The 46,581-nt window shown below is 45.0% G+C and carries 47 protein-coding genes; 35 read left to right on the top strand and 12 right to left on the bottom strand.

All coding sequences use genetic code 11. The features are described 5' to 3' along the window. The 13 genes from KBY68_RS10020 to KBY68_RS09960 all read left to right on the top strand — a co-directional run. Positions 1-429: N-acetylneuraminate synthase family protein (locus tag KBY68_RS10020; protein WP_255097036.1), on the top strand; the 429-nt coding region annotated here is incomplete at its 5' end. Next, positions 426-1,619 carry a UDP-N-acetylglucosamine 2-epimerase gene (neuC, locus tag KBY68_RS10015; RefSeq protein WP_255097035.1) on the top strand — a complete coding sequence of 398 codons (1,194 nt, stop codon included), beginning with the start codon at positions 426-428 and terminating at the stop codon, positions 1,617-1,619. The genes KBY68_RS10020 and neuC, both read left to right, overlap by 4 nt. A 9-nt stretch (positions 1,620-1,628) precedes the next feature. After that, positions 1,629-2,705, top strand: a complete 1,077-nt coding sequence (locus KBY68_RS10010) for a nucleotidyltransferase family protein (RefSeq protein ID WP_255097034.1) — start codon at positions 1,629-1,631, stop codon at positions 2,703-2,705. After that, positions 2,702-3,832: an N-acetyl sugar amidotransferase gene (locus tag KBY68_RS10005; RefSeq protein WP_255097033.1), complete on the top strand. Its 1,131-nt coding sequence runs from the start codon at positions 2,702-2,704 to the stop codon at positions 3,830-3,832. Before KBY68_RS10010 ends, KBY68_RS10005 begins: the two co-directional genes overlap by 4 nt. Next, the gene (gene hisH / locus KBY68_RS10000; RefSeq protein ID WP_255097032.1) at positions 3,829-4,455 is read left to right on the top strand and encodes an imidazole glycerol phosphate synthase subunit HisH; all 627 of its coding nucleotides are present in this window, start codon (positions 3,829-3,831) and stop codon (positions 4,453-4,455) included. The genes KBY68_RS10005 and hisH (KBY68_RS10000) overlap by 4 nt, the downstream gene beginning before the upstream one ends. Positions 4,456-4,549: 94 nt before the next feature. Beyond that, entirely contained in the window at positions 4,550-5,278 is a 729-nt protein-coding gene (locus KBY68_RS09995; protein WP_255097031.1) for a HisA/HisF-related TIM barrel protein, read from the top strand. Continuing rightward, positions 5,271-6,311, top strand: a complete 1,041-nt coding sequence (locus tag KBY68_RS09990) for a Gfo/Idh/MocA family protein (protein WP_255097030.1) — start codon at positions 5,271-5,273, stop codon at positions 6,309-6,311. The genes KBY68_RS09995 and KBY68_RS09990 overlap by 8 nt, the downstream gene beginning before the upstream one ends. Further along, positions 6,311-7,024, top strand: a complete 714-nt coding sequence (locus KBY68_RS09985; RefSeq protein WP_255097029.1) for an acylneuraminate cytidylyltransferase family protein — start codon at positions 6,311-6,313, stop codon at positions 7,022-7,024. The genes KBY68_RS09990 and KBY68_RS09985 overlap by 1 nt, the downstream gene beginning before the upstream one ends. Further along, positions 7,011-7,814, top strand: a complete 804-nt coding sequence (locus KBY68_RS09980; RefSeq protein WP_255097028.1) for an SDR family oxidoreductase — start codon at positions 7,011-7,013, stop codon at positions 7,812-7,814. The genes KBY68_RS09985 and KBY68_RS09980 overlap by 14 nt, the downstream gene beginning before the upstream one ends. 1,348 nt (positions 7,815-9,162) lie before the next feature. Continuing rightward, positions 9,163-9,669 carry an acyltransferase gene (locus tag KBY68_RS09975; RefSeq protein ID WP_255097027.1) on the top strand — a complete coding sequence of 169 codons (507 nt, stop codon included), beginning with the start codon at positions 9,163-9,165 and terminating at the stop codon, positions 9,667-9,669. Between the two features lie 56 nt (positions 9,670-9,725). Beyond that, positions 9,726-10,961, top strand: a complete 1,236-nt coding sequence (locus KBY68_RS09970) for a class I SAM-dependent methyltransferase (RefSeq protein WP_255097026.1) — start codon at positions 9,726-9,728, stop codon at positions 10,959-10,961. 5 nt (positions 10,962-10,966) lie between these two features. Beyond that, positions 10,967-11,935: a GDP-mannose 4,6-dehydratase gene (locus tag KBY68_RS09965; RefSeq protein ID WP_255097023.1), complete on the top strand. Its 969-nt coding sequence runs from the start codon at positions 10,967-10,969 to the stop codon at positions 11,933-11,935. Next, the gene (locus tag KBY68_RS09960) at positions 11,928-13,064 is read left to right on the top strand and encodes a glycosyltransferase (protein WP_255097022.1); all 1,137 of its coding nucleotides are present in this window, start codon (positions 11,928-11,930) and stop codon (positions 13,062-13,064) included. Before KBY68_RS09965 ends, KBY68_RS09960 begins: the two co-directional genes overlap by 8 nt. Before the next feature lie 642 nt (positions 13,065-13,706). Here KBY68_RS09960 and KBY68_RS09955 read toward each other — a convergent pair. The 4 genes from KBY68_RS09955 to KBY68_RS09940 are packed head-to-tail and all read right to left on the bottom strand — an operon-like array spanning position 13,707 to position 14,995. Further along, positions 13,707-13,994 carry a hypothetical protein gene (locus KBY68_RS09955; protein ID WP_255097021.1) on the bottom strand — a complete coding sequence of 96 codons (288 nt, stop codon included), beginning with the start codon at positions 13,992-13,994 and terminating at the stop codon, positions 13,707-13,709. A 33-nt stretch (positions 13,995-14,027) separates the two neighbouring features. Further along, on the bottom strand, positions 14,028-14,510 hold the full coding sequence (locus KBY68_RS09950; protein ID WP_255097020.1) for a hypothetical protein: 483 nt from the start codon (positions 14,508-14,510) through the stop codon (positions 14,028-14,030). A 23-nt stretch (positions 14,511-14,533) separates the two neighbouring features. Next, positions 14,534-14,833, bottom strand: a complete 300-nt coding sequence (locus KBY68_RS09945) for a hypothetical protein (protein ID WP_255097019.1) — start codon at positions 14,831-14,833, stop codon at positions 14,534-14,536. 21 nt (positions 14,834-14,854) lie between these two features. Beyond that, entirely contained in the window at positions 14,855-14,995 is a 141-nt protein-coding gene (locus KBY68_RS09940) for a helix-turn-helix domain-containing protein (protein ID WP_255097039.1), read from the bottom strand. A gap of 300 nt (positions 14,996-15,295) precedes the next feature. Between KBY68_RS09940 and KBY68_RS09935 the strand changes: the two genes are divergently transcribed. Next, positions 15,296-16,786, top strand: coding sequence for a hypothetical protein (locus tag KBY68_RS09935; RefSeq protein WP_255097018.1), 1,491 nt, complete (start codon positions 15,296-15,298; stop codon positions 16,784-16,786). A gap of 256 nt (positions 16,787-17,042) precedes the next feature. On the opposite strand, the gene KBY68_RS09930 is transcribed toward KBY68_RS09935, so the two are convergent. From KBY68_RS09930 to KBY68_RS09920, 3 genes are read right to left on the bottom strand one after another with little or no spacing between them, the layout of a single operon-like run. Next, positions 17,043-17,519, bottom strand: coding sequence for a transposase (locus tag KBY68_RS09930; protein WP_390634987.1), 477 nt, complete (start codon positions 17,517-17,519; stop codon positions 17,043-17,045). 25 nt (positions 17,520-17,544) lie between these two features. Continuing rightward, positions 17,545-17,745, bottom strand: coding sequence for a hypothetical protein (locus KBY68_RS09925; protein ID WP_255097017.1), 201 nt, complete (start codon positions 17,743-17,745; stop codon positions 17,545-17,547). A gap of 32 nt (positions 17,746-17,777) precedes the next feature. Further along, complete coding sequence (locus KBY68_RS09920) at positions 17,778-17,984, bottom strand: transposase (RefSeq protein WP_255097016.1); 207 nt, start codon at positions 17,982-17,984, stop codon at positions 17,778-17,780. Between the two features lie 1,204 nt (positions 17,985-19,188). On the opposite strand from KBY68_RS09920, the gene KBY68_RS09915 reads away from it, so the two are divergent. The 15 genes from KBY68_RS09915 (at position 19,189) to KBY68_RS09845 (ending at position 34,321) form a co-directional block, all read left to right on the top strand. Further along, the gene (locus KBY68_RS09915; RefSeq protein ID WP_255097015.1) at positions 19,189-19,389 is read left to right on the top strand and encodes a transposase; all 201 of its coding nucleotides are present in this window, start codon (positions 19,189-19,191) and stop codon (positions 19,387-19,389) included. 199 nt (positions 19,390-19,588) lie between these two features. Next, positions 19,589-20,125: a helix-turn-helix domain-containing protein gene (locus tag KBY68_RS09910; RefSeq protein ID WP_315855662.1), complete on the top strand. Its 537-nt coding sequence runs from the start codon at positions 19,589-19,591 to the stop codon at positions 20,123-20,125. Positions 20,126-20,163: 38 nt separating this feature from the next. Then, positions 20,164-20,712, top strand: a complete 549-nt coding sequence (locus tag KBY68_RS09905) for a DDE-type integrase/transposase/recombinase (RefSeq protein WP_255097014.1) — start codon at positions 20,164-20,166, stop codon at positions 20,710-20,712. A gap of 1,048 nt (positions 20,713-21,760) precedes the next feature. Continuing rightward, complete coding sequence (locus KBY68_RS09900) at positions 21,761-22,198, top strand: hypothetical protein (protein ID WP_255097013.1); 438 nt, start codon at positions 21,761-21,763, stop codon at positions 22,196-22,198. Continuing rightward, positions 22,195-22,809, top strand: a complete 615-nt coding sequence (gene hisH, locus KBY68_RS09895; protein ID WP_255097012.1) for an imidazole glycerol phosphate synthase subunit HisH — start codon at positions 22,195-22,197, stop codon at positions 22,807-22,809. Before KBY68_RS09900 ends, hisH (KBY68_RS09895) begins: the two co-directional genes overlap by 4 nt. Before the next feature lie 3 nt (positions 22,810-22,812). After that, positions 22,813-23,580, top strand: coding sequence for an AglZ/HisF2 family acetamidino modification protein (locus tag KBY68_RS09890; RefSeq protein WP_255097011.1), 768 nt, complete (start codon positions 22,813-22,815; stop codon positions 23,578-23,580). Next, a complete protein-coding gene (locus tag KBY68_RS09885; RefSeq protein ID WP_255097010.1) occupies positions 23,577-24,761 on the top strand; it encodes an N-acetyl sugar amidotransferase in 1,185 nt (394 codons plus the stop codon). Before KBY68_RS09890 ends, KBY68_RS09885 begins: the two co-directional genes overlap by 4 nt. Positions 24,762-25,538: 777 nt before the next feature. Further along, the gene (locus KBY68_RS09880) at positions 25,539-26,417 is read left to right on the top strand and encodes a hypothetical protein (RefSeq protein WP_255097009.1); all 879 of its coding nucleotides are present in this window, start codon (positions 25,539-25,541) and stop codon (positions 26,415-26,417) included. Next, positions 26,389-28,362 carry an asparagine synthase (glutamine-hydrolyzing) gene (asnB, locus tag KBY68_RS09875; RefSeq protein ID WP_255097008.1) on the top strand — a complete coding sequence of 658 codons (1,974 nt, stop codon included), beginning with the start codon at positions 26,389-26,391 and terminating at the stop codon, positions 28,360-28,362. The genes KBY68_RS09880 and asnB overlap by 29 nt, the downstream gene beginning before the upstream one ends. Positions 28,363-28,368: 6 nt before the next feature. Continuing rightward, on the top strand, positions 28,369-29,205 hold the full coding sequence (locus KBY68_RS09870; protein WP_255097007.1) for a class I SAM-dependent methyltransferase: 837 nt from the start codon (positions 28,369-28,371) through the stop codon (positions 29,203-29,205). A gap of 37 nt (positions 29,206-29,242) precedes the next feature. Continuing rightward, positions 29,243-30,433: a hypothetical protein gene (locus KBY68_RS09865; protein ID WP_255097006.1), complete on the top strand. Its 1,191-nt coding sequence runs from the start codon at positions 29,243-29,245 to the stop codon at positions 30,431-30,433. A 14-nt stretch (positions 30,434-30,447) separates the two neighbouring features. Further along, on the top strand, positions 30,448-31,578 hold the full coding sequence (locus tag KBY68_RS09860; protein ID WP_255097005.1) for a glycosyltransferase family 4 protein: 1,131 nt from the start codon (positions 30,448-30,450) through the stop codon (positions 31,576-31,578). Positions 31,579-31,580: 2 nt separating this feature from the next. Then, positions 31,581-32,543: an NAD-dependent epimerase/dehydratase family protein gene (locus KBY68_RS09855; protein WP_255097004.1), complete on the top strand. Its 963-nt coding sequence runs from the start codon at positions 31,581-31,583 to the stop codon at positions 32,541-32,543. Beyond that, positions 32,540-33,478 (top strand): MraY family glycosyltransferase, encoded by a 939-nt coding sequence (locus KBY68_RS09850; protein WP_255097003.1) that lies wholly within the window; start codon positions 32,540-32,542, stop codon positions 33,476-33,478. Before KBY68_RS09855 ends, KBY68_RS09850 begins: the two co-directional genes overlap by 4 nt. Before the next feature lie 522 nt (positions 33,479-34,000). Further along, entirely contained in the window at positions 34,001-34,321 is a 321-nt protein-coding gene (locus tag KBY68_RS09845) for a hypothetical protein (RefSeq protein ID WP_255097002.1), read from the top strand. 361 nt (positions 34,322-34,682) lie between these two features. Here the strand turns inward: KBY68_RS09845 and KBY68_RS09840 are convergent, their stop codons facing one another. Next, entirely contained in the window at positions 34,683-35,021 is a 339-nt protein-coding gene (locus KBY68_RS09840) for a nucleotidyltransferase domain-containing protein (RefSeq protein ID WP_106501046.1), read from the bottom strand. Beyond that, a complete protein-coding gene (locus KBY68_RS09835; protein ID WP_255097001.1) occupies positions 35,018-35,443 on the bottom strand; it encodes a nucleotidyltransferase substrate binding protein in 426 nt (141 codons plus the stop codon). The genes KBY68_RS09840 and KBY68_RS09835 overlap by 4 nt, the downstream gene beginning before the upstream one ends. A 637-nt stretch (positions 35,444-36,080) precedes the next feature. On the opposite strand from KBY68_RS09835, the gene KBY68_RS09830 reads away from it, so the two are divergent. The 3 genes from KBY68_RS09830 (at position 36,081) to KBY68_RS09820 (ending at position 37,049) form a co-directional block, all read left to right on the top strand. Further along, positions 36,081-36,299 carry a hypothetical protein gene (locus KBY68_RS09830; protein ID WP_255097000.1) on the top strand — a complete coding sequence of 73 codons (219 nt, stop codon included), beginning with the start codon at positions 36,081-36,083 and terminating at the stop codon, positions 36,297-36,299. A gap of 148 nt (positions 36,300-36,447) precedes the next feature. Next, on the top strand, positions 36,448-36,840 hold the full coding sequence (locus KBY68_RS09825; RefSeq protein ID WP_255096999.1) for a hypothetical protein: 393 nt from the start codon (positions 36,448-36,450) through the stop codon (positions 36,838-36,840). Next, positions 36,837-37,049 carry a hypothetical protein gene (locus KBY68_RS09820; RefSeq protein ID WP_255096998.1) on the top strand — a complete coding sequence of 71 codons (213 nt, stop codon included), beginning with the start codon at positions 36,837-36,839 and terminating at the stop codon, positions 37,047-37,049. Before KBY68_RS09825 ends, KBY68_RS09820 begins: the two co-directional genes overlap by 4 nt. Positions 37,050-37,391: 342 nt before the next feature. Here KBY68_RS09820 and KBY68_RS09815 read toward each other — a convergent pair whose 3' ends face one another. Together KBY68_RS09815 and KBY68_RS09810 are read right to left on the bottom strand one after the other, a co-directional pair. Further along, complete coding sequence (locus KBY68_RS09815; protein ID WP_255096997.1) at positions 37,392-39,065, bottom strand: GumC family protein; 1,674 nt, start codon at positions 39,063-39,065, stop codon at positions 37,392-37,394. After that, positions 39,066-40,205, bottom strand: a complete 1,140-nt coding sequence (locus tag KBY68_RS09810) for a polysaccharide biosynthesis/export family protein (RefSeq protein WP_255096996.1) — start codon at positions 40,203-40,205, stop codon at positions 39,066-39,068. Positions 40,206-40,321: 116 nt separating this feature from the next. On the opposite strand from KBY68_RS09810, the gene KBY68_RS09805 reads away from it, so the two are divergent. After that, positions 40,322-42,382 (top strand): polysaccharide biosynthesis protein, encoded by a 2,061-nt coding sequence (locus KBY68_RS09805; protein WP_255096995.1) that lies wholly within the window; start codon positions 40,322-40,324, stop codon positions 42,380-42,382. Here the strand turns inward: KBY68_RS09805 and KBY68_RS09800 are convergent. After that, the gene (locus tag KBY68_RS09800; RefSeq protein WP_255096994.1) at positions 42,360-44,744 is read right to left on the bottom strand and encodes a GumC family protein; all 2,385 of its coding nucleotides are present in this window, start codon (positions 44,742-44,744) and stop codon (positions 42,360-42,362) included. The two genes, KBY68_RS09805 and KBY68_RS09800, sit on opposite strands and share 23 nt — an antisense overlap. A gap of 117 nt (positions 44,745-44,861) precedes the next feature. On the opposite strand from KBY68_RS09800, the gene KBY68_RS09795 reads away from it, so the two are divergent. Both KBY68_RS09795 and KBY68_RS09790 read left to right on the top strand, forming a co-directional pair. Beyond that, entirely contained in the window at positions 44,862-45,938 is a 1,077-nt protein-coding gene (locus tag KBY68_RS09795; protein WP_255096993.1) for an SLBB domain-containing protein, read from the top strand. 14 nt (positions 45,939-45,952) lie between these two features. Beyond that, positions 45,953-46,444, top strand: coding sequence for a protein-tyrosine phosphatase family protein (locus KBY68_RS09790; protein ID WP_106500579.1), 492 nt, complete (start codon positions 45,953-45,955; stop codon positions 46,442-46,444). Positions 46,445-46,581: the final 137 nt, after the last annotated feature.

The following is a 46,581-nucleotide window of genomic DNA, read 5'->3' as shown; positions in this document are numbered from 1 at the left end:
GGCCAAGCTTTTGGCGTGGCGGTGGGTTATTCCGATCACACCGCAGGTATTGAGGTGCCAATTGCCGCAGTCGCCCTTGGGGCCACAGTGATTGAGAAACACATCACCCTTGATCAAAATCTGCCTGGTCCAGACCACAAGGCCAGCCTTGAGCCCAAAGAATTTGCAGCTATGGTGCGTGCCATACGCAACATCGAGCAGGCCCTAGGAAATGGCATCAAACAACCAACTGCTAGTGAAGCTGCTAACCTGCCCATAGTGCGTAAATCACTGGTAGCAGTTCGAGCGATCAGTATTGGTGAGTTGTTTTCAGCTACAAATATCACCGCCAAGCGCCCTGGAACCGGCATTTCACCGATGCGCTGGGATGAGCTAATTGGACAACCCTCACCTCGAGACTTTGCCCCTGATGAGTTGATCGAGCTATGAGCGGTTCAGCGCTTCGCAAAATCTGCATAGTCACAGGCACCCGCGCTGACTACGGCTTACTGCGCTGGGTGATTGATGGCATCCATAAATCTAAGCAGTTTCAGTTGCAGCTGGTTGCTACCGGTATGCACCTGTCAGCGGAGTTTGGCCTCACGGTGCAGCAGATCGAAGCTGATGGCTACCCGATTGACTGGCGGATGGAGATGTTGCTCAGTTCAGACACAGCTGTGGGTATCACCAAAAGCATGGGGATGGGCTTGATTGGATTTGCCGATGCCCTTGCTGAGTTACAGCCAGATCTGTTGCTTGTGCTGGGTGATCGCTACGAAATCATGGTGGCTGCCCAGGCAGCAATGATCGCAAGGATTCCAATTGCCCACCTGCATGGTGGTGAGCTCACAGAAGGTGCCTTCGACGACGCTATCCGCCACTCGATTACTAAGATGGCACATCTGCACTTCGTTGCTGCCGAGGAATATAGGCAGCGGGTAATTCAGCTTGGGGAACAGCCTGAGCGGGTCTTCTGTGTAGGCGGGCTGGGAATCGACAATATCAAGCGTCTTAATCTGCTAAATCAGCAGCAACTTGAAGAATCACTCAATTTCAAGCTTGGAAAGCATAGCCTGCTGATCACTTTTCATCCTGTTACCCTAGAGAAGGGCAGCAGTGCTGAGCAGATGGCCGAGCTATTTACAGCCCTTGATCAGTTCCCTGATGTGCATCTGATTTTTACCATGCCAAACGCAGACACCGATGGCAGGGTGTTGTTTCAGATGATTGAGACCTTTGTTCATGATAGGCCCCATGCCTGTGCATTCACTTCCTTAGGCCAGCTGCGCTACCTCTCTTGTATTCAGCATGTGGATGGGGTGGTGGGTAATTCCTCCAGTGGCCTGGCAGAAGTTCCTAGCTTTAGGAAGCCAACGATCAATATTGGTAATCGCCAGCGTGGCCGTCTCAAGGCAGAAAGTGTGATCGATTGTCTGCCCCAATCAGATGTTATTGCAACATCTATAAAACTTGCCCTAAGCCCAAGGTTTAAACAGCAGCTTCAGCAGCCTTTTCTTAATCCCTACGGCGAAGGCGGTGCTAGTGAGGCAATTGTGGCTAAGCTGGAAGCAATTGAGTTTACAGATCTGCTAAAGAAAGCATTCTATGCTTGTCAAATAGAAGTTCCACCAACAGAATAGTTAAATATCATGGAAAATACTGCTAAAATTGAACTAAACTGGCGGCAAGCATTATTGCTACCCAATGCAACAATAGGACAAGCCATACATAATCTTAATGAAACTTCATTCAGGATTGTTTTGGTAGCAACTGAAGCTGGGGTGATAGAAGGAACACTTTCTGATGGCGATATACGCCGCGGCATCTTAAAAGGGCTTGATCTAAATAGCTCAATCACAAGTATCATTCGCCGGAAGGCATTGGTTGTGCCGCAAGAGATGAAACGTGATTTGGTGATCCAACTAATGCTAGCCAATAAGATTCAGCAGATACCAATTGTGGATGATCAACATCATATCGTTGGATTGCATCTGTGGGATGAAATAACTGTGCGCCCCAAACGGCCTAACATTATGGTGATTATGGCTGGTGGTATGGGCAAGCGCCTTCTTCCATATACCGAAATCTGCCCAAAACCCCTTCTTCATGTGGCAGGTAAGCCAATGCTAGAGCATATTATTGAGCGGGCAAAGTTAGAGGGATTTAATCATTTTGTAATGGCCATTCATTACCTCGGAGAGATGATTGAATCGCACTTTGGCGACGGTAAGAGCCTAGGAGTTAAAATAGATTATATACGGGAAAAAATCCCTTTGGGTACAGCCGGCGCATTAAGTTTGCTTGATCCAATACCAGAAGCACCATTTATAGTTACCAATGGTGATGTAATTACTGATATTCGCTATGGTGAATTGCTTGATTTTCATGCCCGGCATGGCGCAGCTTCTACTATGGCTGTGCGTATTCATGAATGGCAACATCCATTTGGGGTGGTTCAAACCAACGGGGTTGAGATTGTGGGTTTTGAGGAAAAGCCGATTGCGCGCAGCCATATAAATGCTGGTATTTATGCACTTGATCCGGTAGCATTGAGTGTTTTAACTGCTCACGAACATTGTGATATGCCTACTTTGTTTGAAAGAATACAAAACAAGAATCAACGCACCGTCGCTTATCCCATGCATGAGCCCTGGCTTGATGTGGGACGGCCAGATGATCTACTTGCTGCAAATAAGAGCAACAATTTACTGGAGATCTCCAAATGAAAGCCAATTCTGCTTTGAATAATTTAAATTGGTGCACAAATTGTATAACCATGTCTACCAGACCTCGCATCACATTTGATGAGAGAGGTTGGTGCAATGCCTGTGTATGGGCTGAAAAGAAAAGGAACCTAAATTGGGATGAACGGCAAGTTCAGCTTGAAAGCCTTTTAGATAAGCACCGCAAAAATGATGGTTCATTTGATTGCATGGTTCCCTGTAGTGGAGGGAAGGATGGATCATATGTTGCTTACAATCTTAAGCATAAGTATGGCATGAACCCACTCTGCATAACCATAACACCGGCATTAACACTACCATTGGGAGATCACAACTTGCGAGCATTTATCGTCAGTGGCTATAACCATATTTCTGTTAATCCTGATCATGATGCGATGCGAATATTGAATAAAACTGGCTTTATTGAGATGGGTTTCCCTTATTATGGATGGTTAATTTCTATACATACAGCAGTTATACGTATGGCTACGGCGTTTAGCGTTAATTTAATCTTCTATGGTGAAGATGGTGAAGTTGAGTATGGAGGATCTGCCGAAACATCAAAAAACGCAATATACGATGTGCATTATCAAAAAAAAGTTTATCTTGAAGGAGGCTATGAAAGGGTCATAAGTGCCTCAGGCTTAACAGCGAGCCAACTTAACTTCTTTAATTTTCCGGACGACTCTGAACTAAATAAACATAATATTCAACTTACTCATTGGTCCTATTTCGAAAATTGGGATCCGTATCGTAATTATTTGATAGCAAAAGAACATTGCGGTCTTAAAGAAGCTGAGGATTCAAATGTCGGCACCTTCACCAACTTTTCACAAAATGATCAAGCACTATATGCATTGCATACATATTTAATGTATTTAAAGTTTGGATTTGGTCGAGCCAATCAAGATGCTTGCATTGAAGTAAGGCGTGGTGCAATGAATAGGGAGCAAGCAGTAAATCTTGTTCGCCTATACGATGGCCATTACCCTGAAGAATTTATCCCTTTATACCTAGATTATTACCAAATGACACAATCTGAATTTGATAAAGTGCTTGATAGCTATGCCAATCAAGATCTATTTGAAAAGATTGATGGCCGATGGGTTGCTAAGTTTATAATTAAATGAAAAGGCAAAATGTAACAATAATTGATTATGGCAAGGGCAATTTATGGTCTATTTTAAGTGCTTTGCAATATTTAGGCTGTAATCCAGAAATCAGCAATGATCCTGGAGAAATCCAGATTGCAGATTCACTTATACTCCCTGGCGTTGGATCATTCAGAAAAGCAATGTGTGCACTAAAAAAAAATAATTTAGATCAGGCTATTGTTCATGCGGTAAAAATAAATGGCAGAAAAATCTTAGGAATTTGCTTGGGAATGCAATTATTGGGTACCAATAGTACGGAAGATGGGTTTACATCAGGCCTCGGGTTAATTTCAAATGGAGTGGATAAATTTTCTAAGCAAAATATAGATATTTTTAAAATTCCTCATGTTGGTTTTAATTTAGTTCACAGTCATCCAGGAGCTCACCTTTTCAAGGGATTGCCTCAAGCCGCAGATTTTTATTTCGTTCATTCTTATCGTATGCTACCAAATGGACTAAGTGGGACCTCGGCAACCTGTAATTATGGCGAAATTTTTTTGGCATCCTATGAACAAGATAATATTTTTGCAACACAGTTTCATCCAGAAAAAAGCCAAACAAATGGATTGCTTCTGTTGAAAAACTTTTTAGCGCAATAGCCTAATGCTAAAGAAACGAATTATATTTACGCTACTTTTTAGTAATGGTCAGTTTATGCTAAGCCGCAACTTTCGGCTGCAGAAAGTTGGGGATATGAAGTGGCTGCAGACAAATTATGATTTTTCGCATATATCATATTCAATAGATGAGTTGATTGTTCTTGATGTAACGCGTGGTGAAAAAGATCCAATCAAATTTTGCAATGCGCTAAAGCAAATTACTAGGGGTTGCTTCGCGCCTATATCAGCAGGTGGCGGTGTTAACACTATTGAATCAGCGCGTAACTTGCTGCGTTCAGGTGCAGATAAAGTGGTTATTAATTCTGCTCTGTACAGTAACAGTGCTTTTATTAGCCATTTGGCAAGCGAGTTTGGAAAACAATGTTTAGTAGCTTCCATTGATATCAAAGCTGCGAAAGATGGATCATATAAAGCTTGGACTGAATCTGGTGCCAGTTGCATAGAAGGTTCTGCTGCAAGCTGGATTGATAATGTATTACACGCAGATGTTGGGGAGCTTTATCTTAATTCAATGGATCAAGATGGCACTGGACAGGGCTTTGATTTTGGTTTGCTTGATCTATTGCCTTTTAATTTAACCAAGCCAGTTATTTTGGCAGGTGGCGCTGGTAATTCAAGCCATCTTCTCACCGGCCTTTCTGATTCTCGCGTTGATGCTGTTGCCACAGCAAATTTATTTAATTTTCTTGGTGATGGCTTAAAGCAGGCACGGCAATCACTTATATCTGGCGGGATAGATCTTCCACTTTGGGATATTAAATTGTTGCCAAAATATCCATTAGCCGAGATGATTAGTGGTTAAGTTGATTGATCGCGTTCTGATTGTTGGCCTTGGCAGCATTGGCAAGCGCCATTTGCGCCTAGCAAGAGGCTTGATGCCTTATGCGGATATTAGGGTTTTACGTCATCAGAACAAAAATGAAGTGCCTGAATACTCAAATGGTAGTTTTACCAATCTAGATGAGGCTGTCGCTTTCAAGCCTCAAATAGCTGTTATTGCTAGCCCTGCATCATTTCATGTTGCTACGTCTCAATCTTTGGCTGAGAATGGCGTGCACCTTCTTGTAGAAAAGCCGTTATCAAACTCGTTTAGTGGTGTGGCACGTTTACTTGAAACCTGCAGGGATAAGGACTTAGCATTGCTAACCGGCTACAACCTCAGGTTTCTTCCATCTCTTCAGCGCTACAGAGATTTGCTAGGTGAGCGTATTATTGGAAACATTTTATCCGTTCGCTGTGAGATAGGCCAGTATTTGCCAACGTGGAGACCAGATACTGATTATCGAGCAAGTGTATCTGCCCGTAGTGAAATGGGAGGCGGTGTTTTACTTGAGCTCAGCCACGAGCTTGATTACTTGCGCTGGATATTCGGTGAGGTGGAATGGGTAAAAGCGACTCTCAGCCAGCAGAGTGAGCTTGAAATTAATGTTGAAGATTCAGCACATCTAACCCTAGGATTTCAGCCAAAAGCTAACAAGCGTCAATTGATAGCTCAAGTCAATTTAGATTTTATTCGCCATGACACAACACGAATCTGTACAGCCATTGGCGAAAAAGGAACTTTGAGGTGGAATGGCCTGAATGGAGACGTTTCGTTTTACCCAGCAGGATCAAATGAGTGGCTCGAGCTGTTTAGTTATTTGCATCATCGCGACGAGAGCTATCTAGCGGAATGGAAAAACTTTATGGAATGTATAGTACAACATAAAAAACTGGTTGTTACAGGTGAGGATGGTTTAAAAGTATTAGAAATAATTGAGGCAGCGCGTATCTCAGATGCTGCCGGGGGACAATCTTGTAATGTGAGCAGTATTCCAATAATGAGTATTTCATAATGAATGTAGTTGCGATTATTTTTGCTCGTGGTGGCTCTAAGGGGTTGCCAGGTAAGAACATTCGTTTATTTGGAGGCAAGCCCCTAATTGCATGGTCCATTGAACATGCACAAGCTGTTGATCGAATATCGCGTGTATTAGTTTCCACTGATTGCTCAGAAATTGCTGCAGTAGCACTGGAATATGGCGCGGAAGTGCCTTTTATGCGGCCAGCTGAGCTGGCAGACGATCACAGCCCCGAGTGGTTGGCCTGGCGCCATGCGCTTAATTATCTGCGTGAAACAACTGGCGAATTGCCTGATGTGATGGTGTCAGTCCCCGCCACAGCTCCTTTAAGGCTTCCTCAGGATATTGAGAACTGCCTTAACGAGTACGAAAATCACGATGCCGACATTGTTATTACAGTTACAGATCCTCATCGTAGTCCCTATTTTAATATGGTTAAAAAGAATGCAGACGGCTCAGTAGGGCTAGTTAACCCACCTCAAAAAGCCATAGCCCGTCGCCAAGATACTCCTATTGTTTTTGATATGGCCACGGTATGCTATGTAGTAAAGCCAGAGTTTGTGATGAGCCATGAATCAACTTTTGAAGGTCATGTCAGATCTTTACACGTGCCAACCGTGCGAGCAATTGACATTGACACCTTATTAGATTTTCAGATTGCTGAACATCTGATGCATTTGCAGAGTGAGGATAATGTCAACAATTGAGAAGCTAATTAATCTAAATGGACGAACTGCTTTGATAACTGGTGCAGCAGGTGGGTTGGGAAGAGTTATGGCGTCTACATTGGCTGAATTGGGCGCTGATCTTATCCTAGTTGATCTACCAAATACCGAAATATCAGGCTTAATCTCTAGTCTTATAGAGCGATTCAAAGTTAATGTTGATTTTATACCTTGTGATCTAGAGCAGCAAGTACAGCGGGCTAAATTGATTTCTCAGGTGAAGGAAAGAACTAAATCTCTCAACATACTTATTAACAATGCAGCGTTTGTAGGCACATCAGACCTTCCGGGTTGGAGTGTGCCTTTTGAGCAACAAACTGTAGAAACATGGCGACGTGCATTTGAGGTTAACTTAACTGCAATATTTGATCTTTGCCAAGGCTTAGTTCCGTTGTTACGGCGATCTGAGGGTCCTAGTATTATAAACATTGCATCGATTTACGGTTTATCTGGCCCAGAGTGGAGCTTATATGAGGGGACCACTATGAGCAACCCAGCTGCATATTCTGCTTCCAAGGGCGGGCTGCTTCAATTTACAAGGTGGTTGGCAACTACAATTGCCCCAGAAGTAAGAGTTAATGCGATATCACCAGGTGGTATTTCTCGTGGACAGCCAGAATCCTTCCAGCAGCGCTACATAGCAAAGACACCTTTGGGACGCATGGCAATCGAAGAGGATTTCTGTGGTGCCGTTGCTTTTTTGGGAAGTGATATGTCTATGTATATGACTGGGCAGAATTTGGTTGTGGATGGTGGTTTGAGCTCATGGTAGGGCTATATGACTATATAAAAATTATACTGTTAGTATGCGTTTGATTTTCATATTGCTAAGCTGTAGCAATCCCGTTTAGATGGTAAATATGCACAGTTAGAAATGGCCTGCTGAGGAGGTGACATAGCAATGAATTTGTTTGGTAACGACTCTAATTGCAAAATGGCAATCCTTGATATTTAAGCTTATTTAGCAGCATTTAGTCTTTTAGTCTGAAAATCTTGGGCTGGCAAGAGCGACTAATTCAGCTGATTAAGCTTTTCCTCATCATCAATTTCTAGCCGTAGCCTAGAATTTAGATCTTTAGCATCAATAATGTAGAGTAGAAAATACTAAGTTTTTATTATCCATGAGAAGTAATCTAATTGACTCAATAGGCTGCTAATCCTGCCAACGCACAAGCATCGATAACAGCCAAGAAAAATGTCACCTTTTGAAAGCTTTTATGCCTCCAGCACTAGTAAGCAAAAGCTGCTTATTTCCAGAGTCTTTAATTATTCATTAATGCTTACCAAGTTAGGCTATCTTGTGAGCCACATTATACTGCATCGGCTCTTTGAAATTTCCAGCCTTATTTCTTCATAATCAATTCCTCCTTCATTGTAAATACGTAGGTCCTTCCCGCAATGGCTTTGCTGAGTCATATTAAACTTTATAGAGCTATGGCGTTATTGCTATTTGTAATAATTAAAATTTAGCGTTGAGCGTTGGCTGGCCTTGTTTTCATAGCTGATTTGTTTTTTTAGGGTATTCAAACTAATGTTGATACCCGGGTATTAACTTTTAAGAGCATTAATTCTTATCTGAATCTCTTGACTCTGAGTACAATCTAAGCATGACAAGCTCTTCTAAAGCGAACTTTCAGCTTAACTATTAAATCATTACATCATAATCGGCATCGAGGATTAATTGCTGGGTGCGCGGAGGCTAATACGATCATTTAGGCAGACCCTACTTACGAGATCAGCTGTTAACTTAGCTGATTTAACTTGAGCCACATTCTAATAACCAACGTGTTCTTAAATTATCAACAACAAGCTAGAGGTAAAGCCAGACCACCATTTAAACTGATTGGTAAGCTGGGGAAATCGTGGTGGATTGGATGCCGCCGAAAGTAAAGACGACTTTATCGCTTCTGATGAATTAAGTCGGCTTGCATCAGTATGCGCATAAGCAATGGCCAAATGCAGCCCTCCGTAGTTCATAACATCATTATAATGCATTGCGCGGAGGTTTGCTTGCATCGACTGCATGATTTGGGACTTAACGTATTGAAGATTGGCTATAGCCAAACATTTTTTATAAGTCATTTAATTATCCTTGTTTCCGAAAAGAGATTTGCCCAATCATGTCAATTGCATCATTAATAAAAATCAAGCTTAGGCCATTTATGCGCCCGATTTTTTCATTCATGCTTTACTATTTTTACGAGACATCTTATACAATTGGAACTAGCGGAACATTAAAAGTAGGCAAAAAAGTCGCCCTTTCTAATACTCTATTCAACATATCTAGCGGATCAGTCACTGTTGGAGATTATACAATATTCGGACAGAATGTTATGGTTCTCACTGGAAAGCATAAATTCTTATATGGCTATCGTGCCGGCTTAGATGCTATTATCAATGGTACTAGCTGGGGTGGAGGCGAAACCGAAGTGCCTGAATCTGGATGTGACATACATATAGGCAGCGGTACATGGATAGCTTCGGGATGTATTGTGATAGGCAATGTAACAATTGGTGACAATTGTATTGTAGCGGCTGGAGCAGTTGTGACAAAAGACGTTCCAAGTTTTTCTGTCGTCGCTGGTATTCCAGCTAGCATTATTGGAGATACAAGAAATATGGCATGAGATAACTTACTTATTCTGATCACAGCTAATCCCCTCTCATTTTTACACTTTCCCAAATGAATTACCATAAAATAAAAGAATGTCGAGTAAGTGGTAGCACCAATCTACTTACAGTTTTGGACTTGGGAGATCAAGCCCTCACCGGTGTTTTTCCCAAAAACATACACGAGGATATTACATCTGGTCCGCTAAGGTTGGTATGGTGCCCCGATAGTGGCTTACTCCAACTCCAACATACATTCAACTTATCTGAAATGTATGGCATTAATTATGGCTATCGGTCTGGCTTGAATCAATCAATGGTGAGGCACCTTCATCAAAAAGTTAACCATCTTGTCTGTTTACGTTCAGTAGATAATGGTGACGTAGTTATTGATATTGGAAGTAACGATGCTACCTTGCTCAAGGCCTACAAGCAACCAGGCTTATTGCGCGTAGGTATTGACCCGACCGGCAAAAAATTTCATGAATTCTATACAGATGATATGTTGTTAATTCCTGATTTCTTCTCTTCATCAGTTTATAGAAAAGAATTTTCGTCAAAGCTTGCTAAAATCATAACTTCGATATCTATGTTTTACGATCTTGAGTCTCCAGCTAGTTTTGTAAATGATATTTGTGAAATTCTGGATGACGATGGAATTTGGCACTTTGAACAAAGCTACATGCCTACGATGTTGCGGATGAATGCATATGACACTGTCTGCCATGAGCATCTAGAATACTACTCTCTTGGTGTTGTAAAGAAACTGCTTAACAATTGTGGCATGAAGATCATAGATGTACAAATGAATTCAATTAATGGAGGGAGTTTTGCTGTTACTGCAGCGCGCAAAGAATCATGCTTAAAAACTAATGATGCCGTAATCAACTGGATGCTAGGGCAAGAAGACAGGATTGGCCTACATACTCCAAGGCCTTTTCGCCAGTTTGAGGAGCGTGTATTCGAACACCGTGAAAATCTATTACGATTAATCCGTAACTTAAATTCTGATGGAAAGACTGTAATGGGCTATGGTGCATCAACCAAAGGAAATGTATTGTTACAGTTTTGTGGGCTAACATCAAAGGATATTCCTTGTATTGCCGAAGTTAACCCAGATAAGTTCGGCGCTTTTACTCCGGGAACTAATATACCTATACTATCCGAGGCAGAAGTCAAGGCGATGAGGCCTGACTATTTATTGGTTTTACCTTGGCATTTTCGCGATAACATTATAAAACGTGAAGAAGAGTATCTAGCATTAGGTGGTAAGTTAATATTTCCGATGCCTGAAATTGAGATTGTATAAATATTATGGCTCAAAAGAGGGTTATTATCGTTGGACATAATGGACAGGATGGCTCGCTCCTTCTTGATGATCTCAAAAAGCGCGGTGACGAAATAATAGGAATTGGTAGTTCGTCATGCATTTTTCCTATTGGCCTTACTAATTTATCCGCTATTAATATTCTTGACCCGCATGATGTTTATTCTATTGTTGAAATATTTAGGCCAAATGAAATTTATTATTTAGCCGCATACCATGCATCTTCTGAGTCATGCAAAGAAAACCTTCCTTTGCATGAACAGTTTAAATATGCAAATCAGGTCCATGTTGAAGGATTAGTCAACTTTATGTCTTCAATTGTGGATAAATCTCTAGCTACCAGAATCTTTTATGCGTCATCATCACTGGTTTTTAGCGGAGAGAATGGAGAAATTCAGGACGAAAATACATCATTAACTCCCCAGGAGTTTTATGGTATAACTAAAGCACAAGGCATGTGGCTTTGCAAAGAATTCAGAAGAAAATATAATCTATTTGTATCTGTTGGTATTCTGTACAACCATGAATCGCACCTTCGTCCTCCCGGCTTTCTTTCCACCAAAATAATTCAGACTGCATATCGTATCTCGCAGGGCTCTGCAGAATCCCTAGAGATTGGCAATCTATCAGCACACGTTGATTGGGGCTACGCAAAAGATTATGTTCTAGCCTTCCAAAAAATTCTTTTACTAGATTATCCGACTGATTTCATTGTTTCAAGTGGAAAGTCAGCTTTGGTAAATGAATTCGTAAAAATAGTCTTTAATTACTTTGGTCTTGACCCTCTTGTTCATGTTATAGAAAATCCTAATATTTTAACAAGAAAGCCTGCTTCTAAAATTGGAAACTCTTTTAAGCTTAGATCAGCAACTGGATGGAAACCATCCATGAATTTTTTTGATTTTGTCATTCAGCTAATCAATGATCACCTAGAGGTTATCAAGCAAAATGCATAATAATATATATCGGCAACAAATTCTCCCAAGGCTCTGTTTCTTTCCCTATTTTTTAACCAAATTAATTCTAACTTGTCTATCAGCTAGCCAATGTCATTCCAAATCAAATCCACCATTATCTACAGATGCCCAACTTTGCATCGAAGCAGGAACAAGAGGATGGGACTCAATTGAATTAAAAGAGCTATATCAATCAGCTTGTGAATACTTAGGCGCTAACAACGTGCACCGCTTGGTAGTACATCAAAAGACTGGCTACATCCAGCAAATATCTAATATATTCGAAAAAAAAAGAATAACACATTATTTGTTTGACCCAAGAACTGGTAATCCCAAAACATCTTTCTGGCTTCCCGTTTGGCAAAGCATAAGAATTGCAATCTTTCTACATAAGCGAGGAATTATTCCTATTGTTTTACTAACTGATCTAGCTGTAAGATCCTGGCGTACCCAAGCAGCAGTTGTTTCGGCAAGTAGAGGTGTTGTTGTTTGCTTTATGGCTCCAAGTAGGGTTCAAGCAATTTTTCCGCATAATCGACTAGTTGGTCCAAGCTTAATGCCCTTTTCGGTAAAAACATCGTCAATGCTTGACCAACTAATGCTTAAAAAGAATAAAAATAAGCCACCTAAAGCTATGTTTACAGGTTCACTCTATGAACCAAGAACTACAAAATTGCACACAATTAGGGAAGGATTAAAATTGCTTGGAGTTGATTTTGAATTAAGAGGGCGGACAATGGGTTCGGCGAGAATCTCTGATCTAGAATACTGGAGTTGCTTAACATTCTCAGATATTGTTGTTACAACATCTGATCAAGCAATTCAAGTCTGTGCTGACTGGAATCATGTGCCTCACCTTATATATCGCTATCTAGAGGTTCTTGCCAGCGGATCTCTACTCATTGCCCAAGATGTTCCATGTGTTCGCCGCTATTTTACACCAGGTATTCATTTTATTGCATTTGAATCTTGTGAAAATGCAATATCTCTTATATCTCATTATCTAGATTCGGAAGACGAAAGACTCGCAATTGCTAATCAAGGTAAGCACAGGGCTGATGCTCTTATTAAAGCTAGAAGTTTTTGGGTCCAAATTGACACATGCCTAGGCAAGAATTCTATTCTATGAATATCATTCCTCTAAGCTAAAAATTAGCTTACGCATTAAGCTTGACTCCCAATCTCTGATATTCGAGTCATATTACCTGGCAATGCTTACGGCGTTCGTTGCAATCATTAAGAATGTCTTGTTTTTGCCATTTTATGCATAACGATACTAAGCCGTAGCAGAATTACTTTGGCTGGCAGCTAACTTTTAAGCATAGGTTGAGACGTAGCTAGTTTGAAGCAAACAAAAGAAACATCCTCGGCTTCTTTAATATAAACAAAAACATAAGGCAAAAACTGCAATGACAGACCCCCAATCCGGTGACTTTCAGGAGAGATGGCACTCCTGGGCTGCAACTCAGGCGGCCCTCATCAACGTTAACTCCAGGGCCAGTTCGTGCTCCTCCGGTGGCTTGTTAATCCACACTTCTTCGGGTTGACGCCAGCAGCGGGTGCTCCGGCTCCAGCGCGTTGGATTGGCTGGCTGGCGGCCTCGGAAACCTCGGCTCGCTGCTGGCAAATGGCCTTGGCTGCTCCACTGTGACGCTGGTGGGGCGTCACGAATTTGATCGCGCTGTGGTGGTGCCAGTGGTTGTACCAATCCACAAATGCACACGCCCATTCGCAGGCCTCGCCCTTGCTGGCAAAGGACCGGCTCGGGTAATCAGGCCGGTATTTGACCGTACGGAACAGGGATTCCTAGTACGGGTTGTCGTTGGAGACCCTCGGCCGGGAAACAGATCTGAGCACGCCCATCTCCTCCAGCCGTGATTCCAGCGTCGCCCCACGCAATCGCTGCGCGGAAGCCTGCGGCTAGGGCATTGCCGTTGTCGGCGTGGAGGATCAGTGGCTGCTGCTGGCACTGGCGGCTGCCAAAGCCGCTGGGGCGGTGGTAGCGCTCCTTGAGGCACGCACGCTGCACCAGATCCGCTGCAATCTGAGCCGACTCCACCTCCGCCACATCCCAGGCCACCACTTTGCGGCTCTAGACGTCGACCACCAAATAGAGGTAGAGCCACACACCCCGCACCGTGGTCGGCAGGAAGCTGATGTCCCAGCTCCAAACTTGGTCTGGGCCATCCGCCCTAAGGCGCGGCACCGAGCGCGGCTCCTGAGGCAGCCTGGCCCTCCCCCGGCGGTGGCACTGACCCGCCTGGTGCAACACCCGATAGAAGCTGCTCTCTGAGCCAATAAAAAGCTTTTGATCGGCCAGTGCCGGAACAATCTGCCCCGGCGGCAGCGCGGCGTACTCCGGCTGGTTGCAGGTCAACAGGATCCGCTGGCGCTCTTCCTCGCTCAGCCGGTGACCCACCAGGCGAGCACTGCCTTTACGGCGGTCCTTACCGTCCCCATCACCCAGGAAGGCCTTCCGCCAGTGTTTGAGGGTGCGCAGGCAAATGCCGATCACACCGCAGGCCCTCAACAGGCCGGCGCCCGCAGCATTGGCCTCGCCGATTAACTCGATCACCTTCCGCCGGTGCACGGCGCTGGTCAGCCTTCCTCGTCCTCCGAACAGAAGGCATCCCACTTTTTTTGCAGCACCAGCAAAGCCGCCATTTCCGCCATGGCCTTCTCCTTGCGCTGCAACTCCTTTCTGAGGGCCTTGATCTCCCGCTGGTCCTGGGCGCGGAGCTTCTCAACCTCCTTCTGTTCGGCCATCGTCAGCACAGGCTTGGCGTTGGCATCCTGGGCCGCCTGCCGCCAGCGGCTCACCTGCTCCGGGAAAAGACCCCGCTCGCGGCAGTAGGCGCTGAGCTCGGTGGCGTTGAGGCCAGCGCTCTCTAGCACCACCGTGAACTTGTCGGCAGGGCTCTAACCCTCTGGTTCCCTCTCGGATGACGGCATCACCTCTCCCTGCAACCGCCATGTCTTCCTCCATTTGTAGAGGGTCACCACGTGGATGCCCAGCTCCTCTGAAATCCGGGCCACGCTCTGCCTGTATGGCGGGTGCATCCGCCTCCTCGCATCAGCCTTAACGGCCGCCTCGCTGTATCGGCGCATTGGTCATGTCCTCAAGACCCCGGATGAACTGATCAGAAGGGTGATATCCTTCCTGAAACCGGGGGATCCGCATTTTTCTGCATCCAAAAAAAAATGTAATTTGAGTATAAGTATAAATCATAAAATTTATTACAGAGAAGTAATGTCGCAAAAATTTTTCGAAAAATGTATTTGCTAAAAATCAAATCTATAAACCCATGGGAATATTTAAACATATAGATAATAACATAAACCAGCTTAAAACAAAAAACTTTGCGTACTTCTCTTGCTCTTAATTTTTTGAATATCCAAAATCAGGAACTAAAAAACATTCTCAAATTAGAGGAAAACTTTAATGTTGACGAATGGAAGATCCTTGGATTGCGAATATGGCCCTATATTAGAATAAGTCTATCAACGGCTTGGGTAAATAAATTAAATACAATAAATGCTGAGAAAACATTCTTATACAAGAAATCAAAATATCAAAGCAGGTTAGCAAGTATTGTACGCAAAGTAAACAGCCTAAAATTCTATTTTTCATTTCTTATTCGTTTTGCTTCTGCTTTTAACAACTCATCATATCCTGTTATATCTAGCTCAACCAAATTGACTACTGGAATATTTGGTTTTGACGTAGACAGAGTGCATACAGACAAAGGATACTATAATCGTTATTCCGACTCTTTAATTGAGACTGGCATTATTGAGGAAGATAAATGTATCCATTTTGAGAGATGTCTTCTTGGTTCGAGGACTCCATTCCGACCTTTTGTAGATATTACACATTACTATTGGCTTTCAGCTTTGCTGGGATGGGTCTTGGTGCCCATATTTGTTTTGACAGTAAGACTTAATCCTGAAATTTCGAATGCTTATGCTTGGTGCGTATCAAACTCACTTGATGGATCAGCATTAAAAACCAGAAATATAATTTTTACATATCTGACACTTCGAGTACAAAGAGAGCTATATAAACACTTGATATCTAAGTATAGGCTAAATAAAGTTATAAAGGTTGGATGGTACGATGTAGATGGCATGGCTTTAGCCTGGGCATGTAATCGAGCAGGAATACCCTTTGTTGACATACAACACGGTATGGCTGGTGCGAATAATCACCGCGCATACTCTTGTTGGAGTAAAATACCCTTAGCTGGTTATGAATTGCTTCCCTCTGATTATTGGTGCTGGTCCAAAGTCGATGCTGATTCTATTATAGATTGGTATATTTACCTCAATACATACAAATCCGACAAGGTAAGAATTATCGGAATTCCATTTGCAAATTATGCGCTTACCACTTCTTTCAATGAGCTATTTTCTTGTGATGAAGAAATCAACTTCCTTCTTTCATTGACACAGAAGTATCGCCACACTGTTATCGTTAGCCTTGCGGAGGAAATCCCGCAGATAATAATAGAAGCAATAAAAGGTTCACATCTTGACATTTTTTGGCTTATTCGATACCATCCGACGCTTATAAGCAAGCTTGATAAAATCAAAAGTGAAATAGCTAGCCTTAATAACACAGAGATTTATCATTCCTCAACGCTTCCACTTTATGCATTACTTAAAATTTGCAGCTGCAATATAACAGAGTGGTCCGCGACCTTTTTTGATGCATCTGCAATGAAAGTTCCAACAATTTTTGTATCTGGAATGGCATTAACCAGTTTTCCAGAATTCTTATCGTCGGGCGAAGCCCTATTTGCTGATTCGCCTGTTTCATTGCTAAGTGCTATCAGAAACCTTCCTCAGTAAAATTTTAATCTATTATAATACTTGCCAAGGATCCATTCAATAATTACAGAGCATTGCACTCTTGGCTTAGAATGACGGCATAAGCCTTTATAATACTCTAAAACAAATCATTAATGATAAAAATAATCTGTGCTATAACAACTAAACGGCACCTCAAAAAGTAAGTTATCCCCCAGCCTCCGCTCTTCTTAAAAAATGCCTGTCGGCATCATGAAAGCAGCTTATAAGTGCACCAGTAATGTATTTAGTCGGCCGATCAATTCGTATTGGATACTGCTGAAGCAATAGCCAGGGCGTTATTTGAGCGCTGGAGATATCGCAAGAAATTGAATATCAGATTTTTTAGACCCCACCAAGCCTTATTCCTTTCAAGCCCAATCTTTCGTGTCAACTTACCACCCATTGAGGTTGTCATGCAGCCAAAGTCAGGTTCAATACAAGCCCAAATTGCCGATTTAACGAAATTCCGCTCTTTGGCTTCGTCGCTAAGAGGATGATTGCGCGAGCCCTTTTCATGGATACGACTTTCAAAGCCACCAAGGCGCAGTAAATCTTCAAAGCACTGTCCTGAGTATGCAGAGGCAGCCCAGTCATAATAATCTTGATTTTCAGGATTTAATAGCATTAGAAGCATCTGACTGTCACGAAGATTGGCTGATGTCACGGCAAAGCGCCTGATGAAACCATGTTCAGCATCGATACAGATACTGTTTTTATAGCCATAGTGATTAATTCCCTCTTTTTCACCTAGCGTAGATCTAAATCCTTCTGCAGGTGTCGATTTTGGTTTTATTCCCTTCCATTTGGCATTCCATCAGACTTGATGCCTTTGTTTTTTCTCGAGTGTTACGCAGTTTTGGGACAGGAACAAGATTGGCATCAATGATTTGACCACCACGGGCTACGAGGCCCTGATCTCTAAGGTATCCCTCAATGATCTCAAAGAGCTCTTCGATCACGGCAGCCCTGCGTAGGTGTTCCCTGAAGCAAGCTACAGTTGTGGCATCAGGAAAATATTCATCACAACAAGGCCAACAAACTCCTCAAAGGAGCTACGGTCGTTTACTTGGAATTCGATCTCTTCATCACTCAAATTGAATAGCTGCTGGAGCACAAGCATGTTGAAAAGAATCAGTGGGTCAATTCTCTTGCGTTCAGCTTTGCTTTTGATCTCTCGGCTGTAGCCTTTATCAAGCAAAGGGCTGAATTGATTCCCATGGAATCAATTCAGCAAGACGCTGAAAAAATAGGCTTCTTTTTTTTGAGCTTTGCAACTCTTTATTTTTCCTCCCAGAAACCCTGCTGGCCCATTGAAAACATGCAATTTTTATGTCATAGTATAAATCAAGTCCGGACGCTATCAAACAGTCTTACGATTTTCCGAGGTGCCATAATGTTAGACTTAATATTTTAAACTCTAAACGGTATATATAGGAGTAAAAAATCATGGCTCTGCTTCTTGAAAATCCTAAACCATATTCTAAAATACTGTGCAGCTAGCTAAATCCATGGGCAAAAGCTCAGTACAAACTTATGAAGTCAATAAAGGGCACCACGAAAATTGCCGTAATCCAAATAAGCGCAAGGGGCGGGGCCTGAACAGCACATGAGTCTCGTCGGCTGGTTAGCGCTCGTAGTTGAATTTTTCGAGGTGCCCTAAATTTCATAAGAAATTTATTGCACGCATTCTTAACTTTACTTATCCAAAGAAATTCAAGGCACAAAGAATCAGCCATCAGGAGTCGATTCAGAACTGAGAGAGTTTCATCCTACCGCTTTACTTGAAGATAGCACATAAAATTAATCAAAAACTTTCCCGCTAAAATATCTCTATCACAGCATCGAAAAGGATAGCACTGCTGAATCAGTAAATGTAATTCGAAAATTGTAATAGCTACTTTTCACAAAGCACTATGGCTATCTTGCAAGTACTCAAATAGCGACTGAAGAGTGAGGAAACAATAAGCTTTAATTTTCCAGAACAGTTACTTTTGTTACCTGCCGTTAAGACAGCACCTTCATGTCCGTCGCTTAGTTAATCTCTTCATTCCAAAAGTTACAAATCTAGCGCTTAATATTCTTAATATAACATCATAAAGCTCGAATACCTTTTTAACGAATCAGTCTCTTGTGGAATCACTAAGGCGATGAATTTCTTCACGATAATCAATAGTTCTAAATTGAGACCAATGAAAAAGCCAGATCGATTAAAGCGCAGCTTGTGTTAGCGATTGAAAGAGGGTAAACTTGCCTAGATCAGAACAATTGGCGATTGCTGCAACTGCTGAGCAGTGCAGATGTAACGTAAATACCTTAACGGACAGCTCACAATCGAGGAGTACCATATGCCTTTTGGCGGCACGTGATACTGTGATAAAGTCTGGGTAATTTTCTCCTCCCTGATGCCATGGGAAGAGTTAGAAAAAATATATGCCCCTCAGTTAAGCCCCACTACTGGTGCTCCTGCAAAGCCTGTAATGCTGGCATTTGGTGCGCTGTTTATCAAACAGCGGCTTGGGTTAACCGAGGAGGAGACCGTCGAGCAGATCAGAAAAAATAATTGGATGCAATTTTTTTCTTGGATTTGCCGGATATTCCAGTAAATAACCATTTTCCCATAGATAATGGTTCATTTCCGTTAGAGATTCTCGGAGATGGATCTCAATCAGATCCATGAACTTATTGCCGAAGGAAGGAAAGCCTTGGGGCTCGAATCTGTGGCGTTACCCCCATGCGCCCCCTCTGCCAGGAAAGATGACGCCTCTCCATTTGAACCAGCTGGGGGCTTGATGGAGCAGATCAATGCGTCGATACAGCGAGGCTGTTCAATCTGATGTGAGGAGAAGGATGAGCCCGCCCCATAGGCAGAGCGTGGCTCAGATTTCCCAGGCACTGGGGATTCACCAGGCCACCCTCTACAACTGGAGGAAGAGCTGGCGGTTGCAGGGGGAGGTGGTACCGGCATCGGAGAAAGACCCAGAGGGCTGGACTGCTGCCGACAAGTTCACGGTGGTGCTCGAGAGCGCTGGGTTCAATGCCACAGAGCTCAGTGCCTACTGCAGGGAGCGGGGCCTGTTCCAGGAACAGGTAGACCGCTGGCGGCAGACGGCCCAGGATGCCAATTACAATGCGGTGCTGACCATGGCGGAGCAGCGGCACCTAGAGAAGCGACACCAGCAGGATCAGAGGGAAATTAAGCAGCTAAAACAGGATCTGCGCCGTAAGGAAAAAGCCCTGGCGGAGGCGGCAGCACTGTTGATTGCCGCAAAAAAATCCAGGCCTTCTGGGGAGAGGACGGGGAGGACTGACGACCCCGGACGATCGCCAGAAGGCCCTTGAGATCCTTGAGGAAGGGATTGCTGCTGGTGCCCGCGCTAGTGAACTTGCCCCCCCCTCAGCGAGGAGGAACGCCAAAGGATCCTGCTCACCTGCAACGAGCCCCAATACGCCTCCTTGCCGCCAGGCCAGATCGTGCCAATCCTGGCCGAGCACGGCTACCGCAGGAACCAAGGCCGGTGCCTCGGCTTAGGGCTACAGGTCCAAACCAGGTATGGAGTTGGGACATTTCCTATCTCCCCACCAGTGTCAAAGGGATCTGGCTGTATCTCTACCTGGTGATCGACGTCTGGAGCCGCAAGGTGGTGGCCTGGGATGTGGAGGAATGCGAGGACGCCAAACTTGCTGCTGAGCTGGTGAGCCGGGCCTGCCTCAAGGAACTGATCAGCCGCCATCACAAACAGCCGCTGATCTTGCATGCCGATAACGGCAATGCACTAGCCGCAGGCTTCCGCGCAGCGATTGCGTGCTGCGACGCTGGAGGTGCGACTGGAGGAACTCGGAGTCTTGAGATCCTTCTCCTGCCCGAGGGTGAGCAACGACAATCCCTACTCGGAATCGTTGTTCCGCAACGTTATATACCAGCCTGATTACCCCAGCCGGCCATTCAGCAGCAAGGAGGAAGCCTGCTAATGGGTTTCCTCAATTGTGGACTGGTATAACCACCAGCACCGCCACAGCGGCATCTAGCCCTCAGGCTTCTGCGAAGCAGTAGTTTGTGACGCCTCAACAGCGCCATTGCGGTGAGGCTATTGAGATCTGCCGCCACCGTGCTCACGTCTATGAACAGGCCCGTCAACGCCATCCCCGGCGGTGGACTGGGGCCCCACGCTGCTGGCGGCAACCAGAAGTGGTGTGGATCAACCCGCCAACTGATGATTTCGTCGCTCAAACAGCTACGTTGGCACTGGCCGCCTAATCGGCGGCAGAGACGTCATCTTTCCTGGCAGTTACCGGCGACGACTCTGATGATCCAGATGCCGATTCAGGCAAACAGATTTCACTTGATGACTTCATAAAGCCTTCAGATTGGCTAGAGGTCAAGATTTTTCTAACACTATACATCAATGCATCTTGCACGTCAGCAGGCATCACCTATCCGACTGATCTGAAGCGGCTAAACGGGGCGAGGTAACCGACCTAACGGATCATTGATGATCTGTGCTTTCAATGCTCAGATTTTCGTAAATAGAAGTCACTTTACAATCGTAGTAAAATACGTATTGCTTTCCTCAATGCCGCCAAACAGAAGAAAACACGCTATAGGAAGACAAAAGGCGCCATAAGACGACAGCTCGACTATCTGCAGCAGAATCATGATGCTATCGATCCCCTAGTCACCTCTCGTTCAATGCTTTTGGGCTTGAAGTCCCATTACTGGAAAAATACTTGTGATAAGCTAAGATATATACAACAAGCTCGAAGACTTGATTCAACAAGCCAAGAAATACAAGCAAGAGTATGGCTGCTATCCCGAGCGAATCTGCGCAGATCGCATCTATATCAATAACAAGAACCGCAACTTCTGCACTCGGAACAATATATATGGCTTTCTGGTAAGCGATTGGGGAGGCCGCCTAAGAATCCAGAAATCATTGCTGCTCAAATGCTGCAGCAGCTCACCGCAGACCAGCGGAGGTGAAACAAAGTGGAAGGATGCTTTGGATCAGGGAAGAGGAAGTATTCACTAAATTTGATTATGACTCGGTTGGGCTAAGGTGCAGAGAACCCGATCTCCATGCCCTTTGTGGTGATGTGCGCAAAGAAGATCCGGAGGCTGCTCCGCCTCTTTTTTTTCTCATCTGGATTTATGCCTGTCAGCGGCCAAGCTCCCTCTGGATTTTCCCAGAATTATTTTGCGGATCGAAGCAAAGGAATCGCTCGTTACTGCATAGCCGACAAGCAAGCTTTCTGCACTCCTGTTTCTTGGCTGAAGCCAAAAAATCTTGCTGGAAGCTTTTTCAGGAGACAATTAATTCAATCATTCCTAAAATTCATATTCTTAACAACACATTTGATCATTCCATGTTTGGGATTTCACATATTGTCACACCCATGGAAAGCTTAAGAAGATGACTGTCGGGATTCTAGATATAGGCCATGGAAATTTTGGGTCTCTTAAAAGAGTTATTGAAAAAGCAGGAGGTAAAGCAGACTACATATCTTCGGTGCCCAGATTGGCAAACTGTTCAAAGCTTATACTTCCAGGTGTCGGGCATTTCGATTCAGCCATGCAAGTACTTAAAAGTTCTATCCTTCTAGAGCCACTACTTATGCGTGTATTAGAAGATAAAATCCCATTTCTAGGTATTTGCCTTGGCATGCAATTACTTTGCCGTAATAGTGAAGAGGGTGTTGAGCCAGGTCTTGGCTTAATAGATGCTAGTGTTAAAAAGTTTAAATTTAGATCTAGTCTGAAGTTGAAAGTTCCTCACATGGGTTGGAATACTGTCGACCCATTACGGAGCAATCCGCTCCTACCTATTACACTTAAAGAAGAACGTTTTTATTTTGTTCACTCCTACCATGTTGTTCCTGACAATGACACTCTAAGTATTTGCAACACCAACCACGGAGGAAGCTTTTGCGCTGCTTTTCAGAAAGATAATATATTCGGCGTTCAATTTCATCCCGAAAAGAGCCATCGATTTGGTATAAATTTAATCAGTCGATTCTTAAACTTTTAGACCATGCTCAAGCACAGAGTAATTCCGATTCTCTTACTTCAGGGGGATAGTCTCGTGAAGTCAGTTAAATTCAAGAGCCATAAATATGTAGGCGACCCGATCAATACTATTCGAATTTTCAATGAAAAGGAAGTTGACGAACTGGTGTTGATAGATATTGATGCAAGCAGACATCATCGTGATCCAAACTACGAACTTATTAATCAGTGCGCCAGTGAGTGCTTTATGCCACTTGCTTATGGCGGAGGAATTAAAACTATTGATCAAGCTAAAAAATTATTTTCTTTGGGCATTGAAAAGATATGCGTTCAATCTGCCGCCCTCGAAAATCCTGGATTCCTAAAGAATTTAGCCGATAGTTTCGGCTGCCAGAGTATTATTGTTTCTATTGATTTAAAAAAGAAATGGAATGGAAAAATACAAATATTTAATTCAGCATTGAGAAAACCACATCCTGGAGACTGGTGTATTCTACTTCAGCAGCTTGTACAAGCCGGAGCAGGCGAGGTGCTCCTGAACGTGTTAGACAAGGATGGAACACTCAGCGGCCCTGAATTGAATTTAATCAATATAGCTAGTTCTTCAGTAGATGTGCCAATTATTGCCCTTGGCGGAATATCAAGTATGGAGGATATTAAGGCTTCAGTGTTAGCAGGTGCTAGCGCCGTTGCGGCAGGCTCCTTCTTTGTATTTCATGGTCCGCATAAGGCGGTACTGATTACATACCCTAATTACTCTGACCTAAATACTCTTTTTGCAGAAAACAAATGAGCGACTTCAAACAAAATCAATCGAAAAATTTCGCCATAGATTTAGATTATCAACAATGCACACGCTGCGTCATGGATACATCTGCAAAAAATATTACATTTGATGAAAACGGAGTATGTAATTTTTGTTCTGAATTCCTTAGTCGTTCATCATGTGTTATTCATGAAGACCTTAAAGACAAAAGACTTCGCTTAAATTCTCTTTTGTCAATTGTCAAGTCTTCTGGCAGGGGTAAGCCCTATGACTGCATAGTAGGGGTTTCAGGTGGAGCAGATAGCTCTTGGGCATTGATGAAAGCTGTTGAGCTTGGATTGCGTCCTCTTGCAGTTCATATGGATAATGGCTGGAATTCAGAACTAGCACAGAATAATATCGCCAATCTTGTCAAAGAATTATGCGTTGATTTGTATACTCATGTCATTGACTGGGCTGAATATCGAGCATTGATGCAAGCATTTTTTGATGCTGACGTGATCGATGTTGAATTACTTTACGACAATGCAATGCAATCTGTCTGCTACAATCAAGCACAAAAATTTGGCATCAAATATATTCTTGCAGGAACCAACCAGTCAACAGAGGGTATGTCAATGCCAACTGGATGGAACTGGTATAAGCGAGATTTACGCAACATAAAGGCAATTGCTAAACGCTTTGGCAATGTAAAAATTAAATCATTTCCAACTTTCTCAACTTTAGACTTCATCGTCTTTGAATTTATTCACCAAATACACTGGATATCATTTTTAGACTTCTTCCCTTACACCAAACTTGGAGCGCTTAATGATCTAGAGAAAGGTTACAGATACAGACGTTATCCATTTAAACACTATGAATCAGTTTTTACACGATTTTACCAAGGATATTTATTGCCTTACAAGTTCGGAGTAGACAAGCGTTTATTGCATTTAGGGACATTAGTTGCTTCGGGGCAAATGACCAGAGAGGAAGCGATTGAAGGGCTGAATGGTATACCATATCCATCGCAATATGATCTTGAGTCTGATATTACATATTTCTTGAAGAAAATGGGTTGGAGCAACATGGATCTTGAAGCATATATTCTCCGGCCTGCAATACCGCATGACAATTATGCAAGCGAGACAAGATTTATTAGATTTTTTTCTAGATTTATTTCTTTAGAATTTATATCAAGTCTCAAAAAGTGGCTTCAACGTTAAGCTCTATTTTTTTTACAAAAAGCTTTGTTAGATAACTAGAATCTGAGCAGGTCAATATGCCCTATCAGCCAGCCAACTTCTTTTACTAAAATGTAAACTTTTATTCCAACCTCATGTGCAGTCATGAAACTCCTTTTACTAACTCTAAAATCTAAATCACACCAGCCTCCCACGCTATAAATCAGTACTTAATCAGGGTGACAGGCCTCCTAAGATGGACAAAATATAATAACTTAAGGGCACCACGAAAAATTGCCGTAAACCAAATAAGCGCAAGGGGCGGGGCCTGAACAGCACATGAGTCTTGTTGGCTGGTTTGCGCTCGTAGTTAAATTTTTCGAGGTGCCCTTAATACGAGATTGCCAATATTGTTTCTAGCATCCAAAGCCTAAAAGCCGCAACTCGTCTTCGCTAAATCATAATTTGAATATCCAAAATAATATTGTCCACATAGGGCTTATATCTTGTCGGAATTTAATTTTCCACTGTCACTTCTCCAGGCTTATATCTATGCAAGACGCCAGTAATTACACTGTATCAATAATTCATGTTGCCGGCGTCGGCAAACTTTTCCCTTCAATAAGGTCTCAGTTATGCTTTGAATCACTAGCAAAAAGTCAATTAAAAACTGTCAAATGGGACGCTGCTGTCTTTCATTACTCAGAGCCAGTTGAATCATTTGAACATCAGATACCCGCTCCATTTCGGCTTATTATTTTCCGAAACTTGTACATTTGGTGGCAAGTCTGGAGGCTGTCAAGCAAGTATGATCTAGTGATGTTACGTTATTCTCCGTTTGACCCCTTTGGATTTATTTTCACTACATTTATTCATAATATTATATCCATACATCACTCCAAGGAAATTGAAGAGCTTTTATTAATTTCGAATGATTGGCGTGGTAAAGCGGCTTCATCCTTGGAGTTCATCCTGGGTGGACTATACCTAAGCAATGCTTTAGGCATAGTAGGAGTAACAAAAGAAATTGCATTATATGAAGCCCAAAGAGCCTCCAATTGCGTACCATATTCTGTTTATCCAAACGGAATATCTCTTGATGCTCAATCAATCTTGGCGGACAATCGTCACGCTAAAAACATTAAACTTGTATTCGCCTGTAGTTATTTCTCTGAATGGCATGGTCTAGACTTATTGCTTGACCGAATAGAGGATTGCCCCCTAAATAATCTTACATACTCTCTTCAAATCCTTTTAGTGGGCACCCTAAACTTCTCAGACAGCCAGCGTATTAATAACAGCCCAACTTTATCCTCAATATTTCAAATTTGTGGATACCTGAGTGGCACTCAATATGAGACATCTTTAGCCTCATGCGATGCAGGAATTGGATCTCTTGCATTGCACAGAAAAAGTTTAAATGAAGCTTCAACTCTTAAGGTTAGACAATACCTAGCCATGGGGCTTCCAGTTTTTTCTGGTCACAATGATTCAAGTCTACCAGCAAACTTTCCTTACTACATTAATCTAGAATTGACTTATTTTGAAAATGCTCTAAAAACGTGCCAATACTTAAAACGCGTCTCACGAAATAAGATAAGAGAAGCCTCCTCTCCATATATTACAAAAGTTAGTCAGATGCAAAAATTAGAGCCATGGCTTCATAAGCTTGTTAATTCATCTTCCAAAAGATCTTAACCTGATGTGTGGTTTTGCTGGTTATATCTCATCAACCATTAAGGCTTCTAAAATAATTGTAGACAAAATGACGTTGGCAATCGAATCACGGGGTCCTGATGGATTTGGAAGCTGGTGTGATATTAATTCAGGGGTTTCTCTTGGTCATCGGCGCCTGTCAATATTAGACATATCTGAGGCAGGCCATCAGCCGATGTTAAGTGCTGATAGCCGATTAGTTCTGGTATTTAATGGTGAGATTTATAATCATCTTGATATCAGAGCAGAGATTTCTAAGGCTGGTTGGAATAATAAATGGCGTGGCTATTCTGATACCGAAACACTTCTTGCCGCTCTACAACTTTGGGGAGTTTCCACCACCCTGGAAAAGCTTAATGGCATGTTTGCATTTGCTCTTTGGGATAGGAGCCGCCGCGTACTTACTCTGGCCCGTGATCGAGTAGGCGAAAAACCACTCTATTACGGCTTCACTGGAGGATCATTGCTGTTTGGCTCAGAACTTAAGGCGTTAGCGGCCCACCCCCATTGGCTGCCTAGGCTCAACCGGGATGCTCTTTGTCTCTACATGCGACATACCTATATACCTGCTCCCCACAGCATCTATCAAGGCATTTACAAACTTCTCCCAGCCCATTGGTTGGAAATTGATGCTGAAAGACTTAGTATTTCTGAACCTAGTTGCTATTGGAATTTCACAAAAAAAATAGAGTTTGCGACTCAACATCGCCATACGAACAGCACATCCCAGCTGATTAATGAGTTGGAGGGTCGCCTAAGTGAAGCCATTAACCTGCGCATAGCAGCAGATGTCCCCCTAGGTGCGTTCCTCTCGGGTGGGCTTGATTCCTCCATTGTGGTGGCCCTGATGAAGGTCCAATCGAGTCGCCCAGTAAACACCTTCACCATTGGCTTTGATATAAATGGCTACAACGAGGCTGAGAGTGCCAGGTCCATTGCCCATCACTTAGGCACTAATCATACCGAGCTCTATCTCAGCCCTGCCGATGCCCTTGCCATAATTCCTGAGCTTCCGGTGATCTGGGATGAACCATTTGCAGATTCCTCGCAGATCCCTACGCTGCTGCTTAGCCGCCTTACCCGTCAGCACGTCACTGTAGCCCTTTCCGGTGATGGCGGTGATGAACTATTTTGCGGCTACAATCGATATGGCCAAGGTTACCGCCTGCATCGCCACTTGCGCCGCCTGCCTAATGCTTTTCGCCATCTAGTGATATCGGCACTTCGGGCAGCACCTGCGCATTGCATAGACCGAGCCCTTCATCAGTTACCGTCAAAGCTACCTTATCCAGCCCTTGGTGATCGCTTGCATAAGCTGGCTGAAGTTCTGGGACATGCTGAAGGATCAGAATTCTATCTTTCGCTCGTATCTTGTTTTCAGGATCCATCATCCATTGTTCTGGATGGTCGTGCACCCTCAAGTCTCCTTTCCAACTTGCAAAATTGGCCTGCATTAGTAGACTTTCGGGAACTGATGATGGCACTAGATACACTCACATATTTACCAGGTGATATTCTTACTAAGGTAGATCGTGCGTCGATGTCGGTTGGCCTTGAAGCACGTGTCCCTTTCTTAGATCACACATTTATTGAGTGGGTTTGGCGGCTGCCTTTCGATGTAAAACTGCACCGTGGCCAAACTAAATGGGCCCTGCGCCAGGTATTACAGCGCCACATTCCTAAGTACTTGATCGATCGCCCCAAAATGGGTTTTAGTATCCCGATCGAGCATTGGCTGACAGGGCCTTTGCAGAATTGGGCTGAGGAGCTTCTTAATGAGGCTCGTCTTGAACGTGAGGGTCTGTTTGATGCAAAACTTGTTCGAAAGCTCTGGCATGAGCATTGCTCAGGCCAACGCCGTTGGCACCATCAGCTTTGGACAATATTGATGTTTCAAGCTTGGTATGAAAAAAACTTTCCTATTTGATTGATCATGGTTTTAAATCTTGATAAGGCAACAGTAGATAGTTTTGGTGATGAGTGGAGTCGTTTTGATCAACGTGACATGCCGCATGAAGAGGCTAAGCGACATTTTGATGCTTATTTTTCCGTTTTTCCATGGGACAAAATTAATGAAAGCTCAGAGGGGTTTGACATGGGCTGCGGCACCGGCCGCTGGGCACGTTTTGTTGCACCACGCGTGGGCCGTCTCCACTGCATAGATCCGTCCAGCGCCCTGGCCGTTGCCCGCCAAGCTTTAAAGCTTCAACATAATGTTAGTTTTCATCAAGCCTCTGTTTCTAATAATTGCATCACACCCGGAAGCCAGGATTTTGGATATAGTTTAGGTGTACTCCATCATGTTCCGGATACTGCTTTGGCTATAAAAAGTTGCGTAAGCTTACTTAAGCCTGGTGCGCCGTTGCTTTTGTATCTTTATTATGCTTTTGATAATCGCCCTAAATGGTTTCGTTTTTTTTGGAAATCTTCAAATATCGTTAGGCTTCTTATATGTTCCCTTCCACCGAATCTTAAACGTTTTTCTACGGATATAATCGCAGCCTTTGTTTATTTCCCTTTGGCCCGACTTGCGGCCTTTTGTGCAGCTTTAAAGATTAAGGTTGATCTCTTCCCGTTAAGTGCCTATGCGCATTGCAGCTTCTATACGATGCGCACCGATTCTCGAGATCGTTTTGGAACACCATTAGAAAAACGTTTTACACGCTCTCAAATTACTTCTATGTGTGCAAGTGCTGGTCTTGTTAATTTGAAATTCTTAGACAGTGTCCCTTTCTGGTGTGTTGTTGGATATAAATCCTTGATTCAATGAACACTTGCTTTGAAATTGCCCACTTTAAAGTATTTTCATGAATCTTTTCTCTACACCTTGGGATATTCTTTCTCCCCTTTTTGTTTGGGGGCTTGGTTTGCCGGTTGCAAGATGGCTGGGCAGCCAATATGGCCAAACTCAGAAAAGATCTTGGTTCCTTTATACTTGGCATACTATTTGGTGCATTGTATATCTTTTTTTCACACTATCCTATGGAGGTGATTCTATTTACTATTTCTCCATTGAGAATCAAAGCCCTCCCGAATTTATATATGGGACTTCATTTATTGAATATCTAACTTTTTTTCTGGCAAGCCCCCTTCAACTATCCTATCTCTCCTGTTTTCTTGTTTATAATATCATAGGGATGGTGGGCTTTATCGGGCTTGATGCAATTCTGCAGCAGCTCACTTACGCACAGTCTGCTTTGTTAAAGCGATTGGCAGCCCTTATGATCTTTCTCCCTTCTGTGAGCTTTTGGAGTTCGGCTATAGGAAAGGATAGCTTTGCATTTTCTGCTGCTGTACTGGCACTTTGGGCTAGCTTAAATCTTAGTCGCCGTATTCCTCTAATGATTTTGGCGATTTTGGCGATGTTTCTGGTGCGGCCCCATGTGGCAACTTTTATGGTATTGGCTTTAACTGTGGATTCTATATTTAATCGCCAGTTGCCACTTCTTCCGCGTGTTGGACTTGCTTTGATGTTGTTGGTAGCAACTAGGTTGTTGTTTCCTCTGGTTTCTGAGTATGTGAGCATTGGAGATATTAAAGACTTTGAGGATGCTTCTGCTTACATAGAGCTAAAACAATCATACAATCAGCACGGCGGTGGTTCTATTGACATAAGCACCATGCCGCTGCCAAGTCAGCTACTGAGTTATATCTTAAGGCCCGCTTTTTTTGATGTCAATTCTCTTTTTTCTTTTGCAGCTGCGATTGATAATTTTGTGCTTTTGTTAATATTCGTTTTTGGACTTACTGGGTTCCTGCGGGGCAGACGTCTCCCAGTTAAATCATCTCCGACATTTATGTACGTATACATCACGATCAGTTGGCTTGTGTTTGCTACAACCACAGCAAATCTAGGTATCTCTATTCGACAGAAGTGGATGTTTTTGCCAATGATACTATATGTCTCTTTTGCCCTTGCTTGTCGTGCACCTAAATCATCCATGTATCTTAATGTTGGGCCTCATGAAGCAGAGACTCGGTCTTTTAAAAGTATCTAGGAGTTGAGTTCAGAATGGCTTTAAATCCACCAAAACTTTTATACGTTGTTAATGTTGATTGGTTTTTTCTTTCTCATCGTCTCCCCATTGCTTCAGGTGCTCGATCAGCTGGGTATGAAGTGCACGTGGCAACCGGGATAACGGATTGCGCGCATCTTTTTGATGTTCATGGCTTGATTCTTCATCCTATTCATTTGGAGCGGAAAGACACAAGTTTGCTTGGATCACTACGTACATTTTTTGATATATTAACTGTCTGTCTTCGAGTTCGCCCAAAAGTAATTCACCTCGTAACAATCAAGCCTGTTCTACTTGGTGGAATTGCAGCACGCTTGCTCGGGTTGAGCAGAATAGTTGCATCTGTTTCTGGACTTGGCTATATATTTATCGCCAAGGGTTCAAAGGCTTCGCTTCGCAGATTAATCATTGGTTCTTTGTACAGGCTTGCGCTTTTCCACGATGGAATACGAGTTGTCTTTCAGAATCCGGATGATCGGCTCAGTCTTTGCAAGCTGAGCTCTTTGCCTTTCTCCAAAACTTTACTTATCCCTGGTTCTGGTGTCAGCCTTTCTTCATACTCACCCTCGGATTTGCCACCAGGCATACCCGTTGTCTTATTTGCAGCACGATTGCTGAGCAGCAAAGGAATTTATGAATTTGTAGATGCTGCGAGTCAATTAACTGGGGCAAGATTCGTTATTGCCGGCCAGTTTGACAAAGAGAATCGCGACTGCATAGACCCAGCACAACTAGATTTTTGGGTAGAGAAACGCTGGGTTGAATACTGGGGTTATTCCGATGCCATGGCCAATGTTCTTGGCCAGGCTTCAATTGTAGTGTTACCTTCCTATCGGGAAGGCCTACCCAAGGTTCTCATTGAAGCAGCAGCATGTGCTCGCCCAATAATCACAACAGATGTACCTGGCTGCCGTGATTCGATTGATCCTGGCGTTACCGGTCTTTTAGTTCCAGCCCATGATTCAAATGCTTTGAAAGTTGCAATACAGCATCTACTTGACAATCCTGAGCTTTGTAAGGCCATGGGTCGTGCTGGTCGCGCTTTAGCTGAGCGTAAGTTTGACGTTAAGCAGGTGGTGCAAACGCATCTTGATATCTATGCGGAATTAATAGCCGAAAATCCTTAGCTATGCTTATCGCTATTACAGGTGCCGACGGTTTTGTTGGCCGTCACCTCTGCTCACACCTAAGCAGAGAAGGGCATCAAATACGTTTGATTCAGCGTCGATTTGCTCAGGGCACTTTTCAGATTCCAGGAATTGTTAGTTCCACCGATTGGTCTGATGCACTTAGCGGTGTTGATGTAGTAATCCACTGCGCATCGCGAGTGCACGTATTGCAGGATCAAGTTGCTGATCCACTCGCTGCTTACCGTGCTGTAAACGTTGCCGGTACGCAACGGCTCGCCATCCAGGCCGCTGAGCTTGGTGTTAAGCGTCTTATTTTTCTTAGTTCTATAAAGGTAAACGGTGAGGGCACCCGTTCTGGAGCCTCTTTTAACGGGCTATCACCTGCCGCGCCCCTCGATCCCTACGGCATTTCCAAACTTGAAGCTGAACAGGCCCTCCATCAAGTGTCTGCCCAAACAGGTCTGGAAGTGGTTGTTGTTCGCCCTCCCCTTGTATATGGCCCAGGCGTACGTGCAAATTTTTTGCGCCTGCTTCGTTTGGTTCAGCGGCAGATTCCCCTCCCTTTAGGTGCTGTGCACAACCAGCGCTCTTTGATTTATGTGGGCAATTTGGTGAGTTTCCTTGCTGCCTGTGCCCTGCAGCCTGCTGCTGCCGGGCGAACCTTTCTAATTGCAGACGCTGAACCTCTTTCCACCCCCGAGCTGGTGCAGCAGCTTGCCTTAGCCCTGAAAACGAAGCCTCGCCTACTGCCTGTTCCCCCTTCACTGTTATCACTTCTGGGTCGCCTCAGTGGCAGGCAGGCCGAATTCAGCCGTCTTACCGGATCTCTGGTGATTGATCCCAGCGACGCTTTTCAAACGTTGAATTGGCAGCCTCCCTTTTCCACTGCAGAGGGATTACAGATCACGGCTGATTGGTTTCTTACCAGCCAAACAGTGGCTTTTGCGCAATCAAACCAGTGATCGCAACACGGTTCTTAATTCCAGGCTTACTTGCGCTTTTCGCTGCAGCGCTTAGCTGGTTATCCCTCTGGCTGCTCATCCCCCTGCTAAGCCGTCGGTTATTAGATCAACCCAACGCCCGCAGTTCCCATCAGCAACCCACTCCCCGCGGTGGTGGTGTGGCCTTTGTGCTGGTTGCCAGTGGCTTTGCCTTCCCCTTTGGCTTTGTGCTTCCAGCGGCATTGCCATTAATTGCCTTGCCTTTGGCAATTGTTGGTTTCCTTGATGATCGCCATAACCTTCCCGCCAGCTTGCGTTATGGCGTGCAAGTAGCCACTGCTTTGTTTTTGCTTTGGATTAGTCCGCTATCGGCCCTAGCACCTGGTTTTTGGGTTTGGTTGTTGCTGTTGATCGCTGCCACCGCCGTGATCAATTTCACTAATTTCATGGATGGCCTTGATGGCCTAGTGGCCGGTTGCATGGCTGTGCTTTTTGCTGTGGCAGGTCTTTGGCCCCTAGTGGGTGCCTTGCTTGGTTTTTTGCTTTGGAATTGGAGCCCCGCCAAGGTATTTATGGGTGATGTGGGTAGCACCTTCCTTGGTGCTGTTTTTGCTGGTGTAGTGCTACAGCAAACCAGTTTTTCTGCTGCCCTTGCTCTTTTGCTCGTAGCCACTCCCCTTTTGGCTGATGCCTGCCTTTGCGTACCCCGCCGCTTGTTTGCTGGCCAGCGCATATTCCAGGCCCATCGTTTACATCTATTTCAGCGTTTGCATCAAGCCGGTTGGTGTCATGCCCATGTATCAAGCCTCTATATCGCTGCCACTGCTCTTCTTGCTATTGCACAGCTAGCTGGTGGTTTGGCTTGGGTTATTGGTTTTGCGCTGGCTGTGCTGTTGATTGGCGTGTGGCTTGATCAGCGGGTGGCTGTTCCCTTTGCGGTGGCTTCCAAGAGTTGATCGCCCAGTGGTGATCAGGTTGTGGGTTTTCTCTGCGTCGGCTTGCCTGAGTGGTGTTACTCAGTAACACTTAGGAATGCGTGTGGACGGTGCTCGAGTGGTTATCAAGAGTTCGGTTTCTCTCCGCGAAGATCAGCATGCCTTTGCCAAAGCTTCTCATCCGTGAGTGCTGTGTTGCAGCAGGGCCTCGGTAGCTGTCAGGAAAGATGACGTCTCTGCCGTCAGTCCATTCGCCTGATCACCCCTTGCCGGCAGGTTGTGCGTATGCCGTTGCCAGCTGAGGGCCAGAGCCGTGGCTTCTGGCGCCATTGGTTTATTAATTAATTTATTTACCTCATATATGCGCTTATCAGCATATAATTATATGCTGATAAGTAAGCTTGCCTTGCGCAGTACAGGTGTATTATTGAGCCTGCGTTTGGTTTGGGGCCGTTAAATTGAGATTGTTAGATCCCCAGGCCTGGATCGCCTTTGCAGCTGCCATCCTTTTGGCATTGATCACACTTTTTAGTAGTTACAACCATGTCTTTATCCCCGGATTCGCCACTTCCTTCCCATTACCGCAGCAAGCAGGAATTCCTTGCATCTTTATCGCCCTGGCGGCGGCAGCTGGCGAACTTAAATTGGCATCCAACAGTAGATATGAAAGTGCAGAGCTACGCGCTCGAGCAAAGTACAAAACAGCTGAGGAAAGAGAACGCGCAGATAATGAACGAAACCGAGCAGCTGAAGAAAGAGAACGCGCGGCTCGCCGCCATCAACTCCAGGCTCGATCGCTTCGAGCAGGAGCACTTTTCCAGCTTGAACCAAGCCCTCTCCACCGGCGATTCCTCAGCCTCATAGCTATGAACTGGCCGCTGAACAGCAACAGAACTGATTTGGCAGCAAATTGCCTAAGCAAATGCCCATAAAAATGGGTATGGCTCAGGTTTCGCCCCCGCCCTGAGCAGCGGGTAATCCAGGTGCCGGCCGTGTTCTTTGGTGGCCAAAGCCACCAGCGCCGCATGTTGGTGCACCTGTTGCAAAACAGTTCCAAGATTTGATGGCGATCCATGGTTTTCGCCTCCGGCAAGGTGAGCACCTGGGGTTGGCCTGATTACGTTCTTTGCGGGCTATTCCTAAGTCGACATCCTTAGAGCCGCTTTCGTCGATCTAACCCAGCAACTCTCTAAATACTGTCCTTGAAAACGGGGGAGGCTCATGGCTAATCCGGGCGACACCAAAGGCGCAGCCCCACTCGGTCGATGTGATCGAGCAGTGGCTGATGCTGGATCACATGCCGCAGCTGCAGGTCGATCGGCCACGGCAACAGCAGGTCGTCGAGAGCTGCCCCTAGTTTCAGTAGTTGGCCCAGCGTCATCGAGGGAGCCTGCAGGCAGAGATCGATGTCGGAGCCAGGGCGGTGACGACCCAACGCTCTGGAGCCGTAAAGCACCACCGCGTCTAGGTCGGGGTGCTGCGCCAACCGCGCCAAGATCGTCTGGCTGTTAACGGCGCTAATGCCCGGGATCACGGCAGCAGGTGGTTCGGGTGCGCTGGTCATCGCCGCTCTGCCCTGGCCTGCAGTTCCCGTTGCAGCGCTGTGAGAGCAAAAATGTAAGTTTGTTGTATCAATGAGGCGATCTCGTGCGCCAGTTCAGGGTTGTAGGTGTGGCTCGTGAGGTTTCGACTGCGAATCATGGCCATCCAGGTTTCCTCCGTTCCAACCGGCAGCAACTCGCGCACCATCGCTTCTCGCACGGCATCTCTAGACCCGCTTATACCGCTTACGCCCTGATCGGCCAGATAGTCTTTTAAGAGCAGCCAGCTGAGCTCGTGGGTGAACTCAAAGGCTTGTATCAGGCCCTGCTCCTCTAGCTCTGATAGGGCTCGTTGGTTTGCAATCGCAATGGCCCTTTGCAGGGCGGCTAACGCTCTGCAATAGTTCTCGAGCCGTTGCAGCCAACGGACATCCCTGTTGGTCATGGGACTCAGATTTGCAGCTGCACCAGCTTATGCAGGCGTGGACTTTTCCTCTTTTAGTTATCCAAGATCATATCTTTAACTCCGGATTCGTCACTTCCTTTCCATTACCAGCTGGCGAACTTAAGTTGGCATCCAACAGTAGATATGAAAGTGCAGACTCTACCGGCGATTCCTCAGCCTCATTGCCATCGAGCTGGCCGCTGAACAGCAACAGAACTGATTTACGCCAGCTTCAGGCCACCATGCCCATTACCCCTTCCATAATAGAGGAATGCCGTAGCGGTGAACGCTGGTGATGCAGATCCGTGGATGATTTATCTCGATACCAGCGTGGTGGTGGCTCTGCTAACACCGGAAGAAAGCAGTTCGCGCGCCCTTAACTGGTTTGCGCAATCACGCGAACCCCTGATCAGCGGCGACTGGCTGTTCACCGAAACTCACAGCGCCCTTGGGATGAAGCTCAGGCTGGCTGGCTTTGATCATGCGATGCACATTGCTGCACAGGCACTGGGCCTGAAACCGGAATTAGATCAAAAACCATTCGGCTGGATTAGCCCCTTCTCTCCTAACTGGGAGCAGGCTCTAACAGTTATGCACTCTTCTGATTGGTGCTACTCAGGCCCACTTGGGGAGGCGTGTGGACGGTGCTCAAGTGGTTATCAAGAGTTCATTTACTCTCCGAGAAGATCGGCATGCCTATGCCAAAGCTTTGGTAACCGCTGGCGGAGGCCTTCGTTGCCTGGCTTTGGATCGTGCTGAGCAGCGGGAAATCCAGCTGCTGGCCGTGGTTTTTGGTGGCCAAAACCACCAGCGCCGCATGTTGGTGCGCCTGTTGCAAAACAGTTCCCAGGTTTGAGCACGCCGCTGGAATGTGATGTGGCCGGCCCGCAAACGGGTGGATTGTGGGGTTTAGGGCTTCAGGCCGCGCGGCGGGCCACCCGTGATTCCACGGATATCCTGCTAGTGTGCCTGTACTATCATGTGTAGGGTTTGGGCTGGCTACAGTGGTTTTGGGATTTGACCGTCAAGGCTGGATCACGGTTTTTGCCGGCCTGCTCCTTGCCCTGATCACCCTGCTCACGAGTTACGACCATGTCGACATCCTTGGAGCCGCTTCCTTCGATCTACCGCAGCAAGCAGGAATTCCTTGCATCGCTGCCGCCGTGGCGACGGCTATTGCAGAAGCTCAATTGGCATCCAACGATCGACGTCGACGTGGAGTGCTACGCGATCGAGCAGAGGCTGCAACGGCTCGAGAGCGAGAACGCGCGGCTCGCGCAGATCAACTCCAGGCTCGAGCGCTTCGAGCGGGAGCACTTGTCTGGCTCGACCCCACCCCCCTCCACAGAAGATTCCTACAGCTGATTGCCACCGAACTCGCTGGTGGGGGCTCTTGACCAATTGGTGCTACTCAGCTCCCCTGCGTGGAGAATCACACGATGATCTCCTGCCTGGCCTTCGCCACCTGGCTCTGGATCCTGCTGTTTATTGGTTTCAACCCCGCGCTGAGCAGCGGGAAGTCCAGGTGCTGGCCGTGTTTTTTGGTGGCCAAAACCACCAGCGCCGCATGTTGGTGCGCCTGTTGCAAAACAGTTCCCAGGTTTGATGGCGTTCCCTTCTTCTCACCTCCGCCATCAGCTCAACCGCTGCTGGAGGAATACGGCGGGTTTGCTTGAACTTCCTTTTCCTGCCGCGGTGCTCAGGCCTGTGGCCTCGTGAGCACCGCTGGCAGGTTGTGCGTATGCCGTTGGCAGCTGAATGCCCGAGCCGTGGCTTGGCGCTATTGGTTTATTAATAAATTCCCCGCACCCTATTAAATTTGGCTTTTTACACACCATATATGGTGTGCCTTTGGGGTTAGCGGAATAGAGCGTGCTGAATCAAAAATTTTATTTGCTTTGCGTATGCCGCTATCGGTATACTATTACAATCGAACCAGTGCTATGGACTAACTGATAATTATTCCGATTGGCTTTAGCTGCAGTAGTTGCAGGCGTTGCTTGAGTTGTTGTAGTTGGTCACGGCCACAATCACCAAGTTCAACAGCAATTATTGATTGCTCACATACACGCGCTTGATGTAGTGATGAGGCATCATTAAAACCAAGCCATTGCAAGCGCTGCCCCAGTTCTTGTTTTAATGCAAGTGCTAAGGCTGAATCAATGCTAGACGAACTTAATACTGCGATTGATTTATTGCCAGCTAGCGGCCCTTGGATTAAAGGTTGTAAACTGTTATTAATTTCACCATTGGAATCCAGCTCATCAGCGCCCAGATTCAATTTAGTTAATATGGGTAAACCAAGTAGTTTTTGAAGCTCTTCTTCATTCCAAACTAATCCGGCGCGGCGATCCATGATCAATGCAGCGCCACTACCAAGCACTAAACCAGCTAATAATCCCAAAGCAAGATTTCTACCTTTTTTTGGAGCAACTGGTTTGTCTAGCAGTGTTGGTGTGCTTATTAGTTCCCAGGGATCTTCCTGGCGGGCTGCTTCAAGTTGAAGGCCGCGATAGCTTTCTTCTAGTTTTAGCAAAGTACCTTCTTCCCTAGCCGCAATTCTTTGTAAATCACGGAATTTAAGTAATACTCCTTTGGGTCTTGTGGAGGCACCTAATTCAGCTTCTGCTGAAACAAGTTGCGCCTTAAGCACATCTGCAGTTTCTCGGTTTATGTAGCCAATGAGTAATTTACGTTGCTCTTTAAGTTTTCTAATTGTTTCATCTTGATCTGTGAAACGAACGCTCTGTTTGGCTATAGCACTTTCCACACCCTTTAATTCTGCAAATAAACTGGTTTGACCTGTTAGAGCAGGAACGCTTAAACCTTGGTAAAGAACAGTGTCAGCAGAGCGGTTTAATAAACCAATTTGTTGCTTTAGGGATCTAACTTTTGCGGCGGCTCCAGCCCTTTGACTTTCTAAATTTAAATCACTCTTAATTGTGTTATCGTTGATTGCAGTGAGATCATTCTCGATGGCAAAGGTTTGAGCTGTTTTTAGGGCTTCTAAAGCCCTTTGCCTGTAGATATTAACTTGAATTCCAAGATAACCAATACCCTGCTGTAGGCCCCGGCGGCGATCTTTGCCACTATAGAGTTGATAGGCGCGGCTAACTTTTTGTAAAACCGGCATGATTAATGGTTCATCACTATCGCGATAGGCAACATTTAATACGCTGGTTCCTTTTTTTAATTTAATTTCTAAGGCACCTTTCACCCAGTCGTCAAAACTAAGATTTTTAGTTTCATTAGCTGGCTTTTGCGATCTCACATATTGGAAAATCGGATTTAAAACTGAGGTGCTATTTAAAATTTCAACCTGGGTTTCTAATTCACTTGCGCTGCCACCGCCTCCAATAAAAGCACCTAAGGCTGGATTGCTAGCAAGTAATTGTGCCTTAACAGATGAATTGCTTTCCGGTTGCTTTAAAACAATATCAAATCTACCCTCCCAGGTTGGTTTGGTTGTTAGTGTTTTTAAAGCGGATAATAATATGCACGCCACTGTAACGCCAGCAATTATTTTCCATTTACGTTTCAATGAACCTGCTAGTTGGCGCAGATCAATCTCGTCGTTATTGCTTTCGAGGGTGGTGGAGATCTGATTCATGTTTTGATTCATTTAGAAACCACCAACTCCTTTGATTAGCGCATAGGTTCCGAAAACGCCAGCAAATGGCGTTGTTACTTCATCGATTACATTCAATGTGCCGGTTAGCACAGATTCATTAACACGAATTATATCACCTGCCATTAATACTGGATTAGAGAAGTTTTCGGCAGCTGCACCAGGATTGTAGTTGAATATTCTTCTATCTACTTCCCCCTCGCGGGTAAAACGAACGAATTCAACCTTTCCTTTTAAAAATTTCGGACCGCCAGCACTGATTAAAGCCTGGTTTAAGGTGCTTGCTTGGGGAAGGATTTGCGGCCCCGGTTGTTTTACCCTACCGCTCACAAATACCTGCACGAATTGTGGGCTTATGTTGGTTTGACCTGCCTTAAGCAATTGATCCCTAAGGATTTCATCGCTTTTGGCTACCACCACCACATCACCATCAAATAATCTAAGGTTTTGGCTTTCATCACCATTGGTGATAACACCAAGGAAATTTAACTCTGTTCGCACTTTGCCTCCCCCTTCATCTTCAGGCAACTTACGGGTAACACTAACCTTGCGCAGGTCTGAAAAAGGTGTTAACCCTTGGGCATTGCGAAGCGCATCAAATACTGTGGGCAATGCAGTTTGACTAAATGGGCTTGAGGCAAGGTTTCCGCTTTGCGCTTCTGCGATGGACAAGTTATCTAAATTAGATTTACTGCCTTGGTTGCTAACATTGCCCGGTTGCTGGAAAGAACCTGTTACACCACTCAATTGGTAATAACCAGGTCTTTTAACTTCGCCGCCCACATATACACGGATCGGACGATAGGCCACAGGTCTTACATAAAGCCTTGGCCTTTTTACAAAAGCTGTGTATTGCTGAGTTAAAAAGCTGCGTAATGTTTCAATTGTGAGCCCACTTGCATAAACAGCCCTCAGCCGGGGCAGATATAGGGTGCCGTCGGGGCCAATTGAATAGGTACCGCTTAGTTCAGGAATGTCTATCACTTCAATTTGTAAGCCATCACCGGGGCCAAGCACATAGCTGTCGTAACGAACCTGGCGGCGCTGTTCAATGTTTATTACGCCGCTTCCCTTTGCTGGTTGAGCCAGGGCAAAGCCCCCACATAGCTGCCCCGCCAGCAAAGGCAGCGCCACTGCAGTTGCTAAAAGCCTATGCACATCGATATGCGAATCGTTTTAATTTACAGTCTTGAACTGGTTTAACCCCTAGGGGGGGGTGAGCTTTGTGAAATGGCCCACACTGGGGTTTTATGCAAAATCTGCATCTTTCAATTAAAAAAACCTCTGCTGCTACCAACCGTTATATATTCCAAGCCATGGTAAGAAATTTTCTTATTCCTGGTGCTTTTAAGGCGCGGCTCAGATCCTTAAGGGCGGATCGCACTTTGATCCCTAGGCGTTTATTAATGCTTAGCTGTGATGCATTTGTATTGCTAATTGGCTTTTGGGCCGCCTTTGCCTTGCGCCTCAATCAACTCTGGCCGCTTCAGTTTCAGCAAGCTTTGCCTTTGCTGCTGCCCCTCTGGCTTTTGGGATTAGCCACACTTGTTTTAAGCCGTTGGTATCGAGGTTTAACCCGCACCACCGGTAGCTTTTCCTTATACGGCTTGCTACCTCGCACTGGCCTGATTGTTGTTTTGCTATTTGCATACACATCCTTGTTTGGTTTTATTCAACCGCCCCGTTCTTTTTGGTTGTTGTTTTGGGGTTTGATTACCGCTGGCTTGATTGTGAGCCGCATTTTGGCCCGCGATTTATTGCGGCTACGCCTTGAACGTTTACAGCAATTGCTTCAGGGGGCAACGCCAACCGGCATAGCAACCTTGATCTATGGCGCTGGGGAAGCAGGCCATCGCCTGTTGCAGGAATTACAACTTGATGCCCGTTTTAATGTTGTTGCTGCCGTAGACGACGACCCCGCCCTTTGGTACAGGCGTTTGCAACGGCTAGAAGTTCATAACCCTGAATTAATACCAGAACTAATCATTAACCACAGCATCAAGCAGGTGTTATTGGCCTTGCCATCGGCTGTGCGTAGCCGTAGGCGGGAATTAGCCACCAGGTTCCGTGCCATGGGCCTTGAAGTGCTAACGATGCCCTCTTTAGCTGATTTAGCCAGTGGCCGCCTTCGGGTAAGTGAATTGCGAACAGTGGCCATTGAAGACTTACTTGGCCGTGAACCATCAACACCTATAAATGGTTTATTGGAAGCAGCCGTAAAAGATAAAACAATCCTTATCACCGGCGCAGGTGGCAGCATCGGCAGTGAACTATGCCGCCAAGTGCTTGCTTTAGGTGCCCATAAATTATTACTGCTTGATCGCTCTGAATATGCCCTATACACAATCCATCAAGAACTAATTCAACTTATTAATACTTCAGTAAACACTAATCCATCAAATACTCAAGCATCAAATACCCAATTATTGCTTCCGGTGCTTGCCGATGCAGCTGATCAAACAATACTTGAAAACCTTTGCCGTAACCATGGAGTGGATGGGCTAATCCATGCGGCTGCCTATAAGCATGTGCCATTAGTTGAAGCGAATGTTTGTGCTGCTTTGGCTAATAATTTAGGCAGCACCACTGCTGCGCTTGCCGCTGCCCGTAATTGCGGCCTTGAACGCTTCACATTGATCTCCACCGATAAGGCCGTTAGGCCAACCAATGCCATGGGTGCCAGCAAGCGAGTTTGTGAAATGTTGGTGCAAAATGCGGCAGCTCAAATTAATGATTGCGGCCATGGCCCTAAATGTTCAATGGTGCGTTTTGGTAATGTGCTCGGTTCCTCCGGCTCTGTGGTGCCCCTATTTCGCCAGCAAATTGCCGCTGGTGGCCCCGTAACTGTTACCGATCCTGAAATTACCCGCTTTTTTATGACGATCCCAGAAGCGGTGCAATTGGTGTTGCAAGCAAGTGCTATGGCAAGGGGCGGTGAAGTTTTTGTGCTTGATATGGGTGAACCGGTACGGATTGCTGATTTGGCCCGTCAAATGATTCAACTTTCAGGCTGTAGTGTGAAAGATGCAAATAATCCAAATGGTGAAATCGAATTGCAATTCACGGGCCTTAGGCCCGGTGAAAAGCTCTATGAAGAACTACTGATAAATGCCAATGATCAAGAAACATCACACCCCTTAATTCGCCAAGCAAGGGAGCAATTTATGTCTGCCGATCAATTAGATCAGCTCTTGCTGCAATTAAACTCCATAATTGCAAGCCAAGATGATCAAGCAGCCAAATTGCTTTTGGCCCGCATCGTGCCCGAATATCAGCCAAGCCTTGATCTTATCCATCAAGCCAACCCATAATTTTACGCTTTAGGTTGGTGGCAGTTTGCTGACCATTCTTACCATTAACGCTTGATTTATCCTCGGCAACTTTTGCGCCAGAGATATTTGAATCATCATTTGAGTAATAATTATAAGCATGGCCAGCATCATAGGCTCCATAGCCATACTTACCGTAACCGTAACCGTAACCGTAACCGTAAGCAGAGGCAGAGCGGCTTTCTTTTTTAACAGCATTGGTAACAATACCTAGTAAAGGTGCTCCAGCTGTGCAGATGCGCTGGATTGATTCCTTAGGTAAGCCTCTATCAACACGAGCTAAGCTAACAAGTAATATTATTCCATCTAGATGTTCAGCAACTAACATTGCATCGGCTAAACCTAATACTGGAGGTGTATCGTAAATAATAAGATCGAATTCGCCGCTATTTGCTAAATCATTTATCAAAGCACCCATCCTGTGGCTGCTCAATAAACGGGCTGGATCTGGCGGCCTCCTTCCGGCGGTGATTACCGACCAGTTATCTCTACCTTTAACAGGCTGAATTGCTTGGCGCCAATGCAGATTACCATCATCTGTAAGTAGATTACTCAATCCCTGAATATTATCTTGACCTAAACGGTGATGTAATTGTGGCTTCCTAAGATCAGCATCTATCAATAAAACTCGTTGACCCATTTCACTAATAGTTTTTGCGAGAAGAATATTTACTAAGCTTTTCCCTTCCGTTGGCAGTGAACTGGTGATAGCGATGCTGCGTATGGGGCGGTCACTGTTAAGGAATCTCAAACTCGAGAATAAATTACGAAAAGCTTCCTGATAAAAAAAGCGTTGATAGCCAGTGAATTCAGCATTTTTTGCTTGGGCATCAGCGGCGGTTGTGCTTTTATCATTGGCGCTGCCAAGGCTATCTAATTCTTCAAGCAGAAATCGTTTTTCTTCACGCACACCAGCAAAGAATTCAACGTGGGGGATGTGTCCCAATAGGGGTAGTTGTAATTCCTGTTGTACTTCCCCTGGATGATGAAATACATGGTCCATGCGATCCCGCAATAAACCAGCGGCTGCACCTGCAACTAATCCCAATACTGCGCCAAGGGCTAAGTTACGCGGGATGCTTGGTTTTACTGGATTTGGATTTATTTCAGCTGGGGCGATAACCTGCCATGGCACGGTTCGCTGCGCTATTTCAAGTTGAAAATTTTCTCGGGCTTTAATAAATCCGGCTAGATTTTCTTGCGCAATGCTCAATTTTTGGTTTAAGGCTTCATATTGCTTGATAAGTTGTGGTTGCTTTTGAAATTCGCGAGTGAGCGTTTTTTCTTGATTTTGCACTGCTGCAATTTTAGTATTATTCATTGCTAAGGCGGCATCAACAGCATCTAGCTCTTTGCCTTTAAGTAGTGGTAGGAGTTGGTCTCTTCGGGCTGTTAAACTGCGAACTGTTGGTGATTCAGCTCTAAATTTTGCCCTCGCTTCTGCTAATTGCTCCTCAACTTTAGTAAGTTGCTCCAGCAGTGAAGGATTGGCAACGGTAACATTTACGCCTTGATTAGCTCCACCGGCTCCGCTTGATCCACCAGCATTATCTTGAAAACTGCGAGCTGTTAACCGGCCAGCCTCGATTGATTTACGCATGCTTAGTAGGCGCAACTCTTCAACTTGTAGAAGCCTTAATTGATCTTCAATGCCAGCTATCTTTTGTTTTTGCGAGGCACCTTCTTCCGTTGGTAATAGCTGATTGTTTTTTTGACGAAACAAAGCTACCTGAGCTTGTAATTCACCTGTTTTTGCTTGTAGGGCCGGTGCTTGGCGATCAAGAAAACGCAAACCATCATTGAGCCGCTGCTGGCGTTGTTTTAATGAATAACCAAGATAATCTGTTTTTAGGGCTTTCAAAATTTCACTGGCCCTCGCCGGCTCTCTATCAGTTAGGGTTACAGTTAAAACTCCTTCGGCTTCCATCTGTTTGCTGCCGCCAGTTTTTATTGTTATTTGGTTAGATAATGCTGCAGTTTTTGTATCAAAACGTGAGGCTATTGTAGAAAGGAGCATAGGGCTGCGTAATACTTCTATTAACGTTGGTATATCACTTTTTGTGCTGTTCCTAGCAAGGGATTCAATCATTGAATTACTTACTATTTCTCCACCACCTGTGGCACCCCTGTTCTCATCACTAATTGGATCGGTAATCAGGAGCTGAAAACTACCTTCATATACAGGTCTAAATATTCTTTGGTAGGCGGTGTAGCAGCCGCTAAGTATTAAAATTGCAACAAATGTGGCGCCCACCACTCGTTTGCGCCTTTTTAGTGCTCTCCAAAGTTCCCTTAGATCGATTTCATCGCCGACTGCTGTGTTGTTCAGTTCCCGAACCTGCACGGGCTGAATTGAACTTGCCAGAATTGGCGAATGCCCTGGGGCAGGAATTAAATTTGACACAGCTTTCTTACTGGCACATTATCCTAACTGTAGCGCACCATACAAGTATGATCAGGCGTGGCGGTTAAAGCACCGTCCCTGTTTAATTTTCTTTCTAATTGTTGGGGAATTTTGTTTTCACTACTCCTCGCTACAACCCTTCAGCTGGCGCAAGCTGCCCCTCTACCTCAATTTGATTCCTACATTCTCGGGGCTGGGGATCAGGTTGAACTTAAACTTTTGGATGCTCCCGAGCTTTCAGGCATTCTAGAAATCTTAAACGATGGCAGCAGTTCGCTTGCTCTTCTGGGTAGTGTGCGTTTATCAGGTTTAACCCTTAATCAGGCTACCAACTACCTAACCCAACTCTACGGTAAGCAACTCCTGCGCCCGGATCTGCAGCTAAAGGTGGTGCGGCCTAGGCCAATCCGTGTGGCATTGGTTGGCGAGATTGAACGTCCTGGTTTGTATTCCCTAACTACTAGCGAAACAGTTAGCACCACAGGGTCTAGCCAAGCAGTTAATGTGAGTGGCTTGCCAACCCTTGTTGATGCCATCCAAAAGGCAGGTGGAATTACCTATAATGCTGATCTGAGTAAAGTAAGTATTCAGCGCAAATTGCCTGGAGCTGAAGGTTCACTTAAGGAAGCCCGTTTTGATCTACTCGCCCTTGTTCGGCAGGGGGATCAGAAACAAAATCCCCTACTTTTTGATGGTGATAGCATTCGTATTGGCAGGGCCGAAACACCAGACGCTGAAGCGATTGAACTGGCAGCTAATAATCTTTCACCTAAACAAATTCGAGTGTTTGTTGTGGGAGAAGTTAAAACTCCTGGTAAACAGGAATTGCCGGCTAACACACCGCTAGTGCAAGCTGTTTTGGCTGCTGGTGGGCCAAGTGATTTCAGGGCCAATAAAAGTAATGTTGAATTAGTTCGTATAAATCGCGATGGAACAGCAACCCGCCAGGTTTTTTCTGTTAATTATAGCCAGGGTGTTTCAAGTGCATCAAACCCCCCTCTGCGAGATGGCGACACCGTAGTGGTTAATCGCAGTATTTATGGCACCACTGCAGATGCCATCAATGCCGTTGGCGGCCCCTTAACAAGCCTTGCGAGTATATTTACGTTGATCAGATTGCTGGGCACGAATTAATTTATTTTGTTGCAATGAATAAAGCTCTCGTTAAACCATCCGTTCGATTTCATTTTAGCTGGATATTAAATGGTTTATTAGCTGTTGGCCCTGCACCTAGGGCCCATAGACACATCGACCGCCTCAGTAATGCTGGTTTCAGATCAATACTCAGCCTGTGTGCTCCTGCTGAAGTAAGCAATCAAGAGCCTGGGCTGATTGTTGAGCTTCAAAATAAATTTAACTATTTGAATTTTGTTTTGCCCGACCACCGCAGCGGTAGGGCCCCCACTATCTCTGAATTGCAGCAAGCTTTAGTTTTAGCTGAACAGGCCCTATTTAATGCGCCACCCCTATACGTGCACTGTGTGGCAGCAGTTGAACGTTCCCCCCTGGTGTGCATGGCAATTTTGCTACAACGCAAAGGAATTTCGCCCTTAGCCGCTTTGGATTATATGCAACAGGTGCACCCTGGCACTAATCCTCTGCCTCAGCAGCTAGCTTTACTCAATAGTTTGAAACCGTGATTCGTTGGTTATTGTTCTCGGCAGTTTTTATTTGGCTTGCTTTGCTTCTCCTTCCTCATGCGAAGCTTAATCAAGCAATGTTTGAGGATTTTAAATCCGGCCCAATTAAGCAACCAGTGCTTGTTCCGCTTCCCCCT

Origin of the sequence: Synechococcus lacustris Maggiore-St4-Slac, from assembly GCF_024345595.1 — a bacterium.
Lineage (GTDB): Bacteria > Cyanobacteriota > Cyanobacteriia > PCC-6307 > Cyanobiaceae > Synechococcus_D > Synechococcus_D lacustris.
This window is presented reverse-complemented; position numbering and strand designations above follow the sequence as displayed.

Coding starts and splice junctions, on each gene's coding strand:
- KBY68_RS09890 (WP_255097011.1), top strand. CDS start 22,813: ATGCTCAAGCACAGAGTAATTCCGATTCTCTTACTTCAGGGGGATAGT.
- KBY68_RS09835 (WP_255097001.1), bottom strand. CDS start 35,443: ATGACCAACAGGGATGTCCGTTGGCTGCAACGGCTCGAGAACTATTGC.
- KBY68_RS09840 (WP_106501046.1), bottom strand. CDS start 35,021: ATGACCAGCGCACCCGAACCACCTGCTGCCGTGATCCCGGGCATTAGC.
- KBY68_RS09975 (WP_255097027.1), top strand. CDS start 9,163: ATGTCAATTGCATCATTAATAAAAATCAAGCTTAGGCCATTTATGCGC.
- KBY68_RS09985 (WP_255097029.1), top strand. CDS start 6,311: ATGAATGTAGTTGCGATTATTTTTGCTCGTGGTGGCTCTAAGGGGTTG.
- KBY68_RS09815 (WP_255096997.1), bottom strand. CDS start 39,065: ATGAATCAAAACATGAATCAGATCTCCACCACCCTCGAAAGCAATAAC.
- KBY68_RS09870 (WP_255097007.1), top strand. CDS start 28,369: ATGGTTTTAAATCTTGATAAGGCAACAGTAGATAGTTTTGGTGATGAG.
- KBY68_RS09940 (WP_255097039.1), bottom strand. CDS start 14,995: ATGCACCCGCCATACAGGCAGAGCGTGGCCCGGATTTCAGAGGAGCTG.
- KBY68_RS09885 (WP_255097010.1), top strand. CDS start 23,577: ATGAGCGACTTCAAACAAAATCAATCGAAAAATTTCGCCATAGATTTA.
- KBY68_RS09790 (WP_106500579.1), top strand. CDS start 45,953: ATGAATAAAGCTCTCGTTAAACCATCCGTTCGATTTCATTTTAGCTGG.
- KBY68_RS09805 (WP_255096995.1), top strand. CDS start 40,322: ATGCAAAATCTGCATCTTTCAATTAAAAAAACCTCTGCTGCTACCAAC.
- KBY68_RS09960 (WP_255097022.1), top strand. CDS start 11,928: ATGCATAATAATATATATCGGCAACAAATTCTCCCAAGGCTCTGTTTC.
- KBY68_RS09980 (WP_255097028.1), top strand. CDS start 7,011: ATGTCAACAATTGAGAAGCTAATTAATCTAAATGGACGAACTGCTTTG.
- KBY68_RS09865 (WP_255097006.1), top strand. CDS start 29,243: ATGAATCTTTTCTCTACACCTTGGGATATTCTTTCTCCCCTTTTTGTT.
- KBY68_RS09965 (WP_255097023.1), top strand. CDS start 10,967: ATGGCTCAAAAGAGGGTTATTATCGTTGGACATAATGGACAGGATGGC.
- KBY68_RS09860 (WP_255097005.1), top strand. CDS start 30,448: ATGGCTTTAAATCCACCAAAACTTTTATACGTTGTTAATGTTGATTGG.
- KBY68_RS09845 (WP_255097002.1), top strand. CDS start 34,001: ATGTCTTTATCCCCGGATTCGCCACTTCCTTCCCATTACCGCAGCAAG.
- KBY68_RS10005 (WP_255097033.1), top strand. CDS start 2,702: ATGAAAGCCAATTCTGCTTTGAATAATTTAAATTGGTGCACAAATTGT.
- KBY68_RS10010 (WP_255097034.1), top strand. CDS start 1,629: ATGGAAAATACTGCTAAAATTGAACTAAACTGGCGGCAAGCATTATTG.
- KBY68_RS09880 (WP_255097009.1), top strand. CDS start 25,539: ATGTTACGTTATTCTCCGTTTGACCCCTTTGGATTTATTTTCACTACA.
- neuC (WP_255097035.1), top strand. CDS start 426: ATGAGCGGTTCAGCGCTTCGCAAAATCTGCATAGTCACAGGCACCCGC.
- hisH (WP_255097012.1), top strand. CDS start 22,195: ATGACTGTCGGGATTCTAGATATAGGCCATGGAAATTTTGGGTCTCTT.
- KBY68_RS09995 (WP_255097031.1), top strand. CDS start 4,550: ATGAAGTGGCTGCAGACAAATTATGATTTTTCGCATATATCATATTCA.
- KBY68_RS09915 (WP_255097015.1), top strand. CDS start 19,189: ATGCCATGGGAAGAGTTAGAAAAAATATATGCCCCTCAGTTAAGCCCC.
- KBY68_RS09910 (WP_315855662.1), top strand. CDS start 19,589: ATGCGTCGATACAGCGAGGCTGTTCAATCTGATGTGAGGAGAAGGATG.
- KBY68_RS09970 (WP_255097026.1), top strand. CDS start 9,726: ATGAATTACCATAAAATAAAAGAATGTCGAGTAAGTGGTAGCACCAAT.
- hisH (WP_255097032.1), top strand. CDS start 3,829: ATGAAAAGGCAAAATGTAACAATAATTGATTATGGCAAGGGCAATTTA.
- KBY68_RS09855 (WP_255097004.1), top strand. CDS start 31,581: ATGCTTATCGCTATTACAGGTGCCGACGGTTTTGTTGGCCGTCACCTC.